This window comes from Staphylococcus sp. EG-SA-17, assembly GCF_017151845.1.
GTDB classification, from domain to species: domain Bacteria; phylum Bacillota; class Bacilli; order Staphylococcales; family Staphylococcaceae; genus Staphylococcus; species Staphylococcus aureus.
This window is the reverse complement of the sequence record NZ_JACVZO010000008.1, coordinates 57672-114288: the sequence shown is the minus strand read 5'-3', so window position 1 is coordinate 114288 and position 56617 is coordinate 57672. Positions and strand designations below refer to the sequence as shown.

56 protein-coding genes and 1 pseudogene are annotated in these 56617 nt (G+C 33.9%); 39 read left to right on the top strand and 18 right to left on the bottom strand.

Annotated features, from left to right (window positions below):
• Positions 1-199: pseudogene (locus IDG65_RS05925) on the top strand (IS200/IS605 family transposase); the annotation flags it as partial.
• A gap of 310 nt (positions 200-509) precedes the next feature.
• Positions 510-1214 (top strand): acetolactate decarboxylase, encoded by a 705-nt coding sequence (budA, locus tag IDG65_RS05920; RefSeq protein WP_000186117.1) that lies wholly within the window; start codon positions 510-512, stop codon positions 1212-1214.
• Between the two features lie 85 nt (positions 1215-1299).
• Here the strand turns inward: budA and IDG65_RS05915 are convergent, their stop codons facing one another.
• Positions 1300-2160 (bottom strand): oxidoreductase, encoded by an 861-nt coding sequence (locus IDG65_RS05915; RefSeq protein WP_000953555.1) that lies wholly within the window; start codon positions 2158-2160, stop codon positions 1300-1302.
• Between the two features lie 72 nt (positions 2161-2232).
• Here IDG65_RS05915 and panB point away from each other — a divergent pair, with 72 nt between their 5' ends.
• From panB to sasK, 5 genes are all read left to right on the top strand, one after another.
• Positions 2233-3051 (top strand): 3-methyl-2-oxobutanoate hydroxymethyltransferase, encoded by an 819-nt coding sequence (gene panB / locus IDG65_RS05910; protein WP_000860047.1) that lies wholly within the window; start codon positions 2233-2235, stop codon positions 3049-3051.
• Positions 3044-3895, top strand: coding sequence for a pantoate--beta-alanine ligase (gene panC / locus IDG65_RS05905; protein ID WP_206174040.1), 852 nt, complete (start codon positions 3044-3046; stop codon positions 3893-3895). The genes panB and panC overlap by 8 nt, the downstream gene beginning before the upstream one ends.
• A 1-nt stretch (position 3896) precedes the next feature.
• Positions 3897-4280: an aspartate 1-decarboxylase gene (gene panD / locus IDG65_RS05900; protein WP_000621532.1), complete on the top strand. Its 384-nt coding sequence runs from the start codon at positions 3897-3899 to the stop codon at positions 4278-4280.
• A gap of 342 nt (positions 4281-4622) precedes the next feature.
• Positions 4623-5699 carry a trypsin-like serine peptidase gene (locus IDG65_RS05895; RefSeq protein ID WP_000161219.1) on the top strand — a complete coding sequence of 359 codons (1077 nt, stop codon included), beginning with the start codon at positions 4623-4625 and terminating at the stop codon, positions 5697-5699.
• 15 nt (positions 5700-5714) lie between these two features.
• Positions 5715-6350, top strand: coding sequence for an LPXTG-anchored surface protein SasK (gene sasK / locus IDG65_RS05890; protein ID WP_000755987.1), 636 nt, complete (start codon positions 5715-5717; stop codon positions 6348-6350).
• A gap of 108 nt (positions 6351-6458) precedes the next feature.
• Here sasK and IDG65_RS05885 read toward each other — a convergent pair whose 3' ends face one another.
• Positions 6459-8141 (bottom strand): CocE/NonD family hydrolase, encoded by a 1683-nt coding sequence (locus tag IDG65_RS05885; RefSeq protein ID WP_052997668.1) that lies wholly within the window; start codon positions 8139-8141, stop codon positions 6459-6461.
• A 142-nt stretch (positions 8142-8283) separates the two neighbouring features.
• Here IDG65_RS05885 and IDG65_RS05880 point away from each other — a divergent pair, with 142 nt between their 5' ends.
• Positions 8284-8871 (top strand): TetR/AcrR family transcriptional regulator, encoded by a 588-nt coding sequence (locus tag IDG65_RS05880; protein ID WP_000151122.1) that lies wholly within the window; start codon positions 8284-8286, stop codon positions 8869-8871.
• An 80-nt stretch (positions 8872-8951) separates the two neighbouring features.
• Here IDG65_RS05880 and IDG65_RS05875 read toward each other — a convergent pair whose 3' ends face one another.
• Entirely contained in the window at positions 8952-9401 is a 450-nt protein-coding gene (locus tag IDG65_RS05875) for a VOC family protein (protein WP_000125714.1), read from the bottom strand.
• 353 nt (positions 9402-9754) lie between these two features.
• Here IDG65_RS05875 and IDG65_RS05870 point away from each other — a divergent pair, with 353 nt between their 5' ends.
• Positions 9755-10477: an epoxyqueuosine reductase QueH gene (locus tag IDG65_RS05870; protein ID WP_206174037.1), complete on the top strand. Its 723-nt coding sequence runs from the start codon at positions 9755-9757 to the stop codon at positions 10475-10477.
• Between the two features lie 185 nt (positions 10478-10662).
• Here IDG65_RS05870 and IDG65_RS05865 read toward each other — a convergent pair whose 3' ends face one another.
• Both IDG65_RS05865 and IDG65_RS05860 read right to left on the bottom strand, forming a co-directional pair.
• Positions 10663-10938 (bottom strand): hypothetical protein, encoded by a 276-nt coding sequence (locus IDG65_RS05865; protein WP_000159837.1) that lies wholly within the window; start codon positions 10936-10938, stop codon positions 10663-10665.
• A 154-nt stretch (positions 10939-11092) separates the two neighbouring features.
• Positions 11093-12157 (bottom strand): quinone-dependent dihydroorotate dehydrogenase, encoded by a 1065-nt coding sequence (locus IDG65_RS05860; RefSeq protein WP_000277416.1) that lies wholly within the window; start codon positions 12155-12157, stop codon positions 11093-11095.
• Between the two features lie 217 nt (positions 12158-12374).
• Here IDG65_RS05860 and IDG65_RS05855 point away from each other — a divergent pair, with 217 nt between their 5' ends.
• The 7 genes from IDG65_RS05855 (at position 12375) to IDG65_RS05825 (ending at position 18288) form a co-directional block, all read left to right on the top strand.
• Positions 12375-13241, top strand: coding sequence for a fructosamine kinase family protein (locus tag IDG65_RS05855; protein WP_001005514.1), 867 nt, complete (start codon positions 12375-12377; stop codon positions 13239-13241).
• Positions 13242-13577: 336 nt separating this feature from the next.
• Positions 13578-13856, top strand: a complete 279-nt coding sequence (locus tag IDG65_RS05850) for a TIGR04197 family type VII secretion effector (protein WP_000987949.1) — start codon at positions 13578-13580, stop codon at positions 13854-13856.
• 14 nt (positions 13857-13870) lie between these two features.
• The gene (locus tag IDG65_RS05845; RefSeq protein ID WP_000066353.1) at positions 13871-14239 is read left to right on the top strand and encodes a hypothetical protein; all 369 of its coding nucleotides are present in this window, start codon (positions 13871-13873) and stop codon (positions 14237-14239) included.
• Positions 14227-14523 (top strand): DUF4176 domain-containing protein, encoded by a 297-nt coding sequence (locus IDG65_RS05840; RefSeq protein ID WP_000447711.1) that lies wholly within the window; start codon positions 14227-14229, stop codon positions 14521-14523. The genes IDG65_RS05845 and IDG65_RS05840 overlap by 13 nt, the downstream gene beginning before the upstream one ends.
• Before the next feature lie 334 nt (positions 14524-14857).
• Positions 14858-15964, top strand: a complete 1107-nt coding sequence (locus IDG65_RS05835) for an NAD(P)/FAD-dependent oxidoreductase (RefSeq protein WP_001163761.1) — start codon at positions 14858-14860, stop codon at positions 15962-15964.
• Positions 15958-17298 carry a nucleoside recognition domain-containing protein gene (locus IDG65_RS05830; protein ID WP_000895186.1) on the top strand — a complete coding sequence of 447 codons (1341 nt, stop codon included), beginning with the start codon at positions 15958-15960 and terminating at the stop codon, positions 17296-17298. The genes IDG65_RS05835 and IDG65_RS05830 overlap by 7 nt, the downstream gene beginning before the upstream one ends.
• 99 nt (positions 17299-17397) lie before the next feature.
• Entirely contained in the window at positions 17398-18288 is an 891-nt protein-coding gene (locus tag IDG65_RS05825) for a CobW family GTP-binding protein (protein ID WP_000706527.1), read from the top strand.
• Positions 18289-18508: 220 nt separating this feature from the next.
• Here the strand turns inward: IDG65_RS05825 and IDG65_RS05820 are convergent, their stop codons facing one another.
• From IDG65_RS05820 to IDG65_RS05800, 5 genes are all read right to left on the bottom strand, one after another.
• Positions 18509-19534, bottom strand: a complete 1026-nt coding sequence (locus IDG65_RS05820; RefSeq protein ID WP_000644427.1) for an NADP-dependent oxidoreductase — start codon at positions 19532-19534, stop codon at positions 18509-18511.
• Between the two features lie 140 nt (positions 19535-19674).
• Positions 19675-20505: an alpha/beta hydrolase gene (locus IDG65_RS05815; protein ID WP_000448903.1), complete on the bottom strand. Its 831-nt coding sequence runs from the start codon at positions 20503-20505 to the stop codon at positions 19675-19677.
• A 19-nt stretch (positions 20506-20524) separates the two neighbouring features.
• Positions 20525-21535 carry an amidohydrolase family protein gene (locus IDG65_RS05810; protein WP_000836420.1) on the bottom strand — a complete coding sequence of 337 codons (1011 nt, stop codon included), beginning with the start codon at positions 21533-21535 and terminating at the stop codon, positions 20525-20527.
• Positions 21536-21632: 97 nt separating this feature from the next.
• A complete protein-coding gene (locus tag IDG65_RS05805) occupies positions 21633-22337 on the bottom strand; it encodes an SDR family NAD(P)-dependent oxidoreductase (protein WP_000161828.1) in 705 nt (234 codons plus the stop codon).
• Complete coding sequence (locus IDG65_RS05800) at positions 22330-22887, bottom strand: TetR/AcrR family transcriptional regulator (protein ID WP_001224183.1); 558 nt, start codon at positions 22885-22887, stop codon at positions 22330-22332. The genes IDG65_RS05805 and IDG65_RS05800 overlap by 8 nt, the downstream gene beginning before the upstream one ends.
• Positions 22888-23017: 130 nt before the next feature.
• Here IDG65_RS05800 and IDG65_RS05795 point away from each other — a divergent pair, with 130 nt between their 5' ends.
• Genes IDG65_RS05795 through IDG65_RS05785 form a run of 3 tightly spaced genes read left to right on the top strand, consistent with a single transcriptional unit; the run spans position 23018 to position 24551 of the window.
• Positions 23018-23317 (top strand): DUF2316 family protein, encoded by a 300-nt coding sequence (locus IDG65_RS05795; RefSeq protein ID WP_000055844.1) that lies wholly within the window; start codon positions 23018-23020, stop codon positions 23315-23317.
• An 18-nt stretch (positions 23318-23335) separates the two neighbouring features.
• Positions 23336-24157 carry an NmrA/HSCARG family protein gene (locus IDG65_RS05790; RefSeq protein ID WP_000651839.1) on the top strand — a complete coding sequence of 274 codons (822 nt, stop codon included), beginning with the start codon at positions 23336-23338 and terminating at the stop codon, positions 24155-24157.
• Between the two features lie 16 nt (positions 24158-24173).
• Complete coding sequence (locus IDG65_RS05785; protein ID WP_000616227.1) at positions 24174-24551, top strand: VOC family protein; 378 nt, start codon at positions 24174-24176, stop codon at positions 24549-24551.
• 403 nt (positions 24552-24954) lie between these two features.
• Here the strand turns inward: IDG65_RS05785 and IDG65_RS05780 are convergent, their stop codons facing one another.
• The 3 genes from IDG65_RS05780 to IDG65_RS05770 all read right to left on the bottom strand — a co-directional run bounded on the left by IDG65_RS05780 (position 24955) and on the right by IDG65_RS05770 (position 26672).
• Positions 24955-25185, bottom strand: a complete 231-nt coding sequence (locus IDG65_RS05780) for a DUF896 domain-containing protein (protein ID WP_000697134.1) — start codon at positions 25183-25185, stop codon at positions 24955-24957.
• A gap of 219 nt (positions 25186-25404) precedes the next feature.
• A complete protein-coding gene (locus IDG65_RS05775) occupies positions 25405-25905 on the bottom strand; it encodes a hypothetical protein (RefSeq protein WP_014667759.1) in 501 nt (166 codons plus the stop codon).
• Between the two features lie 197 nt (positions 25906-26102).
• On the bottom strand, positions 26103-26672 hold the full coding sequence (locus IDG65_RS05770) for a TetR/AcrR family transcriptional regulator (protein ID WP_001789900.1): 570 nt from the start codon (positions 26670-26672) through the stop codon (positions 26103-26105).
• A gap of 184 nt (positions 26673-26856) precedes the next feature.
• Between IDG65_RS05770 and IDG65_RS05765 the strand changes: the two genes are divergently transcribed.
• The 13 genes from IDG65_RS05765 to IDG65_RS05705 all read left to right on the top strand — a co-directional run bounded on the left by IDG65_RS05765 (position 26857) and on the right by IDG65_RS05705 (position 41968).
• Positions 26857-26955 (top strand): hypothetical protein, encoded by a 99-nt coding sequence (locus tag IDG65_RS05765; protein WP_223181132.1) that lies wholly within the window; start codon positions 26857-26859, stop codon positions 26953-26955.
• A 126-nt stretch (positions 26956-27081) separates the two neighbouring features.
• Positions 27082-28137 carry a PTS sugar transporter subunit IIC gene (locus IDG65_RS05760; protein ID WP_000200684.1) on the top strand — a complete coding sequence of 352 codons (1056 nt, stop codon included), beginning with the start codon at positions 27082-27084 and terminating at the stop codon, positions 28135-28137.
• Positions 28138-28744: 607 nt separating this feature from the next.
• Positions 28745-29446: a lytic transglycosylase IsaA gene (gene isaA, locus IDG65_RS05755; protein ID WP_000751274.1), complete on the top strand. Its 702-nt coding sequence runs from the start codon at positions 28745-28747 to the stop codon at positions 29444-29446.
• A 275-nt stretch (positions 29447-29721) separates the two neighbouring features.
• Positions 29722-30210, top strand: coding sequence for a GNAT family N-acetyltransferase (locus IDG65_RS05750; protein ID WP_000154459.1), 489 nt, complete (start codon positions 29722-29724; stop codon positions 30208-30210).
• 514 nt (positions 30211-30724) lie between these two features.
• The gene (locus tag IDG65_RS05745; RefSeq protein WP_000379833.1) at positions 30725-32536 is read left to right on the top strand and encodes an acyltransferase family protein; all 1812 of its coding nucleotides are present in this window, start codon (positions 30725-30727) and stop codon (positions 32534-32536) included.
• A 360-nt stretch (positions 32537-32896) separates the two neighbouring features.
• A complete protein-coding gene (locus tag IDG65_RS05740; RefSeq protein ID WP_000725226.1) occupies positions 32897-33664 on the top strand; it encodes a CHAP domain-containing protein in 768 nt (255 codons plus the stop codon).
• A gap of 174 nt (positions 33665-33838) precedes the next feature.
• Positions 33839-34327, top strand: coding sequence for a glycosyl-4,4'-diaponeurosporenoate acyltransferase (crtO, locus tag IDG65_RS05735; RefSeq protein ID WP_078064694.1), 489 nt, complete (start codon positions 33839-33841; stop codon positions 34325-34327).
• Entirely contained in the window at positions 34320-35813 is a 1494-nt protein-coding gene (locus IDG65_RS05730) for a phytoene desaturase family protein (protein WP_052997669.1), read from the top strand. The genes crtO and IDG65_RS05730 overlap by 8 nt, the downstream gene beginning before the upstream one ends.
• 5 nt (positions 35814-35818) lie before the next feature.
• Positions 35819-36946: a 4,4'-diaponeurosporenoate glycosyltransferase gene (gene crtQ / locus IDG65_RS05725; protein WP_000871736.1), complete on the top strand. Its 1128-nt coding sequence runs from the start codon at positions 35819-35821 to the stop codon at positions 36944-36946.
• Positions 36947-36982: 36 nt separating this feature from the next.
• Positions 36983-37846, top strand: coding sequence for a 4,4'-diapophytoene synthase CrtM (gene crtM, locus IDG65_RS05720; RefSeq protein WP_000178302.1), 864 nt, complete (start codon positions 36983-36985; stop codon positions 37844-37846).
• An 11-nt stretch (positions 37847-37857) separates the two neighbouring features.
• Positions 37858-39366 carry a phytoene desaturase family protein gene (locus IDG65_RS05715; protein ID WP_000686192.1) on the top strand — a complete coding sequence of 503 codons (1509 nt, stop codon included), beginning with the start codon at positions 37858-37860 and terminating at the stop codon, positions 39364-39366.
• Between the two features lie 426 nt (positions 39367-39792).
• Positions 39793-40947: an aminotransferase class I/II-fold pyridoxal phosphate-dependent enzyme gene (locus IDG65_RS05710; RefSeq protein WP_000625075.1), complete on the top strand. Its 1155-nt coding sequence runs from the start codon at positions 39793-39795 to the stop codon at positions 40945-40947.
• Between the two features lie 22 nt (positions 40948-40969).
• Positions 40970-41968, top strand: a complete 999-nt coding sequence (locus tag IDG65_RS05705) for a D-lactate dehydrogenase (RefSeq protein WP_000161373.1) — start codon at positions 40970-40972, stop codon at positions 41966-41968.
• 89 nt (positions 41969-42057) lie between these two features.
• Here IDG65_RS05705 and copZ read toward each other — a convergent pair whose 3' ends face one another.
• From copZ to cwrA, 3 genes are all read right to left on the bottom strand, one after another.
• Entirely contained in the window at positions 42058-42264 is a 207-nt protein-coding gene (gene copZ, locus IDG65_RS05700) for a copper chaperone CopZ (RefSeq protein WP_000076661.1), read from the bottom strand.
• 279 nt (positions 42265-42543) lie between these two features.
• On the bottom strand, positions 42544-44952 hold the full coding sequence (locus tag IDG65_RS05695; protein ID WP_000024119.1) for a heavy metal translocating P-type ATPase: 2409 nt from the start codon (positions 44950-44952) through the stop codon (positions 42544-42546).
• 239 nt (positions 44953-45191) lie between these two features.
• On the bottom strand, positions 45192-45383 hold the full coding sequence (cwrA, locus tag IDG65_RS05690; protein ID WP_001221406.1) for a cell wall inhibition responsive protein CwrA: 192 nt from the start codon (positions 45381-45383) through the stop codon (positions 45192-45194).
• 238 nt (positions 45384-45621) lie between these two features.
• Between cwrA and IDG65_RS05685 the strand changes: the two genes are divergently transcribed.
• From IDG65_RS05685 to IDG65_RS05675, 3 genes are all read left to right on the top strand, one after another.
• Positions 45622-46221, top strand: coding sequence for a sugar O-acetyltransferase (locus IDG65_RS05685; protein WP_000136493.1), 600 nt, complete (start codon positions 45622-45624; stop codon positions 46219-46221).
• Between the two features lie 189 nt (positions 46222-46410).
• Positions 46411-47955 carry an L-glutamate gamma-semialdehyde dehydrogenase gene (pruA, locus tag IDG65_RS05680; RefSeq protein ID WP_000259692.1) on the top strand — a complete coding sequence of 515 codons (1545 nt, stop codon included), beginning with the start codon at positions 46411-46413 and terminating at the stop codon, positions 47953-47955.
• A gap of 111 nt (positions 47956-48066) precedes the next feature.
• The gene (locus IDG65_RS05675; RefSeq protein WP_075583722.1) at positions 48067-48234 is read left to right on the top strand and encodes a hypothetical protein; all 168 of its coding nucleotides are present in this window, start codon (positions 48067-48069) and stop codon (positions 48232-48234) included.
• 76 nt (positions 48235-48310) lie between these two features.
• On the opposite strand, the gene farR is transcribed toward IDG65_RS05675, so the two are convergent.
• Entirely contained in the window at positions 48311-48859 is a 549-nt protein-coding gene (gene farR / locus IDG65_RS05670) for a fatty acid efflux pump transcriptional regulator FarR (protein ID WP_000665233.1), read from the bottom strand.
• Between the two features lie 144 nt (positions 48860-49003).
• Here farR and farE point away from each other — a divergent pair, with 144 nt between their 5' ends.
• From farE to IDG65_RS05650, 4 genes are all read left to right on the top strand, one after another.
• Complete coding sequence (gene farE / locus IDG65_RS05665) at positions 49004-51493, top strand: fatty acid efflux MMPL transporter FarE (RefSeq protein ID WP_001051433.1); 2490 nt, start codon at positions 49004-49006, stop codon at positions 51491-51493.
• 215 nt (positions 51494-51708) lie between these two features.
• A complete protein-coding gene (locus IDG65_RS05660) occupies positions 51709-51936 on the top strand; it encodes a FeoA family protein (protein WP_000932073.1) in 228 nt (75 codons plus the stop codon).
• Positions 51937-51947: 11 nt separating this feature from the next.
• Positions 51948-53942 carry a ferrous iron transport protein B gene (gene feoB, locus IDG65_RS05655; protein WP_052997670.1) on the top strand — a complete coding sequence of 665 codons (1995 nt, stop codon included), beginning with the start codon at positions 51948-51950 and terminating at the stop codon, positions 53940-53942.
• A 12-nt stretch (positions 53943-53954) separates the two neighbouring features.
• A complete protein-coding gene (locus tag IDG65_RS05650) occupies positions 53955-54125 on the top strand; it encodes a FeoB-associated Cys-rich membrane protein (protein WP_000111116.1) in 171 nt (56 codons plus the stop codon).
• Between the two features lie 66 nt (positions 54126-54191).
• Here IDG65_RS05650 and clpL read toward each other — a convergent pair whose 3' ends face one another.
• Positions 54192-56300 carry an ATP-dependent Clp protease ATP-binding subunit ClpL gene (gene clpL / locus IDG65_RS05645; RefSeq protein WP_001063342.1) on the bottom strand — a complete coding sequence of 703 codons (2109 nt, stop codon included), beginning with the start codon at positions 56298-56300 and terminating at the stop codon, positions 54192-54194.
• Between the last annotated feature and the right edge of the window lie 317 nt (positions 56301-56617).

Sequence of the window (56617 nt, the reverse complement as noted above, 5' to 3'; positions counted from 1 at the left end):
CTTAAAGTATAGATATGGAAATAGAAAGTTTTGGTGTAAAGGATTTTATGTGGATACAGTAGGTAGAAATAAAAAAGTGATTGAAAATTATATTCGTAATCAATTACAAGAGGATATCGTTGCAGACCAAATCTCAATGGAAGAATATTTAGATCCTTTCACTGGAGAGAAAAATAAAAAAAGAAAGAAAAAAGAGTAACCCTTTAGGGTTGCTGGAATAGTAGTGCAGTTGGCTGACTTGTCAGTGCCCTTTTAGGGCTGGCCAGTAAGGAAGGCTTATAGCCGCAGAACAAACCACCCGTTCACACGGGTGGTTTTGATTTAGCAAGCATTGATAGAGGCAATACTTTTGCGTAAAATAATAATTGAATAAAGTATTATGACTCGTGAAAATTTAGTGACATGAATCGAAATGCCGAGACGTCATTGAGTATAAAGGAAAGTAGTTCTGCATTAATCACGAAGTAGAGCATGACAACGAGGAATAACTATAGGGAGATGGTTTTGGAATGACGAATGTCTTGTATCAACATGGTACATTAGGTACGTTAATGGCTGGCTTACTAGAAGGAACAGCTACAATTAATGAATTGTTAGAACATGGGAATTTAGGGATTGCAACGTTAACAGGGTCTGATGGCGAAGTAATATTTTTAGACGGGAAGGCATATCATGCTAACGAGCATAAAGAATTTATAGAATTAAAAGGCGATGAGAAAGTACCCTATGCATCGATTACTAATTTTAAAGCGAGTAAGACATTTCCATTGCAACAATTATCACAAGATGATGTATTCGCACAAATTAAAAATGAAATGTTAAGTGAGAATTTATTTTCGGCTGTTAAAATTTATGGCACATTTAAACATATGCATGTACGAATGATGCCTGCTCAGCAACCGCCATATACACGTTTGATTGATTCAGCACGCAGACAACCTGAGGAAAAAAGACAAGATATTCGTGGTGCCATTGTTGGATTTTTTACACCAGAATTATTTCATGGCGTAGGGTCTGCTGGTTTTCATATACATTTTGCGGATGATGAAAGAGCTTATGGTGGACATGTTCTTGACTTTGAAGTGGATGACGTTGTCGTTGAGATACAAAACTTTGAAACATTCCAACAACATTTCCCGGTAAATAACGAGACGTTTGTTAAAGCGAAAATAGACTATAAAGATGTGGCAGAAGAAATTAGAGAAGCTGAATAGTCTAATATAATTAAAAGACCTTAGCGATATTAGGAACAGGTGGTTCTAAATGCATCGTTAAGGTCTTTTTATATTATATATGTGGTTACATATTTTGTTGATACGCGCGTAAAAAGCTATAAATAGTATCAAGATATGGGGTGTCAAGATTGTGTTCACGTGCACGTCGATAAATAAAGCCTTGAATCGCTTCGACTTCAAGAGGTTGCTGATGCACAATGTCGTAATACATGCTCGTTCCCATTTCGTCGGGATAACCTTGATATATAGTCATAATAGTATCGACAGTTTGTTCTGAAAAGTTTAACCCCTCTGCCTGTGCAACACGACAACCATCTAGTAATAGCTGTCTACACAGTGTACGTATTTCAGGATTATGCATGATTGCAACTGTCTGTCTACCGAGTGCTGTGATAGAATTAATGCCCAAGTTAACTAACAATTTATACCAAATAGCTTGCTGAATATTTGCTTCTAATACAATGTCGATTTGACTGTCTTGGACCAAATCTCTAAATTGTCGTGTTAATGCATTATCTTTTATACGTAATTGATAATCTCTGAAGTGCGTAACAACATCGCCTTTCTTTTGACCACTTATATAGACAACTGCTTGGCATATGTTTTTAAATGGAATATGTTCGAGTTGACCATAACCATTTTGGGCTAAAATGATGAGCGTGTCCTCATGTGCAAGATGAGTTAAATGAGGAATAACTGCATCAAGTTGATGTGTTTTGACTGCAATAATAATAACATCAAATGTGTTTGTGACATCTTCATAACCTTTCACAACAATATCTTGTGCAGGTGCATGTGGTACAGTATAATATGTTATTGTTTTGGCGTGTCTCCCGATAAGCGTTGTATGAGGCAATGATTGTTGTAATTCATAGGCAATAGTTGTACCGACAGCGCCTGGGCCGATAATCGCAACTGATAACATCTTCTTCTTTCCTTTCTATAAAAGATTCATTATACTATTTCTAATAATACTGCAAAAAGAGGTTGAATAACATTGAAAACAGTAAGTCAATTAATAGATATGAAACAAAAGCAAACTAAAATTTCTATGGTAACAGCTTATGATTTTCCAAGTGCTAAACAAGTGGAAGCAGCGGGTATTGATATGATTCTTGTTGGGGATTCACTTGGTATGACTGTATTAGGTTATGAAAGTACCGTACAAGTGACGTTAGCAGATATGATTCATCACGGTCGTGCAGTAAGAAGAGGCGCACCAAATACATTTGTAGTTGTTGATATGCCGATTGGTGCAGTAGGCATCTCTATGACACAAGACTTAAATCATGCTCTAAAGCTTTATCAGGAGACGAATGCAAATGCAATTAAAGCAGAAGGAGCGCATATTACACCATTTATTGAAAAAGCAACGGCAATTGGTATTCCTGTTGTTGCACATTTAGGATTAACACCTCAAAGTGTTGGCGTTATGGGGTATAAATTACAAGGTGCAACGAAAGAAGCAGCGGAGCAACTTATTTTAGATGCGAAAAATGTAGAACAAGCTGGTGCAGTTGCGTTAGTACTTGAAGCAATTCCAAATGATTTAGCAGAAGAAATTAGCAAGCACTTAACAATTCCAGTCATTGGTATTGGTGCAGGAAAAGGTACAGATGGTCAAGTATTGGTTTATCACGATATGTTAAATTATGGTGTTGAACATAAAGCGAAATTTGTGAAGCAATTTGCTGATTTTAGTGTTGGTGTGGATGGTTTAAAACAATACGATCAAGAAGTTAAATCTGGTGCATTTCCATCAGAAGAATATACGTATAAAAAGAAAATTATGAATGAGGTTAATAACAATGACTAAGCTGATTACTACGGTAAAAGAGATGCAACACATTGTTAAAGCAGCCAAACGCTCAGGAACAACGATTGGTTTTATCCCAACAATGGGTGCCTTACATGATGGACATTTAACGATGGTACGCGAATCAGTTAGTACAAATGATATTACAGTTGTGAGTGTATTTGTTAATCCATTACAATTTGGTCCAAACGAAGATTTCGATGCTTATCCGAGACAAATTGATAAAGATTTAGAATTAGTATCAGAAGTAGGGGCGGACATTGTTTTTCATCCTGCAGTAGAAGATATGTATCCAGGTGAATTAGGTATTGATGTCAAAGTAGGTCCATTAGCTGATGTGTTAGAAGGAGCGAAGCGTCCAGGGCATTTTGATGGGGTGGTAACAGTAGTTAATAAGCTATTTAATATTGTTATGCCGGATTATGCTTATTTTGGTAAAAAAGATGCCCAGCAATTGGCTATTGTCGAGCAAATGGTAAAAGACTTCAATCATGCCGTTGAAATTATTGGTATTGATATCGTTCGAGAAGCAGATGGTTTGGCGAAAAGTTCAAGAAATGTTTATTTAACGGAGCAAGAACGACAAGAAGCGGTACATTTAAGTAAAAGTTTGATATTAGCACAAGCGTTGTATCAAGACGGTGAACGTCAAAGTAAAGTAATTATAGACAGGGTTACTGAATATCTTGAATCACATATAAGTGGACGCATTGAAGAAGTTGCTGTTTATAGTTATCCTCAATTAGTAGAACAACACGAAATAACTGGACGCATATTTATCTCGTTAGCTGTCAAATTTTCAAAAGCGCGTTTAATAGATAATATAATAATTGGAGCTGAATAAAGTGATAAGAACAATGATGAATGCTAAAATTCATAGAGCAAGAGTGACTGAGTCAAATTTAAATTATGTAGGTAGTATTACGATTGATTCAGATATTTTGGAAGCGGTAGACATCTTGCCAAATGAAAAAGTAGCCATCGTGAATAATAATAATGGTGCACGTTTTGAAACATACGTAATAGCTGGTGAAAGAGGTAGTGGTAAAATTTGTTTGAACGGTGCAGCATCAAGACTTGTTGAAGTAGGCGATGTAGTCATAATCATGACTTATGCACAGTTGAATGAAGAAGAAATTAAAAACCATGCACCTAAAGTAGCAGTAATGAATGAAGACAATGTCATTATTGAAATGATTCATGAAAAAGAAAATACGATAGTGTTATAAAATAGTATAAGTTAGAAACCTCTAGTAGATAACAATGTAGTTATCCATTAGGGGTTTTTATTTTTATGCCAATTGGGTTAGCGTAATAGAAGTAAAGGTATTATCGTTGCAATTTTATCAGTGTTAAATGATGGACATATTTATAAAGAAATAGTTTTGCGAATTGATTATCTAAAACAGTATTCAGAATTTATTTGGTAGAAAATAGAATTCTTAACTTAACGAGATAAGTTAATGACATGTTGTTTAGTTTCGTGAAGTAAAAATATTGAATTGATAGCAATTATATAATAATATTATATGAAATAGATAAAAATAATATAGATTAAAGGAGGAATGCCTATGACAAAAATTTTTAAAATATCATTTTTGATTTTGTTAGTAGTAATTGTTTCTAGTTATTATGGTGAAAGTTTTGTCTTAGCTGATAATAATCCTATCGTCAATTCAGAAAATGGTAGTGATAATAATTTTGAATCAGGAACAATTGAACGTAATCAAAATGAGCTTTATGAAGTAGGTGATTATAGTACGCCCTTAACTGAGCGAGTTTTCGGTAAAGATCAAAGAACGGTTGTTAATAATATTTTACAAAGACCTTATAAGCAGACTGTATTATTAAATATGACGTTTTCAAATAACCGTGTATATAAAGGCACCGGTACTATGATTGGTAAGGACATTGTATTGACAGCGGCTCATAATGTCTATTCTAAAGACGATAAGGGTTGGGCTAAAAAGATTGATGTCTATGCTGGAGTAAATGGGCAAACATATACAATAGGAAAGGCCTTTTCGCATAAGTTTTTTGTATCTAAATCTTGGATTAATAATGCTCCTACAAAAGAAGATATAGCAATTATTAAGTTAAATAGTAATTTAGGAAATAAAACAGGTTACTTAACTTTGAACACACGCATTAGCAAAGGTGAAAATATTGAAATTTCTGGATTTCCAGGAGACAAGTCAGACAACAGACAATATAAAGGTAAAGGGAAATTAGAAAGTTTTGATGAGAATGAAATGTATTATACGGTAGACACATTTTCAGGACAAAGTGGTAGTGCGATAAGAGATTCAAAAAACAATATCATCGGAGTACATGCATACGGCAGATATAATCATAATTCAGGCGTGAGAATAAATGATTTAAAATTAGATTACATAAATTATTGGATAGGTAAGTACAGAAGTCATCCATATAATAAGAAAGTGAAAGTAATTAAAAGTAAGTATATATATTGGAAAAACATTGAAATTACAAAAAAGGGTGATAATAAATTAATTAAAAAAGATAAAGCGTACACAGCTAAACTCTATTACAATATTCCAAATGGGTATAAATATTACTCTTTATACGACGAAAAAAATAGATGGATGGGTTACTTTAATAGCAATGATATTAAGGTAGTAAAATAGGAAAGGATGAATAAGATGAAAAAAGTTATAAGTTTATTTGTTGCAATTTTATCAGTGTTGATTTTTACGGATAATGCGAACGCCGAAAATAACAAGCCTGAAGGTGTGAATGAAAACAGCAATTTAATACCAGTTAGACAACCGGATGCAAATTATCCAGGGCCAGTTAGTGACATAGCACGTGTGAAAAAACTTGATAATTTAATAGATGGCACGAAAGATCCAGATGTTATCAAGCAGTTGAAAGATGATAATGAGGTGCCGAATAATGCGGTAAAGGCAAAAGATTCTAAAATAGTATCCGACTGCAGACATTTACTAAAACATCCAGATAATTTAATGGATGGCACGAAAGATCCAAATGTTATTAATCAGTTGAAAAACGCAAATGGAACATCGAATAATAGTGCTGTAAATCCAAGTATTAAAGCAAATGATATTCACACAAAAAGTAATAAACAAATGGCTAAACAACAAAGTATTCATTTGGATAGCAAGAGCAAGTCAGTACATAAGCAACAATTGAAAGAATTACCAAAAACAGGAGTAAATAACGAAAGTAATACAGCAATTATGGTTTTATTTATTGGTTTAATATTGCTTGTAGTAAGTTTAGTGACAAGATTTATAAAATTAAATAGCCATCAATAATAAAAAGGGCCACACCTTGGTTTAAGATTCCAAGCGTGTGGCCTGCTCTTGTTATACAGTTCTATCACTATGTCACTTTTAATCAAAAGCGACCGTAATTGCTGCATATCAATTAACGATAGGAATGATTAATTGTGAATCATATTTACCACCAGTATAAATCATGTGCATGCCTTTATTTACGGTTTCTTCATGTTCATAACGCGTTTTCATGCCAGGGGTACTATTACCAATTACAATTTCACTACCTTTTACAACAACTTCCAATGTTTCGCCTTGTTTAAATAGCGTGCCTGAAGGTAACAATTCGATTTCAACAGGTACAATCTCATCTTGTGACAACTTTAATTCTGTTTCATGTTTATGCCAAGGTTGCGCAATTGTGGATTTTTCTTGATCTAATTCACGATGTGATACGCGTAACCAACCGGTAGCTACTTGATCATTTTCAATATGATTAAAATCAGGGAAGTTAACTTCATTACCACGACGATCTAACTTTTTAATACCTGCAAATAAATCCATATCGTCTGAGTCTTTAGTGCTTACCCATAGTTTTAAGTTCATGTTTCCAACTAACTCAGTATCTTTGTCAAACGTATATTTAAAACTTACATCTTGTCGTTTATCTTCAGAGTCATATTGTGCGACATGCGCGCTACTAATCTTTGCATGATTCAATGTGTGATTTTCAGCATTCAAATACAATGGTGTATATTCTGTGTTAGGTAAAGGGAACGCTGACGCTGATTTGAATTCGCCTTTATAAAATTGATCTCTAACTTCATAAATGACATGAGGCGTATCTTTCCAATCGTTATTTTCTTCTTTAAGGTAAAAATCAAAGAATGATTTTTGGCGTTCGAGATTTTCTCTAGCGTAGTAACTTTCCCACTCTTTACGTCCATGCACATATAGCCATTTTTCTTCAGATGCAGCTTGTTTAAATCCTTCAAAAGAGCCACGGTTGTGCAAACCTTGTGTAGACCAACTAGCACATGTTAGTAGAGGTGTTTTAATTTGTGATAATGGCACTTGACGCTGTTTCCAAAAATCATCGAACAAAGGGTGTTCTTGTTGTGCTTGAATCATGTCTTCGATATTTGGATTATCTGTCCATCTCGCAAAAATACCTTGTATCCAGAAACGATAAAAGCCAGTATCCGGTATACCTCCGTGAAAGGCTACTTCTCTATACATATCATTTAATCCTTCCCAAGGAATCATTGCTTTTAAATGTGGTGGATTTAATGATGCGACCCACCATTGAGTCACCGCAAGATAAGAAACACCATTTGTTCCGATATTTCCATTACTCCATGGCTGTTTTGCTGCCCATTCAATCACTTCGTAATAATCTTCCGCTTCTCTTTTTGACCATGGAGATAAGACGCCTTTTGATTTGTCACTACCGCGTAATGCAACTTTAACTACAACATAATCATTTGGCACCCAAAATCCTGGGTCTGGTGATTCTTCAGGTGTAAAACTAGATGTCGGAATGGCGCCTAATGTTGGCCAAAGGGCACCCATATTTGTGATTTTAGGCTTATTATCTTTACCGTAAGTATCTGCAGACATAACTACAGGGAATTTGCCATCTTTATTTGGTCTGAAAATATTAATATATAATTTTTCGCCATCGCGCATTTCCACAGTGACATCTTTTTCCATAATCATTTCTTGATTTCCATATTGAACACTGTCGACAACGATGTGGTTAATACCGGCTTTCACTTCATTGACATGAGTTACAGTTAATTTTGGATTTCCTAGTAAATGTTGGTTCATTGTTATCACCTTTTTCTGTTTGTTTGTATCACCTATATTAAACAGGTAAACATTGTGTGCCAATCATCAATGTTGGAGATTTGTGGGATAATGAACATAACGTTTATAATTGTTAATAATCATTGGGGAGGACTTGATACAAATGACTATAGATCGACGTATTAGAAAATCACAAGTTGCAATGAGAAATGCATTTATTGAACTTTTACATCAACACCAATTAGAAGAGATTACTGTGCAACAAATTGCAGATTTAGCTGATGTTAACCGTAGTACATTTTATACGCATTATTATGATAAATATGATTTGCTAGAAAAATTAGAGAATCAGCAGTTGGAGGAAATAAGAGACTTCATTCATGATGAGAAGTTAAATGGAGCAGTTAAGTTATCCACGGATAATATACATCAAATTATGACCGTTTTAATAGAAATGATAGAAAAAGACATCGCATTTTATCAATTGATGTTTCGTATGGGTAAAGATTCAAATATCCACGAAAAACTTTATGATTTAATTATGTGTCATTTACAACGTTATAAAAATGAAAATGATCAAATTAATGGTATACCATTTTCCTATTTCATGAGTTATGTTTCAGGTGCGGGATTGTCTTTGATAAGACATTGGGTAGAAGATCCAAACCGTATAGACAAAGTTGACTTAATAAGGCATTTTAATACGATTGTCAATCAAGGGCCAGCAACGATAATTAAAAATATACAATAAAATAAGGCAAGCCATGAATCGAGAGTGGCTTGCCTTGCTAAATAACCTAAGCTTATTAAATGATATCTTTATCAATAACATTATTGTTGGATTGCAGTATAGTCTTGACCATGTAACATCCAACGAACACCGTATTTATCGGTAAAGATGCCCATTTTGCCACCCCAGAATTGGTCAGCTAACGGTAATTCTATTTCAATTGAAGAATGATCTTTAATTTGCTCATAGAATGCTTCAACTTTATCAGCATCTTCCTTATTGTTAACATCATAATCAATTAATAATGATATGCCATTATTAATTTTGTCAGCGCGACCAAAAGAATCAGAACATAACACTTTTACGCCAAGCACTTCAAACTCAGCATGCATAGTTGCTTCTTGCGCTTCTTCCTTAGTCATACCAAAATGTGACGCTTGTTCTTCGCCAACTTCTAAACGTTTAACGTCAGTTGCACCAAATACTTCTTCGTAATATGCAAGGGCTTCTTTTGAATTTTTAAAAGCGATATAAGGGAATAATGCTGTCATGTAAAACACCTCAATGTATTATTTTTATTACTAACACCATGTTACATTAAAAAATGGCAAAAGTATAACTTTTATGATGAATTGAAGTCAATCTTTTGTAAAATACACGATAAATTATAAGATGAAATTGATTTAAATGAAGTAAACATATATATGACATACAAAAAATGAAAATGACACAGAGACGTATGTGTTGTTTAGTGTTTTAAAATTCAAGTTTAAAAAATGCTTTTAGATACATAAGGGACTTTCGAAATATAAATGCATTAAAATGAATTTCTAACTTTTTTGACTGACATTTAATATGAATCATATATAATAGAAGTTAATGATTAAATGTGGGAGGTTAAATCATGATTAATGCTGAACCTATTATCAGTAAAATGAAAAATCAAAAAATTAATTATGACAAGGTGTTGAAGAAATTAATCGGGCAGTGGGAAAGAGAAGCAATCAGACCTAAAATCTTATTGCATAGTTGTTGTGCACCTTGTAGTACATATACATTAGAGTTTTTAACACAATATGCAGACATTGCAATTTATTTCGCGAATTCAAATATTCATCCGAAAAATGAATATTTACGACGTGCTAAAGTGCAAGAACAATTTGTAGAAGATTTTAATCGCAAGACTGGTGCGAATGTGAAGTATATTGAAGCACCTTATGAACCGCATAAGTTTGTGAAAATGGTGAAGGATAAAGAATTAGCTGATGAAAAAGAAGGCGGCTTACGTTGTACCGCTTGTTTTGAAATGCGTTTGGATATTGTAGCGAAAGCAGCTGTAGAACATGGCTATGATTATTTTGGCAGTGCAATTGCATTATCACCTAAAAAGAACGCACAATTAATCAATGAACTTGGTATGGATGTCCAAAAAATATACGATGTGAACTATTTGCCAAGTGATTTTAAGAAAAGTAAAGGTTATGAGCGTTCCATAGAAATGTGTAATGACTATAATATCTTTAGGCAGTGTTATTGTGGATGTGTCTTTGCAGCGATGCAACAAGGTATTGATTTTAAAACAGTTAATAAAGAAGCGAAAGCATTTTTAGAACAATATCCAGATTAATCATTGGAAATGAGATAAAAGGCAGGCGCATATACAAGCCATGCCCTATTAAAAATTATCAAATAGAAACCCGAGACTTTAGTGAAATGAATCATACTAAAATCTCGGGTTATTTATATCATCGTAAATATTGTAGCTATAATAAATAACTGGATCCTGAGACATAAAACAATGTCTCACTCTAATTACATCATTTTATGAACAAATCTTATAATTGCTAAAATGACAATGACAAGTGTTGAAATAAGTGAAAACACTTTAAACTTTTTGTAGTCATTTTTCGTTTCATTTTCTCCTGTTTTCATCATTTCACGTAGCTCTTGCTCAATTTCTAAATCAAGATCTGTTTTACGATAACCATTCAAACCTTGACGTTCATCTTCTTCAGGTTGATTTTGTTGCTGTGTGTCTTTGTTGTCAGAAGTCGCTACTGTTTTTTTATTATCTGTTTCTTTAGTCATAACAAACGCCTCCGTTATAAAACGCTATATTTAATGATATGTGATATTTAAGCCATTATTTTGAAAAATGGTGATAAATATATCTTCTTGAGTTATATCATAATTTTAATAAGACGATTCAGCAAGTTTTAAAGTATTATTTGACTACGTTGGATTAGGCATCTAGTCCTATAATATCACTGACATTGTCAAAATGATGATCTTTTAAGTAACGTGCGATGCCTTTGTTCATTTTCTTAGTTAAACCTGGGCCTTCAATAACAAGTGATGAATAAATTTGAATAAGTGACGCACCGTGACGCATCATTTTGATTGCATCTTCAGTACTGAATACGCCGCCTGTACCTATAATTAAAAATTCACCATTTGTTTGCTGATAAGCATACTTAATCAATTTTAAATTACGTTCAAATAATGAACGACCACTCAAACCGCCTTCTTCGACTTTATTAGCAGAAGTTAAACCATCTCGTTGTCGCGTTGTGTTTGCTAAGATGATACCGTCAAATGTCTCAGTAATCGCTGGTAATAGTGCTTTTAAGCCATCGAAATCCATATCAGACGTTAGTTTTAAATAAATTGGCACTGTTACATCATGTTGTTTTTTAAATGCTGTTAAAGCTTGGCATAACATTGAAAATTCATCTTTATCATGGAAGTTTTGAAGATTTTCAGTATTTGGAGAACTGATATTGACTGTGAAAAATGAAACGTCGTGTTTAAACGTATCAATGACTTTTATATAATCTTGATAACGCGCTTCATAAGGTGTCATTTTATTCACACCAACATTGATACCAACAGGTACTTGATAAGCATTTTTACGCAAATGACTGAGTGCTTTGTTCATACCAATATTATTGAAGCCCATACGATTTATCAAGGCATCATCTTCTAATAATCTGAACATGCGTGGTTGAGGGTTACCCGGTTGAGGTTTAGGTGTGATACCACCTAATTCTAAAGCACCGAATCCAAGGTGTTCCAATGCTTTTGGTACTTCGCAAGATTTGTCGAAACCAGCTGCTAAGCCAATTGGATTGTCGTACGTATTACCTTGTATCGTTTGTGATAACGTTGGATTCTTATAAGTAAATAGTTTATCGACGACTGGGAATAAAACCGGAAATTTTTGTAACGTTTTTAATGCATCGATAGTTAGTCCGTGTGCTTTTTCGGGTTCGATTTTGAATAAGAAAGGTTTAATTAATTTGTACATGAGTATGCTCCTATTTCATTATATTTGAGGCTTACTATCCTCAACTTAATATATGTGAAATATATTCTTTTAATAGACTAGCATTTCCCTACATAATTTCCTAGTTAAAACTAAAAAGTTTTGAAAATTGACGCAAGTACCACAAATAAAATTGAGATTAAATCATCTTAATTAGGCAATATAATAGTATAAAGTAAGCGTAATGGAAGGTGTTTGTATGAATGAACAATGGTTAGAGCATTTACCTTTAAAAGATATTAAAGAGATTTCACCAGTGAGTGGTGGCGATGTAAACGAAGCATATCGAGTCGAAACGGATACGGATACATTTTTCTTACTTGTCCAACGTGGACGTAAAGAATCATTTTATGCTGCAGAAATTGCAGGTTTAAATGAATTTGAACGTGCAGGTATCACGGCACCTAGAGTAATTGCAAGTGGCGAGGTTAACGGTGATGCGTATTTAGTGATGACGTATTTAGAAGAAGGGGCTTCAGGGAGTCAACGCCAATTAGGGCAACTCGTAGCTCAATTACACAGTCAGCAACAAGAAGAAGGCAAATTTGGCTTCTCATTACCTTATGAAGGTGGCGATATTTCTTTTGATAATCATTGGCAAGACGATTGGTGTACCATTTTTGTCGACAAGCGCATGGATCATTTGAAAGATGAGTTGCTAAATAGAGGGCTATGGGATGCCAACGATATCAAAGTATATGACAAAGTGCGACGTCAAATTGTGGCGGAATTAGAAAAGCATCAAAGTAAACCGTCTTTATTACATGGTGACCTATGGGGTGGCAATTATATGTTCTTACAAGATGGTCGTCCGGCGTTATTTGATCCAGCACCATTATATGGTGACAGAGAATTTGATATCGGTATTACAACGGTATTTGGTGGTTTTACGAGCGAATTTTATGATGCGTATAATAAACATTATCCACTTGCAAAAGGTGCATCCTATAGACTTGAATTTTATCGTTTATATTTATTGATGGTGCATTTATTGAAATTTGGGGAGATGTACCGTGATAGTGTTGCGCACTCTATGGATAAGATTTTACAAGATACAACAGGTTAGTTATTACGTTAGATTAAGATAATAATATGCACAGATATTTTTACAATGAGAAGGCCTTCAGCTGCCTCAATAAAAATATTTGTGCTTTTTTATTGTTGGAAAATAAAATTTTAATCTCTATTGTTAATTTCTATAATGCAAAACAAGATTGAGTTGCAATAAAAGTGATTTTCTAACTTTTTGTTTAATAAAATTCTAGGAATGATACATATTTATTGATACAATAATTTTGAATATAATCACAAAACAATATTTAAGTATTATTGAATGTTTGAATATCATATATTGATACAGTTTCTAATAATTTTAAAATAATTTAAATGGGAAGAGGTGTAAATGATGAGTACAGTTCAAAGTGATATTTTTAAGACCAATAGTGCATCATCATCTATTAAAAGCGCTGTTGAAACATGTAATAATGTGTCGAAACCGGATAAAGATGAAAGTACAACAGTAAGTGGAAATAATAATGCTCATAGTGTGATAGATGATTTGATGAGTAAGAATCAATCTGTTGCTGAAGCAATACGAACTGCGAGCGATAATATACAAAAAGTTGGTGAGGCTTTTGACCAAACTGACGTAATGATTGGTAATGAAATTGGTAAAAATTAAAACGTGGTGAAATGATGTCGAATAAACTGGATGAAATCAATAAAATAATCACAGCGAAACATGAGCAAATGGATGACTTATATGATGAAAAGCGAGAGGTTAAAGCATTGATAGATGAAAGTGATGCGCTTAATCATTCGATAGATCAATTATATCAACATTTAGGTGAGCGTTATTATAGTAGCAATATGGCTAGTCGTATGGAACAGTTCCGCGATGAATTTCATTTTGCGAAACGACGTTCAACGGTAGCGTTACACGAGCAGCAACAGCAAATTCAACATGGCATTCGTAAAGCGGAAGAAGAGATGATTGACTTGGAAATGCGAAGGAATGTTGAAATTGAGACGGTGACAAAGGAGGAAAATAAATGGAAACAATAGGAAGCATTATTTATTTAAAAGAAGGTTCGCAAAAGTTAATGATTATTAATAGAGGACCAATTGTAGAAATTGAAAATCAAAAGTATATGTTTGACTATTCTGGATGTAAATATCCGATTGGTGTTGTGGAAGATGAAATTTATTATTTTAACGAGGAAAATATAGATTCAGTTATTTTTAAAGGTTATTCTGATCAAGATGAGGTTAGATTTCAAGAGTTGTTTGATAATATGAAACAAAATTTGGATAGTGAAATACAACGTGGAAAAGTTACACAACAATAAAGAAATACTTTTTCTTTATTGGGGTGGGACGACGAAATAAATTTTGTAAAAATATGATTTCTGTCTCACCGCCAAAATGTTATATCCAAGTACTGAGGTTGGATGATACCATTAAATGTCATTCATAATCATTTGAACTAACCGTAGCATCTTTAAATTTAATAAAAAAGACACATACCAACTTCCGAAATGTAGATGAATTCTCTACAATAACGGAAGTTTTTCTTTTAATATTGAAATTTCTCAAGGATAGGTCTATACTTTATAAATCGTAATTATTACGATTTATAGTCAGGAACAATAACTTGAAATAGATCATTGAGGGAGTGTTAATATGCAACATCATAAAGTGGCTATTATCGGTGCCGGTGCTGCAGGTATAGGTATGGCCATTACCTTAAAAGATTTCGGTATAACAGATGTCATTATTTTAGAAAAAGGAACAGTAGGCCATTCATTTAAACATTGGCCGAAATCGACCCGTACGATTACGCCATCATTTACGTCTAATGGATTTGGCATGCCTGATATGAATGCAATTTCTATGGATACTTCACCAGCATTTACATTTAATGAAGAACATATTTCCGGAGAAACATATGCTGAATATTTACAAGTGGTTGCCAACCATTACGAGCTGAATATCTTTGAAAATACAGTTGTTACAAATATATCTGTAGATGATGCATATTATACGATTGCAACGACAACAGAGACATATCACGCGGATTATATCTTTGTCGCAACAGGTGATTATAATTTCCCTAAAAAGCCATTTAAATATGGTATTCATTATAGTGAAATTGAAGACTTTGATAACTTTAATAAGGGGCAATATGTGGTTATCGGAGGTAATGAAAGTGGCTTTGATGCTGCATATCAACTTGCAAAAAATGGCTCTGACATCGCACTTTATACTAGCACAACCGGTTTAAATGATCCGGATGCTGATCCTAGTGTTAGATTGTCACCTTATACACGTCAGCGACTAGGTAATGTCATTAAACAAGGTGCTCGTATTGAAATGAATGTACATTATACAGTTAAAGATATTGATTTTAACAACGGACAGTATCATATCAGTTTTGATAGCGGACAAAGTGTGCTTACGCCTCATGAACCAATACTAGCAACTGGCTTTGATGCAACAAAAAATCCAATCGTTCAACAATTATTTGCGACAACAAATCAAGATATTAAATTAACAACACATGATGAATCGACACGTTATCCGAATATTTTTATGATTGGTGCAACAGTTGAAAATGATAATGCCAAATTATGCTATATCTATAAATTTAGAGCGCGATTTGCAGTACTTGCACATCTTTTAACACAGCGGGAAGGCTTACCAGCTAAACAAGATGTCATTGAAAGTTACCAAAAAAATCAAATGTATTTAGATGATTATTCATGTTGTGAAGTGTCATGCACATGTTAGAAGTGAAATATGATATGAGAACTGGGCATTATACGCCCATACCTAATGAACCTCATTATTTGGTTATTAGTCATGCGGATAAACTTAACGCAACAGAAAAAGCGAAATTAAGATTATTAATCATAAAACAGAAATTAGATATTTCATTGGCAGAAAGTGTAGTTTCTTCGCCTATAGCGAGCGAACATGTGATAGAACAATTGACACTATTTCAACATGAGCGACGACATTTAAGACCTAAAATAAGTGCGACATTTTTAGCCTGGTTGTTGATATTTTTAATGTTTGCATTGCCAATTGGTATTGCTTATCAATTTTCAGATTGGTTTCAAAATCAGTATGTATCAGCATGGATAGAATATTTAACTCAAACAACATTGCTCAATCACGATATATTACAGCATATATTATTTGGTGATTATGGTGTGCTATCACTTGGAACATATTCGCTCGTATGGGCATTGCCGGTTGTAATATTGATTAGTTTATCAACTGCTATAATTGATCAAACAGGATTCAAATCATGGATGATATGGGCAATTGAACCGTCAATGTTACGGATAGGATTACAAGGCAATGATATCGTGCCACTATTAGAAGGATTTGGATGTAATGCAGCCGCCATTTCACAAGCAGCACACCAATGCCATACCTGCACGAAGACACAGTGTATGAGTTTAATAAGCTTTGGTAGTTCTTGTAGTTATCAAATAGGTGCGACATTATCTATTTTTAGTGTAGCTGGAAAGTCATGGCTATTTATGCCGTACTTAATATTAGTACTTTTAGGTGGCATCTTACATAATAGGATATGGTTGAAAAAGAATAATCAACAACTTAGCGTTCCGCTACCTTATGATAGACAATTACATATGCCAAATATACGTCAAATGTTGCTACAAATGTGGCAAAATATACAAATGTTTATCGTTCAAGCGCTACCTATTTTTATCACAATCTGTCTTATTGTTAGTATTTTATCACTAACGCCAATTTTGAATGTTTTATCACAAATATTTACACCTATATTATCGTTATTAGGCATCTCGTCAGAATTGTCACCAGGGATTTTATTTTCAATGATTCGAAAAGACGGCATGCTCTTGTTTAATTTGCATCAAGGCGCCTTATTACAAGGAATGACAGCAACACAGTTACTACTACTTGTGTTTTTTAGTTCAACATTTACAGCGTGCTCGGTCACAATGACGATGCTTTTGAAACATTTAGGTGGTCAGTCAGCACTAAAATTAATTGGAAAGCAAATGTTGACATCATTGTCTTTAGTTATTGGTGTAGGCATCATTGTTAAAATAGTAATGCTGATTATTTAAAAAAGAAATGAACTATAACTGAATATAGAGTCATGTCAGTCAATAGGAAAGATATCTTGGAATATGCTATTCATATGAAGTATAAGAGGAGAGTCGCAGATGAAAATAGTTATTATAGGTGGGTTTTTAGGTGGCGGTAAAACGACTGTCTTAAATCATTTGCTCGCTGAATCATTAAAGGAGTCGCTGAAACCGGCAGTTATCATGAATGAATTTGGTAAAATGAGTGTTGATGGTGCCTTAGTATCTGAAGACATACCTTTAAGTGAACTGACAGAGGGGTGTATCTGTTGTGCAATGAAAGCAGATGTATCAGAACAATTACATCAATTATATTTAAAAGAGCAACCAGACATTGTATTTATTGAATGTAGTGGGATTGCAGAACCGGTCTCTGTCTTAGATGCTTGTTTAACGCCTATTTTAGCTCCGTTTACAACCATTACACATATGATTGGTGTTGTAGATGCAAGCATGTATAAACATATAAAATCATTTCCAAAAGACATCCAAGGCTTATTTTATGAGCAATTAGCATATTGTTCTGTCTTATTTGTTAATAAAATAGATTCAGCAGATGTTGAAACAACGAGCAAACTATTGAAAGATTTAGAAGTTATTAACCCAGAGGCAGATATACAAGTCGGTATGCATGGCAGCGTCACTTTACCAATATCAGTTAGACAAATGACAGTTACTTCCGACAATAAACATGAATCATTACACAAAACAATAAATCATCAATTTGTGCAATCACCAGTCAAATGTACTAAAGCAGAGTTTATAAAACGTTTAGCATGCCTTCCGTCTCATATTTATAGGTTGAAAGGGTTTATGACATTTGAAGACACCGCACATACGTATCTCATTCAATTTACACAAGGACAATATGAATTAACACCTGTAGCATTTTCAAAAAAAGTGCCAGAATATTTGGTGCTTATCGGAAAGGGTATTTCAAAAGAAGACTATCAATGTTTGGAACAGTAGTGTTTTCAGTGGGAAAGAATGAACAGTATATAGATAATAAATGCCCCACTTGTTATATAAATTGTAGTGAGAGGGGCATTTATAAATTATTTTATTAGGTATATTTCTTTATTGTTAAATACAGATCTATTAATAGTATCCATAAGGTCAAAGATAATAATTGATATTATTTTTAAAGCTACAAATAAATATAAGATAAATTCAGGTACTATCTATTTAATCAATAAATTGTGTTGTCAGAGTTATCAATACGTATTAATACCTTGCCATTTGTATGATGATTAAATGTATAGTCAAGTGCTTTGTCAATTTCGTCTATTGTGAAAATATGGTCGTCGATGTCTGGTATGATATTGTTTTGTTCGATGATTTTATTTAAAATTTTTAATTGCTCACCATCCGAACGTACAAATATAAAACGATAATCTATCGACTTTTTTTGAGCTTTTTTATCGAATTTTTTACCTGCTAAACCAAATAGCAATTTTTTAAATGGTGAAAAATTATTTTTCACAGCAAATGCTTTGTTAGGCGCATTAATAAGACTGACAATAGTACCACCAGGTTTCATAACTGATAATTCTTTATCGAATTCATTTGGTCCAAGTGTGTCTATAACATAATCAATGTCAGATAAAACTTCACAGTAATTCTCAGTTTTGTAGTCTATATATTGATCGACACCCTTAGCTAAAAATTGATCTTTAAGTCTCGGACTTCCGGATACAATAACTTTAAGCCCTAATGATTTTGCTATAGGTACTGCCATTTGTCCAAAGCTGCCTGAACCACCAGGTATAAACAATGTTTTACCAGGTATAGCTTTTAATTCTTCAGTAATTGCTTGATAAGCAGTTAAACCTGTTAACGGCACTGCTGCACCTGTTTTAAGGTTTAAATTTTTAGGTAATTTTGCAATAGCATTAGATTCAATAGAAACATACTCTGCAAAAGCACCTATACGATCGATTGGTAATCGTGAATATATTTTATCGCCTAATTTATAATCTTCGACTTTACTTCCTACTTTAACAATTGTTCCTGTGAGTTCATTACCAATAGTTTGAGGCATTTTATAGTTTTGAATTAATTTGACACTTCCATTAATAGTTAAATTTTCTAATGGATTAATTGCTGCATAAGCTACTTTTACAAGTACCTCAGTAGATTTGATCTCTGGAATAGTAATATCTCTAATTTGTACATCTCTATTTTTATTGTATTTCTTTATTTGAATGGCTTTCATAGTATATATGGCTCCTCAGTGATTAAAATGCATTACAATATTTTCATTAGACCCCACAAATATTTCACTCTATAAGTATATTATCAATTTATAAATGTAACTTTTCAGCATGGTGCAGTTGTATAAAGCTATAAAATCAATTAACTCCACATATTTAATAATACATCAGCAAAGCCTTCAGGTTTTTGAATATAACCTAAGTGACCACCTGGAATATCTACAATAGGTATGCCAGTTTCGTTATTTATATAAAAGTTAACATCTTGTGGGAAGGAGCCTCTAGAATCTGTCCCATTTAGTAGGGTGATTTTATCGTTGTATTTTGTGAAATCATCCAAAGTAATATCTGAATGCGTATATTGTCTAATTTCAAATTCTGACCAGAACATCGTACGTTTGTACTGTTCTATACGTCCTTCTTCAGTATCAGCAGGTTGAGACATCATTTTTGCATCAATTGGTGCGATATTTAATGTTTCACCAAATGTTTTCATGCCTTTTTCTAAGCCTTCTGTTAAAATTTGATGCACAATGTCATCATTTTTATCTTTCCAATAAGTACTGTCTGGTAAAAATGTATTAATTGGTGGTTCGTGAAATGCAATCTTTTTAACGACTTCAGGGTAATCTTTTAACACATGCATCGCAACGATTGAACCTGAACTTGAACCTAATATATAGACAGGTTCATCACTTAATGACTTTGCAAGTTCGGCAATGTCCTGTGCGTCGCGTTTGACACGATAATCACTGTCAGGGTTAGAAGCGGAATCAGGAAGTGGTTCAGTTAACTCGCTTTCTCCATAATCACGACGATCAACGGCTACAACAGTAAAATGGTCTTTTAACTGTTCTGCAAGAGGCAGAAAAATGTCTCCGGTACCGTTTGCACCAGGAATAAAGATGAGCACGGGTCCTTGTCCGACTTGGTGGTATCGTAATTTAGCGCCTTGTAATTCTAAAGTTTCCATATTCAATGACCTCCATTTGTTAATTGTTAGATGATAAACCTAATAATTTAGCACCATTTGTATAACTTATTTTCTCTTTTTCTTCATCTGTTAAACCCAGTTCATCTAAAAATACACCTAATTTTTCAGGCTCAATATATGGATAATCAGCAGCATAAAGAATTCTATCAATACCTACTTCTTTCTTGACTAAATCAAACTGTGGCTTCGTTAACATGCCACTCGGTGTGATATAAAAATTATTTTTAAAGTAATAGCTTACAGGGTGGTTCAAATGTTCAGCGAATAAAGCTTCATCCATACGTTCTAAGAAGAAGGGGATAAACTCACCCCAATGTCCAATAATCATATTTAACTTTGGATAACGATCAAAAATGCCAGATAATACAAGATGTATTGCATGAATACCGACATCAATGTGCCAACCATAACCAAAACAAGCAAATGTTGCCGCAGTTACTTCAGGATAATTTCCTTTATAGTATGATTGATAAATGTCACTGTTAACTGGCGCGGGATGTAGATAAATCGGTACGTCTAAATTTTCAGCTGTTTTGAAAATAATGTCATATTTGTCTTGATCAAGAAAACCATCTTGTGCACGTCCCATAATGAGCGCACCTTTGAATCCTAAATCATTGATGCAACGTTCGAATTCTCGCGCTGCGGCTTCAGGCTCATTGATAGGTAAAGTTGCAAAGCCTACAAAGCGATTGGGATATTGTGCAATATAATTTGCCAATTGATCATTTGCTTTTTGACATAATTCAATGGCTTTCTGACCAACTAAATTTGAAGGAGACCCATTTCCATAAGATAAGACTTGAATTTGAACGTCTTGATTATTCATAAATTGGATACGTTCATCATGATGTGATAATTCGTCGGCATTTGTAAAACCGGTCTTTTTTTCAAGGCCTTCTAACATTACTTTCATCGGTACACCTTTAGGATCTGCTGATATCGCATTCATCGTTTCTTTTTGAATATCTTCAATGACATAATGTTCTTCAAACGTAATACTTTTCATTTAATTCGCCTCCATATTTTTTTGCATGTATATTGCATCTATTGCAGAAGCATTCTTTATTTACCTCTAAATTTAATATTTGTAACATAAAATTGATCTACCAAGGCATCTCTCCATCGCCATTAATAAATGTACCTGTTGGACCATCTGCATCAATGGTTGCTAATTGAATGATTGGCTTGATCCCTTCAGAAACATGTTTTGAATTATTGCTAAAATCACCAACTAAATCAGTATTTGTAGCGCCTGGATCAGCAGCATTGATTTGCATGTTAGGTAATCCTTTAGCGTATTGTAGCGTTAGCATTGTTACTGCCGATTTAGACGAACAATAAGCTAATGAATTCACTTTAGATTCAGCTGTTTCGGGGTTTGTAACCATTCCAAATGAACCTAAACCACTTGATACGTTGACGACAACAGGTTGTTCAGATTTTTCTAAGAGAGGGACGAATGTGTTCATCATTCGAACGATACCAAATACATTCGTTTGATATACTTCTTCAACGTCACGAGGTGTCAATTTGGAAGGTGCTGAAAATTGACCAGATATACCTGCATTGTTAATGAGGATATCAAGACGGCCTTCTTTTTCAGCAATCATGTTATAAGCATTTTTGACTGAGTAGTCACTTGTAACATCTAACTGTACATAATGAACACCTAATTTTTGTGATGCTTGTTGTCCTCTTACGTCATTACGAGAACCTATATAAACTTTGTAACCCAATGCTTTAAGTGCCTCTGCACTTGCATAGCCTAACCCTTTATTGCCTCCTGTGATTAACACAATTTTAGTCATTACGTTCCACCTCATCTAAATAAATGTTTAATAAATAATTTCTGTACGCTTCAATTGAAATATGGCGATGCTCTATTTGGAAGGCAAATACACTAGTTGATAATGCTTGCAACAGCATATCTGTTTTGAACTTCTTGTAAATGTCGTCATCGCTTTTAAATAAGTCATAATAAAAATTAAATAATTCTTGATAAAATGCGCTTTGGTAAAAACGTAATTTATTGTTGCCTGCTTCAATACATTGCAGTAGTGCCTTATTATCGATTTTAAATTGTAAAAGATAATCTAACGACACTTGCATAACCTCATAATCAGAATGATAGTCATCTTTAATTTGCTTAAAATGAGTGATGAAAATATCAAGGTCTCTTTGTATGACGTAGTAGCATAAATCGCTTTTATCTTTGAAATGTCGATACAATGTCCCCATACCGATACCTAGTTCTTTAGCAATACGATTCATACTAATGTTTTCAACGCCTTCTTCATCAAAAAGTTTGTGTGCTATTTCTTCAATTCGTTGCCTATTCTCTTTTGCATCTTTTCGCATGATTACACCTACTTAAAATTCTCTAAAATTGACAAACGGATAACTCTCCGTTTATTATAAAGCGTGTTAAGAAAGATAGCAATGAATTTGCAATAACTATTAAATATCATAAAAGAAAAGAGTGTTGCGTATGTCTTTAAATAAAGAGCAAAGACGTATTACAGCTGAAGAATTGCAAGCACATTTCGAAGCATCAACTTTATCGGTTCAAATGATTGCAGAAAAACTGAATGTTACCACAGAAGATGTGGAAAAAGCATTAGCTATGAAAGCGCCACTAGGCATTTTTAGTCATCAATTACAACGATTTATTCATTTAGTATGGGATGTCAGAAATGTAATAAATGACAATATTAAGGAAAATGGACAAACACCAGAACCATATACGTATTTAAAAGGTGAAAAAGAGGACTATTGGTTTTTAAGATAAAAGGGGAGTGGATCTAAAATGAAAGATATTTTAGTAATAGGCGCAACAGGGAAGCAAGGTAATGCAGTTGTAAAACAGTTGTTAGAGGATGGATGGTATGTAAGTGCATTAACTAGAAATAAGAATAATCGTAAACTTTCAGACATAGGACATCCGCATTTATCAATCGTTGAAGGTGATCTGAGTGATAGTGATAGTTTGCAATCAGCGATGAAAGGGAAGTATGGCTTATACAGTATTCAGCCAATCGTTAAAGATGATGTTAGCGAAGAATTAAGACAAGGTATGAAGATAATTGAAATAGCTGAGCAAGAAAATATTCAACATATTGTGTATAGTACTGCGGGAGGGGTTAATCGAAATCGAACTGGCCCACACTTTGAAGTACTAGCAAAAATAGAAAATAGATTAATGGAATCTAATATAAACGCAACAGTTATCAAACCATCATTCTTTATGGATAATTTTTTACGCATTGCTAAAGTCGAAGATGAACGTATTACATTACCAGAATTTATTAATCCGAATATAAAATTCACAATGATTTCTTCTATTGATATAGCTAAAATTGCATCGTATATTTTTGCACATCCACAAAGCTTTACGCATCAATCAATAGAGATTGGTTCCGATGAAGTTACATTAAGTGAAGCAGCAACAATTTTTAGTGAAGTGACAGGTAAATCGACTGTTATTGAAGGAGAATTTGTTAGTAGTGTTGCAGAAAAGCAATGGTTGGAAGAAAAAGGTTATGAAGTAGACTTTGAATTAATGGCTGAAATAAATCCAACAAGATTATCATTAAGTGATTGGCTTAAAGTCCAAGACTATAATAAGTAATGAATGGGGTGCAATCATGATTCAATCAATGTGGTTTAATTTGCATGTTCAAGATTTAGAAAAGAGCGCACAGTTTTATAAAGCGTTAGGATTTAAAATAAATAGAAACCCACAAATGTTAGATAAAATGGTGGGCATTCAAATAGGTCAAACAACCGTAATTTTAATAGAAAACAAGCATTTTCAAAATGTAAGTCAGCAAAGCCTTAATACTGAACCAAATGAAGTGATGATTTCTCTAGGTGTGAACACAAATGAAGAAGTTGACCAGTTGGTGAATAAAGTGAAAGAAGCAGGTGGCACAGTCGTTCAAGAACCAACAGTAAGCCAAGGGTTTTATGGTGCAATGTTCAAAGATCTTGATGGACACCATTTTAATTTTTTGGTCTGCTAAAATGAAATTCTCAAAAGAATAAATAAAAAGCCCATACAGAGATGAAGTTTAATGTGGGAGTGGGACAGAAATGATATTTTCGCAAAATTTATTTCGTCGTCCCACCCCAACTTGCATTGTCTGTAGAAATTGGGAATCCAATTTCTCTTTGTTGGGGCCCATCCCCAACTTGCATTGCCTGTAGAATTTCTTTTCGAAATTCTCTGTGTTGGGGCCCCTGACTAGAATTGAAAAAAGCTTGTTACAAGCGCATTTTCGTTCAGTCAACTACTGCCAATATAACTTCGTAGAGCATAGAACATTGATTTATGTCCCAGCCTGGACACATTAGTGTCTTCAATCAGTATGGGCTTTGTTTATGAGGTCAGTTGGCACCTTAAGTGCAATACCTCGTGAGCAAATATTAATTTTGAATATAACCGTATTGTTGGCGAAGATCATAAACTTTATCTGGTGTGACATCTTGACCGATTGGATCAACCACTTTTATTGTGGAAAATGTTGTTAATACTTGTCCTCGGATCATGCTTAAGTAGTCTTGACGCAATGCATGTTGTTCTTGTTTTTCAGCTACAGTAAGTGGTTGTACTTTTTCTTTATTTGCAAGTTCATTAATTCTATCTAAAATTTTCATATTGTCATATCCTCCTTAGAATCAAGTGTTGATATATTTTGAGATTATTTCTATAAGGTAATTTATCAACACATTCAGTAATGTTTTTAGTTTCTCGGTCTTTTGACCAGCAGATTTTTGGAATTAAAATAAGGGGTTTGAGACACGATTTTAATAGTAGTACGATGGCAAACTGATGTTATTGAAGTGTCGTTTGATATACATGTCTGCAATGTTGTTTTATAAGACAGGATGACGTAGCTGAGCAAAGAAATAATCATTGTCGAATGACATCATGTGTCTTATTAAAATTGCAATGGGCATAGCATAGGTATATTCACAGTCGATTTTCTTGATTTCTACATTATCATAATACGTAGTGTAAAAGTTATACGACAGTCGATAGTCGATTCGCTTTTTACCACAAGCAATTATTATGTGTTGCTTCAACGTCGACTTTAATTTATTTGTAATGTATGTCACTACACCCAGACTACTCTGATTAATATTTAATATATTATGCGTGCGTTCAAACCCCTGAGATTCATCTGTCTCGCTCACGTCAATCCCTCCTATCTTAGTATTTAAACAACGTATATCAACTATACGACATGTGTTGTTTAGACATACTATACTACTATGTCGTACGTTTGCCAATAAACACGCATATATCATTTGTTGCCTAAACAACATATTGTCTGAAGTGTTGTTTAAGTACGCAAAAACAAAAATGCTTGTCACTAAAATCTATATGTTTTAATGACAAGCTTATTTTCATTCAGTTAACGACTGCCAATATGGCTTTGTAGAGTATAGGACGTTGATTTATGTCCTAGACACTGCAAATTAATCGTAATACGTTAAATTTTATTGTGTGTACAAGTATGAACCTAAGTCACATAGTGATTTCAAGATGCATGACTAAATACTAAGTTTTATTAAAAATGTGCTATATGATGAATTAAAAATGGTAGGTTGCGATCGATAAACACATCGGCTGTCTCTTGACTCGTGTTAAACCAATGTAATGCTAAGCCTGAGATACCAGCTGCTAAAAAACTCGCACTATTTACAATGATATCGCGTTGATGCTCTGGGTAGCTGTTTTCTAACATAATCGCAAAAATATCTTCTAATTCATTATTAATACGTTGATGTGCTTTGTTGCAAAATGCTTCACTATTTAATTCGCAAGACTTTGCAGCATCTTTGATATAACTCGCAATTGAAATGAAAATATTACGCAGTACCTTTTCATTAATGACATTAGAAATGCTCAAGTTATCATTCAAGTCTTTTAAAATGGTTACAGACAATGTGTAGTCTAGGAGGTCTTCTTTATCAGTGAAATGAGCGTAAAATGTTGCACGATTTAGCGTAGCAATATCAGTGATATCTTTAACTGTAATTTGAGATAATTTCTTTTCTCTAGAAATTTTAAGAAAAGCATCGACAAGCAATTGTTTGGTTCTAACGATTCTTGGATCTATGGATTTACTTTCCATCATTTGTTCACTACCTAACATCTGTTGTTTTAACACTTATTATCAGTATCTTCTATTATATTGTCAATTGTGTTGATGATATGTAAGTGCTGATACGCTCCTAACAAATAATGTACCTTTTTGGTAAGCATTTGAATGTCTTTCTTCTATTGTATTAATGGATTTTAAAAATGAAGATAAAATAAAAGTGTATTGTAACAATATGTTTGAAAAATTGCCAATTTCTTTATCTAAAAATTCAGAATTTTGTGATATACTATTTTTCATAGTCTTGAGTTATAGATGATACTGCTAGCCTAAATATAACAACATCGGCATGCACATCTTAGAATTTAAGCTAGTGGCAGCTTATAACTTAAGGCTCTTTATTATTTGCATACAGATGTATATACATAAATGGAAGGATGATATTATGACATCAATTAAAACAATTACACCCAAAGATTTTATATTTAGAGTTTTATCAGGTGTCGCCATAGGTATTGTTGCGGGTTTAGTTCCTAATGCGATACTTGGAGAAATTTTTAAATACTTTATGGATTATCATCCGATTTTTAAAACGTTATTAGGCGTTGTCGTTGCAATTCAATTTACAGTACCTGCTTTGATTGGTGCATTGGTTGCCATGAAATTTGACCTATCACCATTAGCAATTGCTGTTGTGGCGAGTGCAGCATATGTAGGAAGCGGTGCAGCGCAGTTTAAAAATGGTGCTTGGATGATTACGGGTATTGGTGATTTAATTAATACAATGATTACAGCAGCGATTGCAGTGTTGTTCATTTTACTTATTCAACATCGCGTAGGTAGTATGGCATTGATTGTATTCCCAACAGTTGTTGGCGGTATTTCAGGTGCAATTGGTGTTTTAATATTGCCGTATACGAAAATGATTACAACAGCCATCGGTAATATGGTTAATGGTTTTACAGAATTACAACCGATTGTCATGAGTATTTTGATTTCAATGGTATTTAGTCTTATTATTATTTCTCCACTATCAACTGTGGCCATTGCCTTTGCGATAGGTATTACAGGTTTAGCAGCTGGATCAGCGTCAATTGGTATCTCCGCGACTGAAGCAGTATTGATAATTGGTACAAGTAAAGTGAATCGTTTAGGGGTGCCGTTATCCGTCTTCTTTGGAGGCGTTAAAATGATGATACCTAATATGGTGAAATATCCAATTCTTATGTTACCAATATTGACAACAGCCATTGTATCAGGTTTGGTATCAGCATTAGTAGGTATTCATGGAACGAAAGAATCAGCTGGATTTGGTTTTATAGGGATGGTAGGACCGATTAATGCATTTAAATTTATGGAGGTTGATTCTGCTTGGTTGAGTGTCTTACTAATTGTAGTAGCGTTCTTTGTTGTACCATTTGTAACAGCTTGGCTTGCAGATATCATTTATCGTAAAGTGTTTCGTTTATATACTAATGATATTTTTAAATTCATGGGATAAGGACAGTATGTTTTTTGAAAATATGAGACCGAAAATTATTTAATGTTATTGTGAATTGCGAGAATGAAGTTGAACAATATAATTGAACAGCAGATAATTTGCGCTAATAAAAGATAAGTCAATCCACAAAAGATATGTGCATAGTCACTTTGAATATTTAATATTAATAGCAATCAATACATGTGATGGAACCTATGTATTGATTGCTTTTTAATTGTGTTTAACTGATCAAATTAAGTTGTATTTGATGACGGTAATGTTACAAGCATGTAACAAAAATACAATCTGTAATATTACGAAAGCTGTAATAGTTGAGCTAAATATAGTAAAAAACTTATGCATTTATGCTTATTTCAAGGATTGATTAGATTCAAAAAGAAACATATTTCACATTACAGTATAAAACAACCATATTTCAACATTACAAATAACACTTGATATTGTAATGTTTTGTAAAGAAAGTGTAATTTACTTGCTACTTTTTTATGATATAGTGAGTACCGTTGAAAGAAATAAAAGACAATTTAAACTTGCACTACGACATTCAAATTCAAAATATAATTACTAAAAACATAAACTTACAATTATTACTGGAGGATTTTTTACTATGAAAAAGACAATTATGGCATCATCATTAGCAGTGGCATTAGGTGTAACAGGTTACGCAGCAAGCACAGGACATGAAGCACACGCTGCTGAAGTAAACGTTGATCAAGCACACTTAGTTGACTTAGCGCATAATCACCAAGATCAATTAAATGCAGCTCCAATCAAAGATGGTGCATATGACATCCACTTTGTAAAAGATGGTTTCCAATATAACTTCACTTCAAATGGTACTACATGGTCATGGAGCTATGAAGCAGCTAATGGTCAAACTGCTGGTTTCTCAAACGTTGCAGGTGCAGACTACACTACTTCATACAACCAAGGTTCAAATGTACAATCAGTAAGCTACAATGCACAATCAAGTAACTCAAACGTTGAAGCTGTTTCAGCTCCAACTTACCATAACTACAGCACTTCAACTACTTCAAGTTCAGTGAGATTAAGCAATGGTAATACTGCAGGTGCTACTGGTTCATCAGCAGCTCAAATCATGGCTCAACGTACTGGTGTTTCAGCTTCTACATGGGCTGCAATCATCGCTCGTGAATCAAATGGTCAAGTAAATGCTTACAACCCATCAGGTGCTTCAGGTTTATTCCAAACTATGCCAGGTTGGGGTCCAACAAACACTGTTGACCAACAAATCAACGCAGCTGTTAAAGCATACAAAGCACAAGGTTTAGGTGCTTGGGGATTCTAATTCCTTCATAATAAATAAAAGTAATGTTTAAACATTAAATATATAGCTCTTCCCATAGAAATTGGGGAGAGTTTTTTTATTAATCAAAAATACATTTCTTAAAAAGTGGATATTGAAGTTAGGGAAATTTATTGGACTTTATTGTATTACTGCTAAAATACTTGTCTTTATTAAGTGCCAAGTGGAATGAAACTTCATTTGAGGCTGTACTGAGTACACTAGATACAAACTAAACGCACATTTTATGATTAAATTAAATGAAACTGGAGATAAAAATGACTATAAACATAATTGAATATAATAGGTCTTATAAGGAAGAGCTAATCGAGTTTATTTTATCGATTCAAAAAAATGAATTTAATATAAAAATTGATAGAGATGATCAACCTGATTTGGAGAACATCGAACATAACTATTTGAATAGTGGAGGGCAATTTTGGCTTGCAATAAACAATCATCAAAATATTGTTGGTACTATAGGTTTGATTAGACTAGATAATAATATGTCTGCACTTAAAAAAATGTTTGTTGATGAAGGTTATAGGAATTTAAAAATAGGTAAAAAACTTTTAGATAAAGTTATAATGACATGTAAAGAACAAAATATCGATGGTATTTATTTAGGAACAATTGATAAATTTATTAGTGCACAGTATTTTTATTCTAATAATGGCTTCCGTGAAATTAAGCGAGGAGATTTACCAAGTAGTTTTCCTAAATTAGATGTAGATAATAGGTTTTATTACAGAAATTTAAAAGGTTAATTCGAATCAATGAATAATTGATATGGCGACCTTAGTAATATTCATTTTAAAAGTGGCATATAGCGTTTAAATATAAAAGGCTGACGTGATATATCGTTTGATTTAAATTAGAGGATATTATGCATTTTACTTTATTTTCAATACATGGTAATTTATTCATTATAGAAGTTTTGAAAAAATGAAATTTAAAGGGTATATTTAAATAATTGTGTAAAAGTAAGATGCATAAAATATAAAACGAACCTTTTTTTGTAAAAATATAATGAAAACAACAGTTATTTTGTTAAAAATTCAAGAATCTATGATAATCTATGTTATGTAGTAAAATCGACAAATTTATATGTGGTTTGCAGTAATGAAATTAACTGTAATAATTGTTTTCTACTTAATAAAAAATTTAAAACTATCTTAATTAAGGGTTAAATCAATTAATGAAAATCAGTGCAATATTTTATTTTCAAAAATATTGTGATATGCTACAAAATAGAGAAAAATAAATGGGGCGTTTATTAACATGGATACAAAAGACTTTAAACGTTTAGAAAAAATGTATTCCCCGCGATACTTACCCGGATTAGATGGATTGAGGGCATTCGCAGTTATAGGAATCATTATTTATCACTTGAATGCACAATGGTTAAGTGGGGGCTTTTTAGGAGTAGATACATTCTTCGTTATTTCAGGTTATTTAATAACAAGTTTGTTGATAAGTGAGTATTATCGGACGCAAAAAATCGATTTGCTAGAGTTTTGGAAGCGACGATTGAAACGACTCATTCCGGCAGTGTTGTTTTTAATCTGTGTCGTGCTTACGTTCACACTGATATTTAAACCGGAATTGATTATACAAATGAAACGAGATGCTATTGCAGCTATATTCTATGTTTCAAACTGGTGGTACATTTCACAGAATGTAGATTATTTTAACCAATTTGCTATTGAACCACTCAAACATTTATGGTCTTTAGCCATTGAAGAACAATTTTACTTGCTTTTCCCATTGGTTATCACGTTCTTATTACATAGATTTAAACCGAGAAATATTATTCAAACGCTATTTATTGTATCGTTGATTTCTTTAGGACTTATGATAGTGATTCATTTCATCACTGGAGATAATTCACGTGTGTATTTTGGGACAGATACACGACTGCAAACTTTATTGCTTGGTTGTATATTAGCATTTATTTGGCCTCCGTTTGCTTTGAAAAAAGATATTTCTAAAAAGATTGTCGTATCATTAGATATTATAGGGATATCTGGTTTTGCGGTTCTAATGACTTTGTTCTTTATAGTTGGAGACCAAGATCAATGGATCTATAATGGAGGATTTTACATTATATCATTTGCAACTTTATTCATTATTGCAATTGCGGTACATCCTTCTAGTTTATTTGCTAAATTTTTAAGTATGAAACCTTTGCTAATTATAGGTAAACGATCATATAGCTTATATTTATGGCATTATCCTATCATTGTTTTTGTGAACAGTTATTACGTACAAGGACAAATACCTGTATACGTCTATGTGATAGAAATTGTATTAACAGCGTTAATGGCTGAAATTTCGTATCGCTTTATTGAAACACCTATACGTAAAAAAGGATTTAAAGCTTTTGCATTTTTACCTAAAAAGAAGGGACAATTTGCTAGAACAGTGTTAGTTATCCTATTATTGGTTCCGTCTATCGTTGTGCTCAGTGGACAGTTTGATGCACTTGGCAAACAACATGAAGCCGAGAAGAAAGAGAAGAAGACGGAATTTAAAACAACGAAGAAAAAAGTCGTTAAAAAAGATAAGCAAGAGGATAAGCAGACAGCGAATAGCAAAGAGGATATTAAAAAGTCATCACCACTATTAATTGGTGACTCGGTCATGGTGGATATTGGTAATGTCTTTACTAAGAAAATACCAAATGCACAAATTGATGGTAAAGTTGGACGGCAACTCGTTGATGCTACACCAATTGTGAAATCGCAATATAAAGACTATGCTAAAAAAGGTCAAAAAGTTGTAGTAGAGCTTGGTACAAATGGGGCATTTACGAAAGATCAATTAAATGAACTATTGGATAGTTTTGGAAAAGCAGACATTTATTTAGTTTCTATTAGAGTACCTAGAGATTATGAAGGTAGAATAAATAAATTAATTTATGAGGCAGCTGAAAAGCGCTCTAATGTACATCTAGTCGATTGGTATAAAGCTTCTGCAGGTCATCCGGAATACTTTGCATATGACGGCATACATTTGGAATATGCAGGTAGTAAAGCGCTGACTGATTTGATTGTAAAAACGATGGAAACACATGCTACAAATAAAAAATAACTTGATGCACTAAACTTTTGAAATATTACATTACTTCTGATATTTATTGTCAGTTCGTGTGTATTTCATTAAAAGTTTAGTGCTTTTTTATTTTCAAATCCCATGTTAACGGTGCAGAAAAAGTGTTGTAAACATTCTAATTGGTATATTACATTCAATGAAGCTTTATTAGGAACAGATTACATTATGATAACAAAGCCCGCAAGACACCTAATCTCTGTTATAGTTTATTTTGTCGCAAAACTATAAAAGTTATAATTATTTGCATACTAAAAAAATAAAAAATATAAAATTTAAAATAATTGAGTCGCTAATGACTATATGTATAGAGTGTTTTGATTATTGGGAGGATATTTAATTATGAAAAAAATCGTTACAGCTACAATCGCTACAGCAGGACTTGCCACTATCGCATTTGCAGGACATGATGCACAAGCCGCAGAACAAAATAACAATGGATATAATTCTAATGACGCTCAATCATACAGCTATACGTATACAATTGATGCACAAGGTAATTATCATTACACTTGGACAGGAAATTGGAATCCAAGTCAATTAACGCAAAACAACACATACTATTACAATAACTACAATACGTATAGTTATAACAATGCATCTTACAATAACTACTATAATCATTCATATCAATACAATAACTATACAAACAATAGCCAAACAGCAACAAATAACTATTATACTGGTGGTTCAGGTGCAAGTTATAGCACAACAAGTAATAATGTTCATGTGACTACAACTGCAGCGCCATCTTCAAATGGTCGTTCAATTTCTAATGGTTATGCATCAGGAAGTAACTTATATACTTCAGGACAATGTACTTATTATGTATTTGATCGTGTTGGTGGGAAAATTGGTTCAACATGGGGTAACGCAAGTAATTGGGCTAGCGCAGCTGCATCATCTGGCTATACAGTGAACAATACACCAAAAGCTGGTGCTATCATGCAAACAACACAAGGCTATTACGGTCATGTTGCTTACGTTGAAGGCGTTAACAGCAACGGTTCTGTTCGTGTTTCAGAAATGAACTATGGACATGGTGCTGGTGTGGTTACGTCTCGTACAATTTCAGCAAACCAAGCAGGTTCATATAATTTCATTCATTAATCAAATGTAAATCAAATGACGTCAATATTCTCTAACATGAGAGTATTGGCGTTTTTGTTTTATATAAATATAAATGAGAGCGGTTTATTCACTAATCTTTAGGGAACTAAGTAATAAAATGATAATTTATACTATGTCAGTATGATTGAGAGTGATTCAATTTAGATGAAAACCATGAAAAAATATATCAAAACAGCATTTTTTTGTAGTATGTATTGGTTAATTGTTCAACTAAATATAGCAAATTTAGGTACAAGAATTCCTGACAAGTATTTTCGTCAGAAGCATATAATATTTAAATCATTTAACTTTGAGAAGCATGGAAAATTTTGGAACAAATGGTTTTACGTAAGAAAATGGAAACATAAGATTTTAGATGGTCATCAGCTTAATCAAAATATATATGATCAGCGTCATTTAATGACAATCAATACTGATGAAATTGAAAAAATGATTATAGAGACAAAGAGGGCAGAGTTGATCCATTGGATATCGATACTTCCAGTCATCATATTTAATAAAGGCCCTCGTTTAGTAAAGTATATAAATATTTTCTATGCAATGATAACTAATGTTCCAATCATTATTGTGCAACGTTATAATCGACCGAGATTAACGCAGTTACTACGCATATTAAAACGAAGAGGTGAACGTCATGACTAAACATATCATCGTTATTGGTGGTGGCTTAGGTGGGATTTCTGCAGCAATTCGAATGGCGCAAAGTGGCTATTCGGTCTCATTATATGAACAAAATAATCATATAGGAGGCAAAGTGAATCGTCATGAATCAGATGGCTTTGGCTTTGATTTAGGTCCATCTATTTTAACGATGCCTTATATTTTTGAAAAAATATTCGAATATAGCAATAAGCAAATGTCAGACTACGTTACAATCAAGCGATTGCCACATCAATGGCGTAGCTTTTTTCCAGATGGAACGACTATCGATTTGTATGAAGGTATTAAAGAAACAGGTCAGCATAATGTGATATTGTCGAAACAGGATATAGAGGAACTGCAAAATTATTTGAATTATACAAGACGAATCGATCGTATTACTGAAAAAGGGTATTTTAACTATGGTTTAGATACACTATCTCAAATTATTAAATTTCATGGGCCATTAAATGCTCTTATTAATTATGATTATGTACATACTATGCAACAGGCCATAGACAAGCGTATCTCGAATCCATACTTGCGACAAATGTTAGGCTATTTTATCAAATATGTAGGTTCTTCATCATACGATGCGCCAGCTGTATTATCTATGTTATTCCATATGCAACAAGAGCAAGGCCTTTGGTATGTAGAAGGTGGAATCCATCATTTAGCCAATGCCTTGGAAAAGCTAGCGCGTGAAGAAGGTGTCACAATTCATACAGGTGCACGTGTGGACAATATTAAAACATATCAAAGACGTGTGACGGGTGTCAGATTAGATACAGGTGAGTTTGTAAAGGCAGATTATATTATTTCAAATATGGAAGTCATACCTACTTATAAATATTTAATTCACCTTGATACTCAACGATTAAACAAATTAGAGAGGGAATTTGAGCCGGCAAGCTCAGGATATGTGATGCATTTAGGTGTTGCTTGCCAATACCCGAAATTAGCACATCATAATTTCTTTTTTACGGAAAATGCTTATCTCAATTATCAACAAGTTTTTCATGAAAAGGTATTGCCAGATGATCCGACCATTTATCTAGTAAATACGAATAAAACTGATCACACACAAGCGCCAGTAGGTTATGAAAATATCAAAGTCTTACCACATATTCCATATATTCAAGATCAGCCTTTTACCACTGAAGATTATGCGAAGTTTAGGGATAAAATTTTGGATAAATTAGAAAAAATGGGACTTACTGATTTAAGAAAACACATTATTTATGAAGATGTTTGGACACCGGAGGATATTGAAAAAAATTATCGTTCTAATCGTGGTGCAATATATGGTGTTGTAGCAGATAAAAAGAAAAACAAAGGATTTAAATTTCCTAAAGAAAGTCAGTATTTTGAAAACTTGTACTTTGTAGGTGGATCAGTAAATCCTGGTGGTGGCATGCCAATGGTTACATTAAGTGGGCAACAAGTCGCAGACAAAATAAACGCGCGAGAAGCGAAGAATAGGAAGTGATATCTATGAAATGGTTATCACGAATATTAACAGTAATAGTGACCATGTCTATGGCGTGTGGTGCATTGATATTTAATCGTAGACATCAGCTAAAGGCGAAAACGCTGAACTTCAATCATAAATCATTAACAATTATTATTCCGGCTAGAAACGAAGAAAAAAGAATAGGTCATTTACTACATTCGATAATACAACAGCAAGTTCCAGTAGATGTCATTGTTATGAATGACGGATCGACAGATGAAACAGCACGTGTAGCGCGTTCATATGGTGCGACTGTAGTAGATGTTGTTGATGATGCTGACGGCAAATGGTATGGGAAATCACATGCTTGTTATCAAGGTGTGACGCATGCATGTACGAATCGTATTGCTTTTGTAGATGCTGATGTAACTTTCTTAAGGAAAGATGCTGTTGAAACGTTGATTAATCAGTATCAATTACAAGATGAAAAAGGATTGTTAAGCGTACAGCCTTATCACATAACAAAGCGTTTCTACGAAGGGTTTTCAGCGATATTTAATTTAATGACAGTCGTTGGTATGAATGTATTTTCTACCTTAGACGACGGTCGGACTAACCAGCATGCATTTGGACCGGTGACATTAACAAATAAAGAAGATTATTATGCAACTGGAGGTCATAAAAGTGCGAACCGTCATATTATTGAAGGATTTGCTTTAGGAAGTGCATATACTTCACAATCATTGCCCGTAACAGTTTATGAAGGATTTCCATTTGTTGCATTTCGCATGTATCAAGAAGGATTTCAGTCATTACAAGAAGGATGGACAAAGCATTTGTCGACTGGGGCAGATGGCACAAAGCCTAAGATCATGGCAGCAATTGTGTTGTGGTTGTTCGGTTCTATCGCGAGTATTTTAGGGCTATGTCTTAGTTTAAAATATCGCCAAATGTCTGTAGGAAAAATGTTAACAGTTTACTTGAGCTATACTACACAATTTATTCATCTGCATCGAAGGGTCGGCCAATTTTCTAATTTATTAATGGTATGTCATCCATTGTTATTTATGTTTTTCACTAAAATTTTCATCCAATCTTGGAAACAAACGCATCGTTATGGTGTAGTTGAATGGAAAGGTCGTCAATATTCTATATCTAAAGAACAATAAATCAAGGTAATGGCATTTCAATATAGGAGGACTAGTATGACAATGATGGCTATGAATTTTAAATATTGTCATAAAATCATGAAGAAACATTCAAAAAGCTTTTCTTACGCTTTTGACTTGTTACCAGAAGATCAAAGAAAAGCGGTTTGGGCAATTTATGCTGTGTGTCGTAAAATTGATGACAGTATAGATGTTTATGGCGATATTCAATTTTTAAATCAAATAAAAGAAGATATACAATCTATTGAAAAATACCCATATGAACATCATCACTTTCAAAGTGATCGTAGAATCATGATGGCTCTTCAGCATGTTGCACAACATAAAAATATCGCCTTTCAATCTTTCTATAATCTCATTGATACTGTATATAAAGATCAACAATTTACAATGTTTGAAACGGACGCTGAATTATTCGGATATTGTTATGGTGTTGCTGGTACAGTAGGTGAAGTATTGACGCCGATTTTAAGTGATCATGAAACACATCAGACATACGATGTCGCAAGAAGGCTTGGTGAATCGTTGCAATTGATTAATATATTAAGAGATGTCGGTGAAGATTTTGAAAATGAACGGATATATTTTAGTAAGCAACGATTAAAGCAATATGAAGTTGATATTGCTGAAGTGTACCAAAATGGTGTTAATAATCATTATATTGACTTATGGGAATATTATGCAGCTATCGCAGAAAAAGATTTTCGAGATGTTATGGATCAAATCAAAGTATTTAGTATTGAAGCACAACCAATCATAGAATTAGCAGCACGTATATATATTGAAATACTGGACGAAGTGAGACAGGCTAACTATACATTACATGAACGTGTTTTTGTGGATAAGCGGAAAAAAGCAAAGTTGTTTCATGAAATAAATAGTAAATATCATAGAATATAGGTGGTTGAATAATGAAGATTGCAGTAATTGGTGCAGGTGTCACAGGATTAGCAGCGGCAGCCCGTATTGCTTCTCAAGGTCATGAAGTGACGATATTTGAAAAAAATACTAACGTAGGCGGGCGTATGAATCAATTAAAGAAAGACGGCTTTACATTTGATATGGGCCCCACAATTGTCATGATGCCAGATGTTTATAAAGATGTATTTACAATGTGTGGTAAAAATTATGAAGATTATATTGAATTGAGACAATTACGTTATATTTACGATGTGTATTTTGACCGCGATGATCGTATAACGGTGCCTACAGATTTAGCTGAATTACAGCACATGCTAGAAAGTATAGAACCTGGTTCAACGCATGGTTTTATGTCATTTTTAACGGATGTTTATAAAAAATATGAAATTGCACGTCGCTATTTCTTAGAAAGAACGTATCGCAAACCAAGTGACTTTTATAATATGACGTCACTTGTGCAAGGTGCTAAGTTAAAAACGTTAAATCATGCAGATCAGCTAATTGAACATTATATTGATAACGAAAAGATACAAAAGCTTTTAGCGTTTCAAACGTTATACATAGGAATTGATCCAAAACGAGGCCCGTCACTATATTCAATTATTCCTATGATTGAAATGATGTTTGGTGTGCATTTTATTAAAGGCGGTATGTATGGCATGGCTCAAGGGCTAGCGCAATTAAATAAAGATTTAGGTGTTAATATTGAACTTAATGCTGAAATTGAGCAAATTATTATTGATCCTAAATTCAAACGAGCTGATGCGATAAAAGTGAATGGTGACATAAGAAAATTTGATAAAATTTTATGTACGGCTGATTTCCCTAGTGTTGCGGAATCATTAATGCCAGATTTTGCACCTATTAAAAAGTATCCACCACATAAAATTGCAGACTTAGATTACTCTTGTTCAGCATTTTTAATGTATATCGGTATAGATATTGATGTGACAGATCAAGTGAGACTTCATAATGTTATTTTTTCAGATGATTTTAGAGGCAATATTGAAGAAATATTTGAGGGACGTTTATCATATGATCCTTCTATTTATGTGTATGTTCCAGCGGTCGCTGATAAATCACTTGCGCCAGAAGGCAAAACTGGTATTTATGTGTTAATGCCGACGCCGGAACTTAAAACAGGTAGCGGAATCGATTGGTCAGATGAAGCTTTGACGCAACAAATAAAGGAAATTATTTATCGTAAATTAGCAGCGATTGAAGTATTTGAAGATATAAAATCGCATATTGTTTCAGAAACAATCTTTACGCCAAATGATTTTGAGCAAACGTATCATGCGAAATTTGGTTCGGCATTCGGTTTAATGCCAACTTTAGCGCAAAGTAATTATTATCGTCCACAAAATGTATCGAGAGATTATAAAGATTTATATTTTGCAGGTGCAAGTACGCATCCAGGTGCAGGCGTTCCTATTGTCTTAACGAGTGCGAAAATAACTGTAGACGAAATGATTAAAGATATTGAGCGTGGCGTGTAAGGGAGTAGTCTAAGAGAAAGATGTGAGAAAAGTATAAGGGGAACGTAAAAGGCATAGTGAAATAAGTATGTGCTAAAGAAGTTTTATTTAACAATGAATGACGCCTGTTAAGGTTCACGTTTGAATACGTACCTTGATGGGCGTTATACTTTATATAAGCATATCTTACTGGTTGCGCAAGCGGATATGCATGACAGTTAAATCATAACGATTGAGCGTATATTGATCTGAAAATTCCTAATATTGACAATAATAATGTACCTACCTAAAATGAAAATAAATTCATTCAATACAACGTGTGTCATAAGTTCTGTTGAACATAACGGTGAATGGCGATGTCATTGTAACCATCTAAATGAGAGCGATACAAGTTGTTAGGATTATGATAGTCGCCCAGGCTATGTTTAATGATAGAGGAGGAATTTGATGATCTCTAACAAATTAGCAAATATCCCTGATAGTTATTTCGGGAAAACGATGGGACGTAAAATCGAACATGGACCATTGCCATTAATTAATATGGCAGTTGGGATCCCTGATGGGCCCACACCACAAGGTATTATTGATCATTTTCAACAAGCACTAACTATTCCTGAAAATCAAAAATATGGTGCTTTTCATGGTAAAGAAGCGTTCAAGCAAGCTATTGTAGATTTTTATCAAAGACAATATAATGTGACGTTAGATAAAGAAGATGAAGTATGCATTTTATATGGTACAAAAAATGGATTAGTGGCAGTACCAACATGTGTTATCAATCCAGGAGACTATGTATTACTACCTGATCCAGGCTACACGGATTATTTAGCAGGTGTACTTTTAGCTGATGGCAAGCCTGTCCCACTTAATTTAGAACCGCCACATTATTTGCCAGATTGGTCCAAAGTTGATTCACAAATAATAGATAAAACAAAACTCATTTATTTAACGTATCCAAATAATCCAACTGGATCGACAGCTACGAAAGAAGTTTTTGATGAAGCGATAGCTAAATTTAAAGATACAGACACTAAAATCGTACATGATTTTGCTTATGGTGCTTTCGGTTTCGACGCTAAAAATCCTAGTATACTTGCTTCGGAAAATGGGAAAGATGTTGCGATTGAAATTTATTCCTTGTCTAAAGGTTATAACATGTCAGGTTTTAGAGTCGGTTTTGCAGTTGGTAATAAAGATATGATTCAAGCTTTGAAAAAGTACCAAACGCACACAAATGCTGGGATGTTTGGTGCATTACAAGATGCCGCAATATATGCTTTGAATCATTATGATGATTTTTTAGAAGAACAAAGCAATATATTTAAAGCACGTCGTGACCGATTCGAAGCCATGCTTGCAAAAGCTGATTTGCCATTTGTTCATGCTAAAGGTGGCATATATGTATGGTTGGAAACACCGCCTGGTTATGACAGCGAGCAATTTGAGCAATTTTTAGTGAAAGAGAAGTCAATACTTGTTGCTCCAGGGAAACCATTTGGAGAGAATGGTAATCGTTATGTGAGAATTTCATTGGCGTTAGATGACCAGAAATTAGACGAAGCTGCAATAAGATTAACAGAACTAGCATATTTATATGAATAATAAAGTTAAGGGTGATGTTAAAATGACAAAAATTAAAATCATGAGTGTACGTGATGAAGATATGCCTTATATCAAGGCGTGGGCAGAGAAACATCATGTTGAGGTAGATATTACTAAAGAAGCATTAACTGATGACAATGTTGAAGGTGTCGCTGGTTATGATGGCTTATCGCTATCACAACAAATACCATTATCAGAGCATGTTTATAAACGATTAAATGAACTAGGTATTAAACAAATCGCACAACGAAGTGCTGGATTTGATACATATGATTTGGAGTTAGCAAACAAGTATAACTTGATTGTGTCAAATGTGCCGTCATACTCTCCGAATTCAATTGCGGAGTTTGCTGTGAACCAGGCTATTAATGTGGTTCGTCATTTTAATCAAATTCAAACGAAAGTGCGAGAGCATGATTTTAGATGGGAACCTACTATTTTATCGAAATCCATTAAAGATTTAAAAGTAGCTGTTATTGGTACAGGTCGAATTGGCCGTGTAGTAGCCGATATATTTGCCAATGGTTATCAAAGTGATGTGGTCGCATACGACCCGTTTCCTAATGCTAAAATTGCAACGTATGTCGATTACAAAGATACGATTGAGGAAGCGGTTGAAGGTGCTGATATCGTGACATTACATGTACCTGCAACGAAATATAATCATTATCTATTTAATGCTGAATTATTTAAACATTTTAAAAAGGGCGCAGTATTTGTCAATTGTGCGAGAGGTTCTTTAGTAGATACTAAGGCGTTATTAGAAGCATTAGACAATGGTGTGATTAAAGGTGCAGCACTTGATACGTATGAATTTGAACGCAAACTTTTCCCAAGTGATCAAAGGGGCAAAACACTGAACGATCCATTGTTAGAATCGTTGATTGACAGGGAAGATGTCATATTAACACCACATATTGCGTTTTATACTGAAGCTGCAGTTGAAAATCTAATTGTCGATGCATTAGATGCAACATTAGATGTATTGCAGACTGGAGATACCAGGTTGCGAGTAAATTAAAAATCGAACTGATGAGATAATTTGGATTGTTGGGATTCTCATCAGTTCGATTTTTTAATTTGGTGTTGATGACGTTGAATATTGCCTAATTAAACGACATCGTAACCTTGATCTTCAATTGCGTCTTTCATTTGAGATACAGCAACTTTACTGTCATCATATTGAACACTTACTTGACCATTTTCAAGGTTAACGTCAGCTGAAGTGACACCGTCAATATTATTTAATGCAGATTCAACAGCACTTTTGCAGTGACCACAGCTCATACCTTCAACATTTAAAATTTCTTGTGACATAGCATTCACCTCCTTTTAGAGCCACTTATTATTTATAATAATTAGTGGCTCTTATGCAGTTGGAGCGAAGATCCAACTGTAAACCATAGTGTACTTATTATTTATAATAATGTTGGAACCTAATAGGCGGAGCTATTAGGTAAGACACACTAATTCGCCAAGCGAAAAGTGTAACTATATATGCAGTAGGAGCGAAGATCCAACTGTAAACCGCGACATTATAGAGCCAATCACTAGTCTACCTCAGAATCACCAACGAATCCTTCATTATTAAGGAATCTAGGCATCTTTACGGCGTGGTTCTAATCGCATCTTTTTCAATCTAAGTGCGTTTGTGACAACACTTACTGAACTTAGTGCCATTGCAGCACCAGCAACCCATGGCGCAAGTAAGCCCAATGCAGCTATAGGGATACCGGCAATATTATAGCCGAATGCCCAAAATAGATTTTGACGAATATTACGAATGGTTGCTTTACTTGCATAAATGGCTTTAGGAATAAGCATCAAGTCGCCACCAAGAATAGTAATATCAGCCGCTTCAATGGCAACTTCTGTACCTGTACCAATGGCGATACCGATATCAGCTTTAACTAATGCAGGTGCATCATTTACACCGTCACCAACCATTGCAACCTTCTTACCTTGTTGCTGTAGTTTCGCAATTTGTGCAGCTTTTTCTTCTGGTAAAATATCTGCAATAACAGTATCTATGCCTACTTGTTTTGCAATGGCTTGAGCAGTGTTTTTATTATCGCCAGTTAACATGGCAACTTCAATGCCCATATCATGCAATTGTTTTATAGCATCTTTGGCATGATCTTTGACAGTATCTGCCACTGCGATGATACCAGTTAATGAATAATTAACAGCAATGAGCATAGCTGTTTTGCCATCTCGTTCATAATGTGTTAAATCATCAGAAATATGCTTAGGCAAGCTAATATCATTGTCAGCCATTAATTTACGGTTACCAACCAATATATGGTGATGATCAATCGTTGCTTCAATACCATGGCCAGGTACTGCTTTAAATGTTGTTGTCTCAGTTAATGTTAATTGCTTTTCTTTTGCATAATTGACAATGGCTTCTGCCAATGGGTGTTCAGAATCTTTTTCAGCAGTAGCGAGTAGTTGTAGCGTTTGATTGTCACCATGATAATCTGTCACGACTGGACGACCATTTGTAATGGTACCCGTCTTATCTAAAACGATGGTATCAATTAGATGTGTGCGTTCAACAAACTCGCCACCTTTAAATAAAATACCATTTTCAGCAGCGCGACCAGTACCTACCATAATAGAAGTTGGTGTAGCAAGTCCTAATGCGCATGGGCAAGCAATGACGAGAACGGAAATACTCGCAACAAGTGCAGGTTCAAATGTACCTGGTGTAACTAAAGTAATCCACACGATAAATGTTAATAGTGCGATACCAACAACGATAGGAACGAAATAACCAGAAATAATATCTGCCAATCGTTGAATCGGCGCTTTAGAACTTTGAGCTTCTTCGACAACTTTAATAATATTTGCCAACGCAGTGTCCCCGCCAACTTTTGTTGCTGTCATAGTAATAGTACCGTTTTTGTTCATCGTTGAACCAATTACAGTATCATCAACATTCTTCTCAACAGGTATAGATTCACCTGTTAACATAGATTCGTCGATGGCAGTCATACCTTTAATAATTTTACCATCAACAGGTATCTTTTCACCTGGTTTAACGATAAGTGTATCTCCAACATGTACTTCATTTAGAGGAATCATCACTTCATTACCATCTTTTAAAATGCGTGCTTCTTTAGCTTGCAAACTTAATAATTCGCCAAGCGCATTGGTTGTTTGAGACTTCGCTCTAGCTTCTAAATACTTACCGAATAAGATTAAGGTAATTAGTACGGCGCTTGTTTCAAAGTATAAATGCGGTTGCGTTGTTGAGCCATTTAGCCAACGAACCATTTCATAAATACTGTAAAAATATGCTGCACTTGTACCAACAGCAACAAGTACATCCATATTGGCGCCACCATTTCTTAAGTTTTTATAAGCACCTACATAAAATTGCCATCCAATAATAAATTGTACAGGTGTAGCTAAAATAAATTGGAACCATGGATTCGTAAATAGTGCTGGTATATGCATATTGAAAAGATGCACAAACATTAACATTAATAGTGGTAAAGATAATATTGCTGATATGATAAGCTTAATCAATTTATGTTGTAGCGCTTCAGCTTTGCGTGACGTTTGATCTTTATTGTTATCTTTAATAGACGCGTCATAACCTAATTTTTGAATGCGAGTGACAAGTTTATCAGCATCTGTTTCTTCAGGATAATAGTCAACTTTAGCTTGCTCTGTTGTTAAATTGACAGTTGCATTTTGAACACCGTCCATTTTATTTAACACTTTTTCAATACGGCTTGAGCATGCAGCACAAGTCATACCTGTAATGTCTAATTCGACAGTTTCTACAGCGACACCGTAACCTAAATGTTGAATCGTATTAATAAATTCTTGGACATCATGTTGATCAGGGTTATACTCAACAGTTGCTTTCTCTGTAGTTAAATTCACTTGGGCATTAACGTCATCAAGTTTATTCAGTTTCTTTTCGATACGATTTGAACATGCGGCACAAGTCATACCAGTGATATCTAATGTTGTTTTTTTCGTATTAGCCACATTATTGCCTCCCTGTGATTCATTGTTACACGTCTAATGTACCCCCTATAGGTATATAAGTCAATCGTTGCGTTTTACTTTTACCAATTTTAAAAAGAAAAAGAGAGATTGCCGTGCAAACATTGCACAACAATCTCTCTATTTAGCATCTATATAAAAGAAGTCGTAATTAATATTAAAGGATGTATGAATGAAAGGTAAAACTTAAATGACTTCTGGATTTGCAATTCTTAGGTGACTTAAAAGAAATCAGATGGGTTAAATTCTTTCGCATGTAAATTTTTAAAATTATTAAGATGGATGACTTTATCATCATCTTTGTTGTCTGACATCTGACGACTTGTGTCGTTTGTCATTTCGTAATCTTGTATCGTTTTAACTAAACCTAGAATGATTAAGATAGCAACTGTGCCTGTAATTAATATTCTCATCGCTATCATACTCCTTTATATTTCTCTTACTCACATTGTACGTTAATAGATTAAAAAATGAATGCGTCTGTAGTATTGAATTTATCTACTACTTTAGCAGTATTTGATGCGAGAATTGTATAGATAAGGGTGATAAGGTCACGATTTCATAATGTTATAGCGTATTAGTTGCATAGGCGAATGTTTATTTGATTAACTTTTAAACAAGTAAATAAGTTATTAGGAGTTGAAAGGTGTAATGACTGAAAAAGAAAAAATGTTAGCAGAAAAATGGTACGATGCAAACTTTGATCAAGACTTAATCAATGAACGTGCACGAGCGAAAGATATTTGCTTTGAATTAAATCATACAAGACCGAGTGACACAATTAAAAGAAAGGAATTAATCGATCAATTATTTCAAACAACAACAGATAATGTAAGTATTTCGATTCCTTTTGATACAGATTATGGTTGGAACGTTAAACTAGGAAAAAATGTCTATGTAAACACCAATTGTTATTTTATGGATGGTGGACAGATTACAATTGGCGATAATGTTTTTATTGGACCTAATTGTGGATTCTACACAGCGACACATCCACTTAATTTTCATCATAGAAATGAAGGTTTTGAAAAAGCCGGACCCATTCATATTGGCAGTAATACTTGGTTTGGCGGTCATGTAGCCGTGCTACCAGGGGTGACGATTGGAGAAGGTAGTGTGATTGGTGCTGGTAGTGTTGTCACTAAAGATATTCCGCCACACAGCTTAGCGGTTGGAAACCCTTGTAAAGTCGTTCGTAAAATTGATAATGACCTACCATCCGAAACATTAAATGACGAAACGATAAAGTAGTAGTTGCGACACATATAAATTTTAAAAAGTAACCAATCAATTTCAAAATGCTTGAGAATGAGGGATAAAGCATAAAAATGAAAGCGATTGCAAAACTGACCTTAATCATAGTAAAATGAGTTTAAATGATGTTATATCATTAAATCAAAGGGTTAAACCACTTTCAAAATTTATAGGGGGTAAGTGTACATGGTAGTAGAATTTAAAAATGAACCTGGTTACGATTTTTCAGTCCAAGAAAATGTGGATATGTTTAAGAAAGCATTGAAAGACGTGGAAAAAGAATTAGGTCAAGACATACCATTAGTGATTAATGGAGAGAAGATTTTCAAAGATGACAAAATTAAATCAATCAATCCTGCAGACACATCACAAGTAATTGCAAATGCATCAAAGGCAACAAAACAAGATGTTGAAGATGCATTTAAAGCAGCAAACGAAGCTTATAAATCTTGGAAAACATGGTCAGCAAATGATCGTGCAGAGCTTATGTTACGTGTTTCGGCAATTATTCGTCGTCGAAAAGCGGAAATTGCAGCAATTATGGTTTATGAAGCAGGTAAGCCATGGGATGAAGCAGTTGGTGATGCAGCTGAAGGTATTGATTTTATTGAATACTATGCACGTTCAATGATGGACTTGGCTCAAGGCAAGCCAGTACTTGATCGTGAAGGTGAACACAATAAATATTTCTATAAATCAATTGGTACAGGTGTTACAATTCCGCCGTGGAACTTCCCGTTTGCGATTATGGCTGGTACAACTTTAGCACCAGTTGTGGCAGGTAATACAGTGTTATTGAAACCTGCTGAGGATACACCTTATATCGCTTATAAATTAATGGAAATTTTAGAAGAAGCAGGATTACCAAAAGGCGTAGTTAACTTTGTTCCTGGTGATCCGAAAGAAATTGGTGATTACTTAGTTGATCATAAAGATACGCATTTCGTTACATTTACAGGATCACGTGCGACAGGTACTAGAATTTATGAACGTAGTGCCGTAGTTCAAGAAGGTCAAAACTTCTTGAAACGTGTTATCGCTGAAATGGGTGGTAAAGATGCCATTGTAGTTGATGAAAATATTGATACAGATATGGCGGCAGAAGCTATTGTAACGTCAGCGTTTGGTTTCTCTGGTCAAAAATGTTCTGCATGTTCACGTGCAATTGTGCATAAAGACGTTTATGACGAAGTATTAGAGAAATCAATCAAATTAACAAAAGAATTAACGTTGGGCAATACTGTAGACAATACGTATATGGGCCCAGTTATTAATAAAAAACAATTTGATAAGATTAAAAATTATATTGAGATTGGTAAAGAAGAAGGTAAATTAGAACAAGGTGGCGGCACTGATGATTCAAAAGGTTACTTTGTAGAACCAACAATCATTTCAGGACTTAAATCTAAAGATAGAATCATGCAAGAAGAAATTTTTGGTCCAGTTGTTGGCTTTGTGAAAGTTAACGATTTTGATGAAGCAATTGAGGTTGCAAATGATACAGATTACGGTTTAACTGGTGCAGTGATTACAAATAATCGCGAGCATTGGATTAAAGCGGTAAACGAATTTGATGTAGGTAATTTATACCTTAACAGAGGCTGTACTTCAGCAGTTGTTGGATACCATCCATTTGGTGGTTTCAAAATGTCAGGTACTGACGCTAAAACAGGTAGCCCAGACTACTTATTACACTTCTTAGAACAAAAGGTTGTTTCAGAAATGTTCTAATGCTTCATAATGAACAAGGGCCATCCATTGCGGTTGGCTCTTTTTATTTATAACTTTAAAAATTAAGTAATAGCAACCATATTTTTAGAAAAGGATGATAGGTATAAGAATATGAGATACGTTATTTCAATAATCATGGCAATTGTATTAGCAATTTGGTCATTGAAACAACTGAGTCAAAGTCATTTAGATAGCGGATTTATTTTTTTCTTCATAGTTTATGTGTTGTGTATCAGTTATTTTAATAGCGATAAGCACGATAAAAATAAAAAACGATAGTAGTACACGAATGCATTAATGTGTAAACTATCGTTTTTATTATGAATGCTGGTGACGCTTATGAGCCTCTCATCTACTATTTAATCTTAATATTTATTATCTTATGGAAAATTTTATCAATTTCTTCACCAGGCCAGTCAATTTTTTCATCTTTTATCCAATGCATAAAACCTTCAATCAACGAGTCATAAATATAAAATATGAGATTATCTGGGATGTGGCTGTCAATATCGATACGGTCTCTATTATTTTTGATATCGTTATGCATAATTTTAATGCAGACATTTTTTAATACTTTATTAAATTCAGCGTCTTCTTCTTGAAATTCTGCAATATCTCGCAAATCTTCTTTATTGTTAATTGTATCGCTAATCGTTTGAAATGGGTGGTTAAGACGATCGCTAATGTCTCTGGCGAAATAGTCTTTAGTCAATTGATTAAATAAATATTCAAGAAGATCATATTTATCATAAAAATGTTTATAAAATGTTGTGCGGTGTACGAGTGCGTTGTCGCAAATTTGATTGACAGTAATCGTTTGGAATAATTGCTGTTCTAACAATTGCAGCAAGCTACTTGACAATGCTTTTTTTGTCTTTATAACTCGTAAATCAGTCTCTTTCATCTACATTTCTCCTTTGTGTGTAGTTTAATATACAAAATTTTCCAATTGATTCTTTAAGAGGTCGGGGATAGATACTATAATCAAACAATAATCTACACTGTATAGTTAAACTATAACGTTGATTTTAAAAGGAGGCAATATACTTTGGCAAAATTTTTATATAAGATGGGGACATTCATCGCAAAACATAAATGGTCCGCGGTCATTGCATGGATAGTGATTGTAGCTGCAATATTGATACCACTTGCTACAAATGCACCGAAATTTGACAATGATATTAAAATGACAGGATTAGAGTCGTTAGATACGAATAAAAAGATTGAAAAACATTTTAATCAAGATAGTGAAAAGGCACAAATACGTGTTGTCTTTAAGACGACTAAAGATGATGGTATTGTGCAACCGAACATTACTAAAGATATTAAGAAAACGTTAGATGATATTAAAAAAGATGACAAGCACATTGATAAAATATCAGATCCTTATGAAAATAAGCAAATTAGTAAAGATAAAACAACAGCATTTGCAGATATCACATATGACGTTAGTCAAACATCTTTAAAAGATGGCTCTAGAGATAATGTTAAAAGTCATTTGAAAGACTTACGTGACAATCATAATGTACAAACAGAGTTAACTGGTACAGGAATGACATCTACAGAAGTAGGCGGTAATTCTGAACTAGTTGGTATCATTGTTGCATTTGTAGTGTTATTGATTACATTTGGTTCAGTCATTGCTGCAGGATTACCAATTATAAGTGCATTGATTGGTTTAGCATCTGGGGTTGGCATTATCAGCTTGTTAACTTATGCATTTGATATACCAAATGTCACACTGACATTAGCGGTAATGATTGGGCTCGCTGTTGGTATCGATTATGCATTATTTATTTTGTTTAGATATCGACAAGTAATGAAAACTGAAACAGACTATGTTAAAGGTATCGGACTTGCAGTGGGAACAGCAGGTAGCGCAGTCATCTTCGCTGGTGTGACAGTTGTGATTGCAGTATGTGGTTTATCATTAGTAGGTATTGACTTCTTAGCGGTAATGGGATTTGCTTCGGCAATTAGTGTTGTTTTTGCAGTACTTAGCGCTTTAACTTTATTACCTGCATTAATAAGCATTTTCCATAAACGCATTAAAGTGAATAAATTACAGTCTAAATTCAAAAAAGATATTGATACGCCATGGTCTAAATTTATTACAGGAAATGCACTTGCGGCAGTATTACTAGGTTTAATCATATTAGTAGCAGCTGCAATACCAGTTAGTCATATGCGACTTGGTATTCCAGATGACGGTGTTAAACCAGCAGATTCTACACAGAAAAAAGCTTACGATATTATCTCGGATAAATTTGGTGAAGGATTTAATGGCCAAATTCCGATGTTGATAAATGTGAAAGATAAAAAGGATGATCCACAAGGATTACAACAAGATTTACAATCTGTGTATAAAGATATTAAAGATAAGAAAAATGTAGATATCGTTACGCCGCCACAAATGAGTAAAGATAATGATTATGCTCTGATGGTCGTGATACCTAAGCAAGGGCCTAATGCAGAGAGCACAAATGATTTAGTGCATGATTTACGAGATTATCATAGAGATGCACAAGATAAATATGGGTTCAAAACGGAGATTTCGGGACAAAGTGTCATTAATATCGATATGTCTAAAAAGTTAAATGAGGCGATACCTTTATTTGCAACAGTCATTGTTGTATTGGCATTTTTCTTATTAATGATTGTCTTCCGTTCAATTCTAATACCGTTAAAAGCAGTTTTAGGATTTGTCTTGTCATTAATGGCAACGCTAGGATTTACAACATTAGTAATGCAAGATGGTTTTATGAAAGGATTATTCGGCATAGAAACGACAGGACCAATTCTAGCCTTCTTGCCGGTTATTACAATTGGTATACTATTCGGCTTAGCAATGGATTACGAAGTCTTCCTTATGTCGCGAATTCATGAAGAATATAGTAAAACAGGGGATAATGATTATTCTATCAAAGTAGGATTGAAAGAAAGTGGTCCTGTTATTGTAGCAGCTGCATTAATCATGTTTAGTGTCTTCTTTGCGTTTGTATTCCAAGAAGATGTCATGATTAAATCAATGGGTATGGCATTAGCGTTTGGTGTACTCTTTGATGCCTTCGTAGTCAGAATGATGTTAATTCCTGCATTAACTAAATTGTTTGGAAAAGGTTCGTGGTATTTACCAGCATGGTTGAATCGCATTATTCCACGAGTTGATATTGAAGGACATGCACTTGAAAAATATAAAACGGTTGAATCACAGGAATCTGAAGCTAAAGATAGTAAGGAAACATACGACACAACCTTTAAAGTATATCCACAAGGTGCAACAAATGTATCGAAATATCAAGATGTACATGGGCAAGATGATGCACATTCAATAGTACTAGATGATAAAACGATGGCATTGTACCAAGAAGTGAAACAGCAATCAGCAAGTTCATTGTTCTTATATGATGCTTTAATTGATTATCAAAACAAGCATCAACTAAATTCAAAACAACAAGTAACGAACATAGAACAGTTGAATAAAAATATTGAAAAGCTCAATCAATTGTTAGAAAAAAACTTAAGAAATAAATCATAAAATAACATGTACATGCCTCCGCTTTAAATGTCTATCAATGATATTTGAAGTGGAGGTTTTTTGCATGTAAGAGATTATATAAAACATTTTTGTAATGTCACAAATTTTATATGAAAAATGAAAATTATTTAAATAAAGTATTGCGAGCTACAATTTTAAGGGTTATGATTTTTAAGTGATAATGATTATTATTTCTAATAGGAGAGCGAAATAGTATGTTAAACATTAAAAATGGTGAAATGAATAAGGCTTATAAAATAAAGCGAATGGATATTGCTAATGAGAATATGTTGTATCGTCTAAGTGCCTTTGGGTTAACAGATGACGCTATCATAACGATTAAACAAAAATGTTTATTTAAAGGGCCATGTATTATTGAAGTAAACGGACAACAGTTAAGTATTAGACATTGCGATGCTTGTTCTATTGCATTAGAAGAATAGGAGCCGGACGAATGGAAAATTATTGTATTTTAGGAAATCCTAATGTTGGTAAAACATCTTTGTTTAACGCTTTAACTGGTTCGTATGAATATATAGGCAACTGGAGTGGCGTAACGGTAGAGAAAAAAGTAGGAAAGCTTAAAGAAAATGTAGGACAATTAATTGATTTACCAGGTACATATGATTTATCGCCGATTTCTAAAGATGAAACTGTAGTGACAGACTATTTATTAAACGATTCATTTTCAGGAATCATTAACATTGTTGATGCGAGTCAACTAAAAAGAAATATGCAATTAACAGTACAATTGTTAGAACTTAATCAACCAATATACATCGGATTAAATATGATTGATGTAGCAACAAAGCGCGGGATAAAAATCGATTATCATAAATTGATGAAAAAGTTAAAAACACCTATTTTTCCAGTTGTGGCACGTACAGGCAAAGGAACTAAACATTTACTTGGCGAAATAAAGCATCTAGGGGAAGGGTATCAACCGCATTTTAAAATCAATTATGGTGAGAAGATTGAAGAGACAATTAAAAATATGTGTCAAATAATAATGACAGAGACATCTCATGATAAATATCAAGCTAGATTTATTGCGATTCAATTCTTATTAAATAACATGCAAATTGCAAACGAACTTAATTCAGAGGTTGTAAATAAATTGTCGAGTTTACGTGATCAAGTTGCTAAACAAGTAGAAGCTGTATCTGTTCGTCGAGAGATGGAGCGTATACGCAATCATTATATTGAGACGTTATTGCAAGACGTGGTAACGTATCCAGATGAAGATAAGCAATATTTCAGCTCTAGAATAGACAAGATATTAACACATAAATATATAGGGATGCCTATCTTTCTAGCGATTATGTGGTTGATCTTTCAAACTACATTTACATGGATTGGCACACCTTTGTCGGATCAACTCGATGCATTTATAGGTGGTACATTTACGGATAGTGTGAAGACGATTATGAATTATCTTGGCGTTATACCATTTTTACAAGATTTAATTACAGATGGCATTATTGCTGGTGTAGGATCAGTATTAGTCTTTGTACCACAAATTGTTGTGCTCTTTTTCTTTATATCTTTATTAGAAGATTCAGGTTATATGGCACGTATTGCGGTTTTAATGGATCGTATTATGGAATCGTTCGGTTTAAGCGGGAAGTCTTTTATACCGATGATTATCGGATTTGGTTGTAACGTACCGAGTATTATGGCTGCGCGCAGTATTGAAAATGAAAAAGAGCGTTTAACAACGATATTAATTGCACCATTCATGTCATGCTCTGCTAGACTGCCAGTGTATGCGTTGTTCGTAGGTATCTTTTTCAAAGAGAATCAATCTTTAGTAGTATTAAGCTTGTATGTTTTAGGTATTATTATGGCATTTTTAGTCAGTACAGTACTTACTAAAACGGTTTTGAAAAATGATAATGCAATCTTTATTGTGGAATTGCCAACATACCGTGTGCCTTCCATTAAAACGTTGTGGCGTAGTACTTGGGAAAAGGCTAAGGGCTTTGTTCGTAAAGCAGGTACATTTATTTTTGGCGGCTCAGTAGTCATTTGGCTATTAAGTTATGTAGGACCACATGGTATCAATGTGAATATCAATCAAAGTTTTTTACATATGGTTGGTAGCTTCTTTGGTATGTTAGTGCAACCGCTCGGATTTGGAACACGGCAAGCAGGTGCTACGTTAGTGCCAGGATTTTTAGCAAAAGAAGTTATCGTAAGTTCGATGGCGATTATCTATTCATCAGGTGATGCAGGCCTTGTTAATGTGATTCAAAATCAATTCACACCGCTATCTGCGTATGCATTTATGATATTTATACTATTGTATATTCCTTGTGTTTCTACAGTGGCAGCAATCCGTAAAGAGACTTATTCATGGAAATGGACGGCACTTGCAGTTGCCTATCCTCTAGTCACTGCATATGTCTTAACATTCATTTTTTATCAAGTCGGACATTTATTTGTTTAAGGAGTGGTTAAAGTGTCAGTCATTATTAACATTTTAATTTTTTTAGCAATTTTCGGATATGCCTTGTATACGTTAGTTAAATTTTTCAAACGTTCGAAACAAGGAAAATGTGGTACATGTGACATTGATCGTGATTGTTGTGGAACAGAACAGCACACAGCGAATCATTTTCCTGGGAAATAATTTAAAAAATGAGCACAGGTGAGGGCGTCCTGATGCTCATTTTTTGATACGCAATATGTTAAAGTATCATGATTTACCTTTGACGACTAATTCATTGTCCTCGATATCTAAATCCACATGTTTAACGTCAGTATGATCTAAATAGTAATCTGTAATTTTGTCACGTACTTGCTGTTCAACAATACGTCTTAATGGGCGTGCGCCTAAGTCTTCATCATAACCTTCTTCAATTAACCAATCTTTTGCATCTTGAGAGACATTCATCGTAATACCTTTTTTATCTAATGTTACTTGGACATCGTCTAATAATAAGTTGACGATATCTTGTAATGCATCTTTATCTAAATGTAAGAATTCAACGATACCGTTGAAGCGGTTAAGGAATTCAGGGCGGAAGAATTTTTTCATTTCATGCATAATGTCATCGTATTCTTGGTCTGTACCGTTACCAAAGCCAGCATTTGATGTACAAATAATAATTGTATTTTTAAAGTTGATGACATTACCTTGACCATCAGTCAAATTACCATCATCCATTACTTGTAATAACAATGTTAAAATTTGTGGATTTGCTTTTTCGATTTCATCAAATAGAATGACTGAATATGGATTACGGCGTACTTTTTCAGTTAACGTATTTGAATTGTCATCATAACCGACATAACCAGCAGTTGTACCAATCATTTTTGAAACAGCTGTTGTGTCACTATATTCACTCATATCAAGTCGAATCAGTGCATCTTTATTACCAAATAGATCAATTGCTAATTGTTTAGCAAGCTCTGTTTTACCAACACCAGTAGGGCCAACAAATAGGAAACTGCCAATTGGACGGTTGCCGTCATCAAACCCAGCACGATTACGGCGAATTGCACGAGAAACCATTTCTACAGCTTGATCTTGACCTATGATTTTACTTCTTAAACGATTAGAAATATTTTTTAAACGTTCAATATCGTTATCATCCATTTGAGAAACTGGAATACCAGTTAATCGTTGAATAGTATCTGAAATATCATGAACAGTAGCAACGGCAGTATGTTCACCATTACTATTTTCTAATTTATCTTGTAATGATTTGATTTCATTTTGAATGTCGTCAGCTTTTTTATATTCTTCAGCACTTACCGCTTTACGCTTATCATGTTCCAATTCAGAAATACGTTTTTCAGTCGCGACTTTATCAATAGCAGGGCTTTGTGCAGATAAATGTGCTGCTGTAATATCTAACACATCGATTGCTTTATCTGGTAATAATCGTTGTGGAATATATTGAATTGATAAGTCAACACATGCTTTTAATACGTCATCTGGTAATTTTACTTGATGGTGTTCTTCGAATTTTTCGCGAATACCTTTTAAAATTTCAACAGTATCTTTAGCACTTGGTTCATTAACAAGTACTTCATTAAATCTGCGCGTTAATGCAGCATCTTTAAGAATATTGTTTCGATATTCATCTTGAGTCGTTGCACCTATAATTGAAATTTCACCACGACTTAATGCTGGTTTTAAAATATCAGATAACCCTTTACTACCGGAATCACTTCCAGTTGCACCGGAACCGATGATTTGGTGAATTTCGTCAAAGAAGAGCACAGCATTTTGTGATGATTTAACGCCTTCAACTAACTTTTGGATGTTTTCTTCAAAGGCGCCACGATATTGCGTTCCAGCTTCAAGCGATGAAATATCTATAGATATAATTTCTTTATCTTTGATTGCTGCAGGTACGTTCCCTTCAACGATTGCTTGCGCTAAACCTTCGACAATCGCAGTTTTACCAACCCCAGCTTCTCCGACTAGGATAGGATTGTTTTTAGTGCGTCTACTTAAGACTTCTGCAGTCTCTTGGATTTCTTTATCACGACCGATGACTGGATCTAATAATCCGTCACGAGCCTCTTGCGTAAGATTGCGACCAATTTGTTCTAAATAATTGCCATTGCCACCTTGTTGACCTTGTTGTCTTAGTGCTGCTTGTTGAAAAGCTTGCGCACTTTGTTCGGCAGAATGATTACCACCCTGTTGCGTAAATTGTGCTAATTCTTCCGGTGAAACTTCTTTACCATTAATATAGTATTTCTTGTTACTAGTCTGATTTGAGCTTTGCATGTCTTGCATCATTCTTCGTAAAATAGAATCGAAGTCACTATTGAAAAAATTGTTATTCATAAACATCACCTCTAAATTTTTAAACTAATAAGTAAAAGAAAATACATTGAAACTATATGCAAACTATAAACAATGGCAATTCTATTTTTCCACCATTGTAGTTTTAAAAACGGCGCATTGTAGGCACTTTATGAACTTTTTGTGTAATTTTTGAAGTAAGTAAGAATTTAAAAGTAAATATTAATCAATGGTTAAGAAATGTATGTGTTGATACATAGTTAATTAAGAAATGGTATATTGTGTTGGAAGTCTGTGTGAATTTTGATTTGGAAGTGAATAGTTGATCTTGATAAAGCATAAAGTGTTAATCATTTTCA

What these genes read in the sequence shown, in the direction of transcription:
- budA (WP_000186117.1), top strand. Translation starts at nt 510, where the DNA reads ATGACGAATGTCTTGTATCAACATGGTACATTAGGTACGTTAATGGCT.
- IDG65_RS05915 (WP_000953555.1), bottom strand. Translation starts at nt 2,160, where the DNA reads ATGTTATCAGTTGCGATTATCGGCCCAGGCGCTGTCGGTACAACTATT.
- panC (WP_206174040.1), top strand. Translation starts at nt 3,044, where the DNA reads ATGACTAAGCTGATTACTACGGTAAAAGAGATGCAACACATTGTTAAA.
- IDG65_RS05895 (WP_000161219.1), top strand. Translation starts at nt 4,623, where the DNA reads ATGACAAAAATTTTTAAAATATCATTTTTGATTTTGTTAGTAGTAATT.
- sasK (WP_000755987.1), top strand. Translation starts at nt 5,715, where the DNA reads ATGAAAAAAGTTATAAGTTTATTTGTTGCAATTTTATCAGTGTTGATT.
- IDG65_RS05885 (WP_052997668.1), bottom strand. Translation starts at nt 8,141, where the DNA reads ATGAACCAACATTTACTAGGAAATCCAAAATTAACTGTAACTCATGTC.
- IDG65_RS05880 (WP_000151122.1), top strand. Translation starts at nt 8,284, where the DNA reads ATGACTATAGATCGACGTATTAGAAAATCACAAGTTGCAATGAGAAAT.
- IDG65_RS05875 (WP_000125714.1), bottom strand. Translation starts at nt 9,401, where the DNA reads ATGACAGCATTATTCCCTTATATCGCTTTTAAAAATTCAAAAGAAGCC.
- IDG65_RS05870 (WP_206174037.1), top strand. Translation starts at nt 9,755, where the DNA reads ATGATTAATGCTGAACCTATTATCAGTAAAATGAAAAATCAAAAAATT.
- IDG65_RS05865 (WP_000159837.1), bottom strand. Translation starts at nt 10,938, where the DNA reads ATGACTAAAGAAACAGATAATAAAAAAACAGTAGCGACTTCTGACAAC.
- IDG65_RS05860 (WP_000277416.1), bottom strand. Translation starts at nt 12,157, where the DNA reads ATGTACAAATTAATTAAACCTTTCTTATTCAAAATCGAACCCGAAAAA.
- IDG65_RS05855 (WP_001005514.1), top strand. Translation starts at nt 12,375, where the DNA reads ATGAATGAACAATGGTTAGAGCATTTACCTTTAAAAGATATTAAAGAG.
- IDG65_RS05850 (WP_000987949.1), top strand. Translation starts at nt 13,578, where the DNA reads ATGATGAGTACAGTTCAAAGTGATATTTTTAAGACCAATAGTGCATCA.
- IDG65_RS05845 (WP_000066353.1), top strand. Translation starts at nt 13,871, where the DNA reads ATGTCGAATAAACTGGATGAAATCAATAAAATAATCACAGCGAAACAT.
- IDG65_RS05840 (WP_000447711.1), top strand. Translation starts at nt 14,227, where the DNA reads ATGGAAACAATAGGAAGCATTATTTATTTAAAAGAAGGTTCGCAAAAG.
- IDG65_RS05835 (WP_001163761.1), top strand. Translation starts at nt 14,858, where the DNA reads ATGCAACATCATAAAGTGGCTATTATCGGTGCCGGTGCTGCAGGTATA.
- IDG65_RS05830 (WP_000895186.1), top strand. Translation starts at nt 15,958, where the DNA reads ATGTTAGAAGTGAAATATGATATGAGAACTGGGCATTATACGCCCATA.
- IDG65_RS05825 (WP_000706527.1), top strand. Translation starts at nt 17,398, where the DNA reads ATGAAAATAGTTATTATAGGTGGGTTTTTAGGTGGCGGTAAAACGACT.
- IDG65_RS05820 (WP_000644427.1), bottom strand. Translation starts at nt 19,534, where the DNA reads ATGAAAGCCATTCAAATAAAGAAATACAATAAAAATAGAGATGTACAA.
- IDG65_RS05815 (WP_000448903.1), bottom strand. Translation starts at nt 20,505, where the DNA reads ATGGAAACTTTAGAATTACAAGGCGCTAAATTACGATACCACCAAGTC.
- IDG65_RS05810 (WP_000836420.1), bottom strand. Translation starts at nt 21,535, where the DNA reads ATGAAAAGTATTACGTTTGAAGAACATTATGTCATTGAAGATATTCAA.
- IDG65_RS05805 (WP_000161828.1), bottom strand. Translation starts at nt 22,337, where the DNA reads ATGACTAAAATTGTGTTAATCACAGGAGGCAATAAAGGGTTAGGCTAT.
- IDG65_RS05800 (WP_001224183.1), bottom strand. Translation starts at nt 22,887, where the DNA reads ATGCGAAAAGATGCAAAAGAGAATAGGCAACGAATTGAAGAAATAGCA.
- IDG65_RS05795 (WP_000055844.1), top strand. Translation starts at nt 23,018, where the DNA reads ATGTCTTTAAATAAAGAGCAAAGACGTATTACAGCTGAAGAATTGCAA.
- IDG65_RS05790 (WP_000651839.1), top strand. Translation starts at nt 23,336, where the DNA reads ATGAAAGATATTTTAGTAATAGGCGCAACAGGGAAGCAAGGTAATGCA.
- IDG65_RS05785 (WP_000616227.1), top strand. Translation starts at nt 24,174, where the DNA reads ATGATTCAATCAATGTGGTTTAATTTGCATGTTCAAGATTTAGAAAAG.
- IDG65_RS05780 (WP_000697134.1), bottom strand. Translation starts at nt 25,185, where the DNA reads ATGAAAATTTTAGATAGAATTAATGAACTTGCAAATAAAGAAAAAGTA.
- IDG65_RS05770 (WP_001789900.1), bottom strand. Translation starts at nt 26,672, where the DNA reads ATGATGGAAAGTAAATCCATAGATCCAAGAATCGTTAGAACCAAACAA.
- IDG65_RS05760 (WP_000200684.1), top strand. Translation starts at nt 27,082, where the DNA reads ATGACATCAATTAAAACAATTACACCCAAAGATTTTATATTTAGAGTT.
- isaA (WP_000751274.1), top strand. Translation starts at nt 28,745, where the DNA reads ATGAAAAAGACAATTATGGCATCATCATTAGCAGTGGCATTAGGTGTA.
- IDG65_RS05750 (WP_000154459.1), top strand. Translation starts at nt 29,722, where the DNA reads ATGACTATAAACATAATTGAATATAATAGGTCTTATAAGGAAGAGCTA.
- IDG65_RS05745 (WP_000379833.1), top strand. Translation starts at nt 30,725, where the DNA reads ATGGATACAAAAGACTTTAAACGTTTAGAAAAAATGTATTCCCCGCGA.
- IDG65_RS05740 (WP_000725226.1), top strand. Translation starts at nt 32,897, where the DNA reads ATGAAAAAAATCGTTACAGCTACAATCGCTACAGCAGGACTTGCCACT.
- crtO (WP_078064694.1), top strand. Translation starts at nt 33,839, where the DNA reads ATGAAAAAATATATCAAAACAGCATTTTTTTGTAGTATGTATTGGTTA.
- IDG65_RS05730 (WP_052997669.1), top strand. Translation starts at nt 34,320, where the DNA reads ATGACTAAACATATCATCGTTATTGGTGGTGGCTTAGGTGGGATTTCT.
- crtQ (WP_000871736.1), top strand. Translation starts at nt 35,819, where the DNA reads ATGAAATGGTTATCACGAATATTAACAGTAATAGTGACCATGTCTATG.
- crtM (WP_000178302.1), top strand. Translation starts at nt 36,983, where the DNA reads ATGACAATGATGGCTATGAATTTTAAATATTGTCATAAAATCATGAAG.
- IDG65_RS05715 (WP_000686192.1), top strand. Translation starts at nt 37,858, where the DNA reads ATGAAGATTGCAGTAATTGGTGCAGGTGTCACAGGATTAGCAGCGGCA.
- IDG65_RS05710 (WP_000625075.1), top strand. Translation starts at nt 39,793, where the DNA reads ATGATCTCTAACAAATTAGCAAATATCCCTGATAGTTATTTCGGGAAA.
- IDG65_RS05705 (WP_000161373.1), top strand. Translation starts at nt 40,970, where the DNA reads ATGACAAAAATTAAAATCATGAGTGTACGTGATGAAGATATGCCTTAT.
- copZ (WP_000076661.1), bottom strand. Translation starts at nt 42,264, where the DNA reads ATGTCACAAGAAATTTTAAATGTTGAAGGTATGAGCTGTGGTCACTGC.
- cwrA (WP_001221406.1), bottom strand. Translation starts at nt 45,383, where the DNA reads ATGAGAATATTAATTACAGGCACAGTTGCTATCTTAATCATTCTAGGT.
- IDG65_RS05685 (WP_000136493.1), top strand. Translation starts at nt 45,622, where the DNA reads ATGACTGAAAAAGAAAAAATGTTAGCAGAAAAATGGTACGATGCAAAC.
- pruA (WP_000259692.1), top strand. Translation starts at nt 46,411, where the DNA reads ATGGTAGTAGAATTTAAAAATGAACCTGGTTACGATTTTTCAGTCCAA.
- IDG65_RS05675 (WP_075583722.1), top strand. Translation starts at nt 48,067, where the DNA reads ATGAGATACGTTATTTCAATAATCATGGCAATTGTATTAGCAATTTGG.
- farR (WP_000665233.1), bottom strand. Translation starts at nt 48,859, where the DNA reads ATGAAAGAGACTGATTTACGAGTTATAAAGACAAAAAAAGCATTGTCA.
- IDG65_RS05660 (WP_000932073.1), top strand. Translation starts at nt 51,709, where the DNA reads ATGTTAAACATTAAAAATGGTGAAATGAATAAGGCTTATAAAATAAAG.
- feoB (WP_052997670.1), top strand. Translation starts at nt 51,948, where the DNA reads ATGGAAAATTATTGTATTTTAGGAAATCCTAATGTTGGTAAAACATCT.
- clpL (WP_001063342.1), bottom strand. Translation starts at nt 56,300, where the DNA reads ATGAATAACAATTTTTTCAATAGTGACTTCGATTCTATTTTACGAAGA.